Raw genomic sequence first — 57671 nt, 5'->3', positions numbered from 1 at the left:
TAAAAATTACTTTTTTCATATGATTATGTATAAAATTGGTTAAAAAATTAAAATTTGATATGATTTTTGTTGAGCTACGAAAAGAATGCTTCCAGTTTTTTAATTTCAAAAAATCTGGTGTTTCACATAGAATCATTAATAATTTCTATTTGTGAGTAACAAATCTATCGAAATTTTGACATGAATTTGGTTATACATCTAACAATTCGACAAAAAACATGGAGCTAAAATGAAGAAAAGTTTATTCTTACTGCACTTCAAGACTCTAGCAGAAATTAGTTTTCTATTTGAAATCATAACGGGCTACGAGAAGACAGAAAAATCTCACTAAATTATTGGATTATATTTATAGCACCATTTAATGACCGCTAATTACCAGGGACTATAAAACAACTTCCTCAAAGTTTGGAGGAAATATTATACATAAAAAATAATTTAAATTTTTTTCATGTATTTACCTGCAATTCTCATGGTTAACTCTGATTATTTTGGCAAAACCAGTGTAATAAAATAGGCGCAATTAAAAAAATTACATTATTTTTTAGGGTTTTCTATTAGTAGCCTGGTTATCTATTACAGCCTATATTAAATCTCATACTCTTAATACCTTTTTATTAACCAGAAAGAAAAATCATATTACTTTCTGTAAAAACTTTGTATGAGTACTCCAGTATTTTTAAAAAATGCTTGAGCGTCTAAGGATATCTGCATATTATATTCAGTTGTTAATTATACAAAACTCTTGTCATAGAATATGATTTCAAGTGTGAAATTTTTAATAATTAAATATTCTAAACATGAAAATTTTTAAATCATTTCTTTTTATTCTTGTCAAAAGGAAGATTTTGAGACTCCTTCAGAAAACAATCTATTTACAGATATAGAATCAAAGGCTTTATTATTAAATGGTATTGATGTTAATTTTACAGGTGTCAAAAGGATTAACGGAGAGTTTTTGTGACAAAAAATGGATGGTTACAGGCTTGATGATCTCTATATAAGTTCTGATGAAATAATAAATATGGTAAACCAATATAAAAGTGAACCATTAGAAATAGATCAGGCGGGTAAGCTATTTGTAAGAAGTAACAGAAATAGATTAAGAATTCCTAGTTCTGGGAAACGGAACATTTATATTGGTATATTGACCAATACAAATCAACAATTAGATCAAGTACAAAAAAATGCTGTGTAACCGTATTAACAATCTGGGATTACAAGGAGCAAGGCTTATTGGTTATGAAACTACACGACAACAGTTTGAAGCATTAGGAAATCCTCCATCTACATTAATCATTGTAAATGATCCAGATAATTTTCAAGAATTTACAATAGATGAGATTGCTATTGCTGTTAGTGCAGCAAATGGTGATGTAGGTAGATATATTGCGTTTGCGCCAGGAAGAACAGGACTGAATACCCCTTTTATACGATTTACGGATGAGAATTTCGTAAAAATAATGGCAAGGATTTTTCGCTAGATTGATGAATCAAATTAAAGAATAGCCATAGCTATTGTTTCATTTTATGAAGAAAATATAGTAGAAAAAGAATGTCATTAGATGCGAAATTTTTAATCACAAATCGTATTAGGACATGCGGTTGTTGGTTTTGGCCACTCGGATTTTAGAAATAGAGCTTCTTGTGGTTTTAATTCTGAAGACCCGAATTCTTCTGAGGATTTAGAAAATGTTCCTTATACAGATCCAACTGATAGACAAGCCAGGTCAATAATGAGTTCTGGTCAATCTGTAGAAAATATGACAGCCGAAGATAAATTAGGTTTTAGAGTTGTATTTAGTAGAAAAAAATTCTAATGAATGTGGGCTTTGGTCTGGAAAAACTTTTATATTACAGAGTATAATAATTTTTTGGATATACATATCCTATTATAAGTAGGGTTTTGTAATAACATTCCTTTTTTTACACCTGAGCCTATTTTATATATGTTTCCCCAGCGTTTGACTATAGAAAACCGTGATGCTACTATCTATGATGCAATTCTTAGTATAAAAACCAATGATCACAAGGAAATACAAAGAAAATTTTATTATTATGAAATAATAGAATGATTTCATTTTTTTTGATTTCAGAAATGAATACTACTTATTCCTTAAGACTCGCCAGTAGGCTTTTCTAGTGGTAAGTTAAAAGCCATAAAGGTATTGTAAGACCAAAGTCAGAATGGCTTTTTTGATTTATATGGGAATAAAAATTCCCGGGCAAAAATCAGGGAAATTAAATCTGAAAAAGATTAAAAAAGTTACCTTGGTAAAATGTCGTATACAGTATTAGTTTGGCATGATTAAATTAGTTGAAAATCCCCGTAAATTTTACATCAAAATAGCTATTCAAACAAAAAATAAATCCCCGATAATTTAGCCATAGCAAATGAATTATAGCAGCTGCTCTCGAATATTTTTTCCCAGCTTTTTTATTTATAAGGTATTGAAGGATAGGCACAAAAAAGCGATCCTCAGGTTAACTACTCCTGAGGATCTAAATTGAAACTTAATTATAATATTTAACACAAACTCAACTTATACATAATTATGAACGTTTCAATTTTCTTGTTGTTTTTTTGTCTCTAATTTACGCTACTAATATAAGTCCAAATTCTTAACTATATTAACAAATTTTGCATCATAATTAACAATTAACAATGTCGTAATATTCGATTAAAATTATTGCCATTAACATATAGTAAATCAACTTTTATAATATATATGTATATTTTTTAAGTCTTTTTTTACTTTATTACAATGTGCTTTTTGACCAAAATACGATTGACTTATATTTTTACTTCTTAAATATATCAAAGTTCATGCCAATTAAGGTAAATAGTGTGCTAATTCTTTAATAAAATATTACTGCCAAGTAATATTAAAGAGTACTGCAATATTTATTTCTCCTCCAAAATCATCCCGAGAATTCCCAACTTTATTAAGTAAGCCCAGTCCGTGCATTAAAAACGACAATAGTATACCTGTTGTTGCACTTTCTGCTAACTAATTGTAGAAATCATTTATTTCTGACATTATTAGTATCTATAGCATCATCAGAAGCGGTGGTAAATGTAAGATTTGGTACGGTCGATTCATAAAAAACAAAATGGTCATCTTTTTCTTCAATTACCTCCTCAGTAATATCTTCTATATCATTAGAATGAGATTCATCTAAAAACTATATTTTAAAAATACAAGAGGTATCAGCTGATAAAATAATATCATCCTTGTTACTTTCTGTCCAATTATATTTCGAGAATTACTGATCCAGATTCGTAACTATTAATCTGACATTTGGTATCGTTCTTTTTCATTAATCACTACCAGATTCTTTTTTGTCAATAAAAATACAAGACTCTCGAAGTAACAACTTCTTGAGAGTCTTGTCCTGAAAAAAATGTTTGTTTAAATAAACAAACTCAACTTATCGTTATAATCTATTTCTATTATTCTATTGCAATATCAAAGGATTGAGTAATATCTGTATTTCCTCCAGCATCAGCTAATGTCCCATCATTTGGTTTTTTAGGTTCATGACGTAGGGTTACTGTTAGACTACCTGTACTAGCATCTGTCGTAACAAGGCTAAATGAAATTCCAACCGGATTAGTTCCTGTATTCGGAGGGTAATCTGCTTCTGTATCCGTATAGGTTGTCGTAGCGTTTAAAGTATCAGCAACTTCAAAAAAGAATTGGTGCTCATCTGCTTCTCCTTCAACTTCTTCATTAACATTTTCAGTTGGTGTTTCACTTTCATTAAGTAATTGCACCTCTCCAATATAAGTTGTATCAGCTGATAATGGTCCAGATATTGTAATCACAGGTGCATTAGGTCCATCAGGACCATCCAGATCGCGAGATGTTAAGGTAACTACATCCATTCCTGCAGTTAAGGTAACGGTCATAGTTGTGATTAATTCTTCTTCATTCACAACTGCGGGGTTATCATCATCGTCAGAACAAGAGTATATTAATAAACTTGCGATTGCTAACATTGATAAAAATTTACGTGTGTTCATCATTTTAAAAATTTAATAGTTAAAAGTTAATCTCAATAAAAAGTTTCGCCCTACTTCATCTGCAAAATAGCGTTGACGGTTCAGATAGTTTCTATATTTGTTATTAGTAATATTATTTATGGTCATCCCAACATTCAATTCATTGTGTTTAAAGAAAGGAACCGTAATATCTGCATTCATATGCAAAAGATGATAATCACCAGGTGGTGTATTAATATCTAAAAGAACATCTTCTTGTGCTCGAGGTGAAAAAACAATGATATTATCAGGAAATTCATTTTGTCTAAATACATACTCACTTTCAAGACTTACTATTAATCCATTCCAATCCTCTTTTTGAAAAATAATGCTATTGTTCAAATTGGCTGCAGGAATATTAATAAGAGGAGTGTCATTGTCTGTTTCCTTTCCTTTCACCAAAGAAAAGCTATGATTTGTTTTCCAATTAGGGAGCCATTTCTTTTCCAGTTTAGTGTCAATACCTAATAATCTTGCATTAGTTTGTCGGTATTCCCATACTGGAAATGCGCCTCTTATAGAAAGTTCAATATCTGTAGGTTCTAATAGGATATAATCATTAATAAAATTAGCATATGGAGCAATTTCCCAAGTCCAACTCTCATCATTTTTCTGAAAAGAAAATGAGATTTTATGAGATGTTTCTTGATCAATCCTTAGATCTCCAAGTTCGATTCGAGATGCTGAATGGTGCAGCCCATCACTAAATAATTCTGAAGGATTTGGCGCTCTTTGAGCTAGTGCATAATTACCTCTCAGCTCATAACTATCTCCGAAAACATAATTAAAACCTGTCGTTGCCGAAATACTGTGATAATCAAACTTTGGATTTGTAAGCCATTGCGTACCTTCATCTGCGATAATAAGATCATTAAATTCTTGAGCGTACCCTCGCTCTTCCCATCTGGTTTTTATATAAAATTTCTTAGCATCGATTTGGTTATAATCGTATCGGACACCCGCATCAATAGTTACATTATCATTGATATCGTATTTACCAGATACAAATAATCCTGCATCATATTTATCATAATCTGGAATTAACCTTCTCGCTCTTGTACTGGGATCAGCAAAATTATCCTGGTAACGTATTACCAACCCAAAATTCAAGTTATAATCAAATTTAGAGTCTAGAACAAAATCAGAAGTAAGCGTATGTGTTGTGAGCTCCAAATCTAAACTTGGAATTTTTCTTAACTCTTCAGTCTGTCTAATATCAAATTCGAAGCGCTGGTTATGTTGAAAGTCGTATTGAGTCGTCCATTTACCTAATTCTTCAAATCTCTTAAAGTAACGTAGTCTACCCAGATGATGTGTAACATCTTGTTTTGGATTATCTATAGTATAGGTGAAATTTTCTATAACTGATGGCTCTCCACTATTGATGGACTCAATAAGGTCATCTACATTTCCAATATGCGATGCAGCGAGAACTCCTATTTCGTTTTGGTAATATGAATAATAAGCATCCCAACCCTGAGTAAATTTATTATTCCCGAAGGATAAGGACCCTCCTCTTTCAAAAATACCAGTGTTAGATAAAACATAGTCAGGTGCTTCTACATCCCCAAATCTTTTTAAGGTTCCCTGAGCTTTCAAAAACCAGCCGGATTCATATCCCTTAATTATCTCCGAAGATATGGTTCCCCCTCTACCATTAGAAGCCCCGGTAACAATAGTTTTTCCAAACAATGTATCTTTTGCCGGAACTTTATTAGGTTCCATAACAATGACTCCTCCAATAGCATCTCCTCCATAACGCAATGCTGCTGCTCCTTTTACCACAGTTACACTACCTGCAGTATTGATATCTACATTAGGCGCATGTTCATCTCCCCATTCCATATCTTGCATCCGTACACCATTATTCATAATTAATACCCTGCTTCCACTTAAACCCTGAATAATTGGTTTCACAATCGTAGACCCTGTATTAAGAGAAGAAACACCTGTAATCCCTCTAAGTGCATCTCCTAACGCTGCACTACTATATCTTTCGATAATATTCTCATTGATGGTCTCTTCTTGTGAGGATGTTGTTTTATCAAAATTTTCTCCTGAGATTGTTATTTCCTGAAGTTCATTCAAATGATGCTCCAGGTAAAAATCTTTCTTTGAAACCCCATTTACATCAATAGTAACGACCTGAGAATTACAATCCTCATGAGATATCGTAAAAGCGTATGATGTAGCACAAAGCCCTGAGATTTTATACATCCCGTTATTATCAGTTTTAATTGTTGTACTATTAAAAGTAATTGTTGCTCCTTCTAGAGATACCCCATCGTGAAAATCAATTACACGACCAGAAAGTGTTTTATCACATTCTTGAGCGAATAAAAAATGTACTCCTAGAAGAAACACTAACATTAACGTGTTTCTTTTCATTACCTAAAATAAGGGTGATTAGTATTGCCGTTGGCAATAGTAAGTTTGTTCAATCGAAAAAATAAATGAAAATTACACTGCTGGAGGTGCTTTATTTAGAAAGGAAAAGCTACTATAAGCATCAATATACTGATCCTTATAATGACTTATTGCAGTATCTGCGGGAATCTGTATTATATCATCAAGACATACAATGGTCGTAGATAAAAAGTCGTCATTATCTAAGTTTTCTGAAGCTAGTTTACATAGCTTACAATCTATATCATCAGCATCGTGACTTACTTTATGTAAATCAACTAGCTGCATAAAACTGAAAAGTATCAGTAATACCGAAGCAATGATATGTTTATTAGATTGCATGTTTGCAAAATAAACGAAAAAAAACGAAAAACAGTGCATGATATAGAACTAAAGGCTGTTAAAGTATTGCAAAATTTATAGATTTCTCAACAATTATTGACAAGTCTAGAGGTAATTCTAAACAATTCCAGGGATGTTTTGCACCAAAAACGTGATCTGCACCTTCCTGTATAAACAATGTACTCTCAGGATTCCAATCATGTAAACTTTCTGCTTCTTTTATAGTGACTGTAGGATCATTGCCTCCATGAATCACTAAATACGGGATTTTTATATTTTTAATCATTTTAGAAATAGTAAATCTATCTCTTTGTGCTATAAACGAGGTGTAAAACTGAAAATAATGCGGCATCTGCTGTTTTGTTCTACCGTTTTCTACATAAGACACTCCTTCTTTTTTCCAGGTATTAAATGCTGCTCCTTTTGGAAATCTACTCTCAAAATCAGAAACACTTGCCCAGGTAATTAATTTGGTTATTCTAGGGTCTTCGGAAGCTTTGATAATAGTAATACCTCCTCCACGAGAATGCCCGATTAAAATTATGTCTTTAGAATTCACAAAATCTTTATACGTAAAACCAGCAGAAGTAACCCAATCTACTATCGTATCTAAATCATCTAACTCTTTGACATAATTATTCTGTCCAAAAGCTTCTAAATCCGGAAAATCTATTGGCTGCTCTGCAGTGCCACCATTATGAGAAAAATTGAATTTCAGAAAGAAAAAACCTGCCTTCGCAAAAGCCCTTGCTACCAGATCCCAAGCGCCCCAATCTTTGAATCCTTTATATCCGTGACAAAAGACAACAATTGATTTTTGCTGCTTTGTATCATTATAAAAAACATCGGTTATAATTGGTTTATGATGCTTTCCCTGTACACATATATTCTTCTGCGTAATAATCATTATACTTCTTTCTCTGTAAATGGAATCTCTATCGTAGAGATTTCAATAATTAGTTTTTTAAGTTGTCTTATATACTCTTCGAATACATTTGCAGATACATCATAATCAACTTTTCCTCTGGAAGATTCTTTGGTTCCAAACTTAAGAAATCCTTCTTTAAGATTTTTAAATGAAATAATACCTGCTTGAAATGATGCCGACACAGCTTGTTCATTATGTTGCATGTATGCATAAGCCAATACCTGAATAACCTTACTATATTTATAATCTGTGGTAATTACATCCCAATCCATAAGAATCAGATCGTTTTTAGTTACTTTTCCAGTCTTATAATCTATAACTCTCATCTGCCCGTCCACTTCATCAATACGATCTACTTTTCCCTTAATATAAACTGGAAAATCCAGTTCTGGTATAGTTAATTGTGCTTTTAGATTACTCTCTATAGCCAGAATTCTAATCTTTGATCCTGATTCCACCATTTTTTCTTCTGCTTTCAGAAAGTTATAGATGTATCTTTTGGCAACTTCAAAAATCAATAAGTTTTTTCCCTGCGTAATATTTAGTTCTGCATATTCATTCTTAAAATGATATTTAATCTCAGTATCAATCTGATGTATCATTTTACCAATATCCTCTGGAGTAAGCAACTTGTTTTCTAAGGGTTTATAAAAATTCTCCAGTGTATTGTGAATAACAGTACCTAGTGTATTAGCAGCAATTGTTTCTTCGACTTCTTCAGTTTCTTTGATTCCTAACACATATTTATAATAAAAATCAATGGGATTTCTAATATAACCAGTCAATGCAGAAGGTGACAATCCGTGTGCGGCTAATTCACCTATTTTTTTTATTATTTCTTTATCTTTTTCTACAATCAAAGGGGTTTTTATAAGTTTTGGTACGGTTGCAGAAGCGATATATGTATCCAATCTGTGCTTGGGTCTTTTGTCTATTTCTAATTGCCGTAAAAACCTGCTTTTTTCTCCACCACCGACACCTTCATCCTCTGTATTGTATACTATATAAACTTGTTTAGCTCTCTGGATTAATCGATAAAAATGATAGGTATAAATGGCATCTTTTTCCTTATATGTCGGTAGATTATATGCTCTTTTTAAATCATAGGGAATAAAAGAATTTGCACTTTTCCCCGCAGGCAATATCCCTTCATTTACAGAAGTGATAATTACAGTTTCAAAATCCAGGCAGCGAGATTCCAGCATTCCCATTAACTGTAATCCACTAAAAGGTTCCCCTCTAAAATCAAGTGTTTCTGAACCCATTACATCTTTATATAAGTGATATAAGGAGTTAATTGTTGTTAAATATTGATATTCGTTATGGAGTGTCTGTAATCTATTAAAAACCAAATGAAATCGGTATACATATTCTAATTCTAATGCATTAAACTCCGTATCCAGACTATTTTTAAGAAGCTGTATAATTTTTCTGCACTTTTCTATAGCATCGGGAGCATCTCTCCACGGACCAAATATCACTTTTATAACATCCCGTTTCCCTATATCCTCAACTTCATTTAGTAATTTCTCTACACGTATATATACCAAATTTTCCTTAGAAATAGTATATGCAATTTTATGTGCTACAGTATCTAATAACCAATAGACTGGTTGGCTATTCAAAATTTGTAATACTGATTTATAATAAAACCCTTTACTTGCAGGGTTTTTATGTGTCGTAAAAAGTAATTCAAAAAAAGAAGTCAGCGGCACTTCTTTTAAAGGTAATCCCATTGTAATATTTAGCGTCTTAATACTGTTTGGTAATGCATTAAGAACGGGCAATAATAAAGATTCATCTGCTAATACCAACGCTGTTTTCTCCATATCAGCAGACGGAATAGATGTCAATATCTGAGTCACTAATTTAGCTTGCCCTACATTTTTTGGCACACCTATTAGCTTAATATCTTTAGGAGATGAAAAATTAGTACGTATCCATTTAAAAGGATTTTCCTTGTAATAGTGCCAGTTGTTTTTGAAATTTCTCAGAAATAATGATGCCTCGTGATACTTATTATCCACAAAAAATGAATCTGCATCCCAATATATATCTGCCAGATTTGCCTCTAATAATGATTGAAAAATAAGTTGTTCGGCATTGTTAAGTGCATTAAAACCAACTAATATGTGTTTCTGATTAGTTTCGCTGGTATATGCAGCTATTTTCTCAGAAGCTTCTCTGTATAATAATCCCTGATATCCTACTTTTTTGTCCCGAAGTTTATTCTTGAAATTGGTATAATAGTCGGGTAAATGATTCCAGAAATTGATGTAATTCTGAATCAAAGCTGTTTTTTCTTTTTGTAAATACCAATGATTCAAATCTTGTATTCCAGACAGGTAAGAGAAAAAACTCTGGTGATCGATACAGTATCTATCAATTTCATTAAAATCATAGATCAGGGTTTGTGCCCAGCTACTGAACGTTTCCAGGCTCTCTTTTTCCTCTTGCTCGTGTGTTGTGAGGTACGTCTCATAAAACTCGAATAAGGTCTGTATAGCATCTATCTGCCGCAATCCGGATAGTTGTGTAATAAACTCTTCTATACTAAGAATGACTGGAGCCAGAAAGGTCTGATCGTGATATTGTGCAACTAATTCTTTTTTGAGAAAAAGCCCTGCTCTTTTGCTGGGAACAATAAAAATAAGCTCACTAATTGTAGTATGCTTTTCTCGTACTTCTGTTATGATTTCTTTTAAAAAACTATCCACTTTCTAAAAATAAAAAACGTCCCGATATATCGGGACGTTTTCTGTATATATTCAATGTATTATAAAAGATTATTCTTTTACTAAATTAATTTCTACTCTTCTATTCTCAGCTCTACCTTTTCTTGTTTTGTTAGAGGCAATCGGCTTATCTTCTCCATAACCAACAGCAGATAATCTAAACTGATCAATACCATTTTCTGTTAAGAATGTCTTCACAGCATTCGCTCTGGCATCAGATAATCTTTGGTTACTTTTTGCAGGACCAACACTATCAGTGTTCCCTTCGATAACAAATTTAGCCGTTGGATATTCTTTAAGGATTGCAATAATATCATTTAATACCTGCGTAGACTGATCTTTGATCGTGGATTTACCAGAATCGAATAATATAGTTTTTGCGTACTCATTTAATGTTTTCTGTACTTCTTCAGTTACTTCTGGACAACCAGCATTAGCAACAGTACCTACAACATCAGGACAGTTATCATCTTTATCTAATACTCCGTCACCATCTTTATCCTGGTATGGGCATCCGTTATTAGCAGCAGGTCCTGCTTCTTCTGGACAACCATCTTTAGTATCAGTGATTCCGTCACCATCAGCATCAGGACATCCATTTAAATTTGCTAAACCAGCAACAGTAGGACACTCATCGTTTGGATCAGCAATACCATCACCATCTGTGTCAGCACATCCATTAAATTCTGCAGTACCAGCAATATTAGGACAATCGTCTTTAGCATCAGTGATTCCATCACCATCTGTATCAGGACATCCTTTGAATTCTGCTAAACCAGGAACTTCTGGACATTCATCATCTTTATCATATACACCATCTCCATCTGTGTCTTTTCCTCCGAAAGCAAAAGTAATTCCAGCAGAATGTTGGAAATGAGTAGGAGGATAATTTCCTTCTACGAAATCTTCGAATACATGCTTATATGCAGTTTGAACATTGAATGCTAAATTTTCGGTCAACCAAAAGTTCAAACCAAAAGTACCATTTAACGTTCCAGCACCTACTTCATCTACCCAAGTGTATCCTCCACCTACGCCAAGGTAAGGGTCAAACCATTTTGACTTAAATACATTTTTAAAACTATAACTTATAGTTCCATCTACAGCATAATATGATAAATCATCAGCACCAACAAGAGTTCCATCAGCAAGTTCTCCTAATTTATCGATTTTATTTACAGTACCTGCCACAGAAAAAGTAAAACCATCTCCGATATATCTACCTACAGAAAGCTTAGATACAGAAGGAAGGATATTCCAGTGGTCACTAGCGTTAAAAAACTCTTCAAAGATTTCCCCTTGCACGGGTAAATCTCCTCCAGTAGGAAATATATCAACAGCATTAACGCCAATCGATACTGCCCAAGGGTTGTTTTGATCCTGTGCATTCGCAGTACTAAACCCAAGTACTAATAACGAAGCCACTAAAAACCTGTTAAGATGTTTCATATTCAATAATTTAATTTTTAAGTGTTAATTAGAGCAAATGTAATATGTTAAATATTACTGTCAAAGACAAAACTAATAAATTTTTATTAATAGACCAGTGTATATCAACGATTGCGAAGTTTTTAAAGTCGTAATTTGTTTTTTCAAAAGCCTCACAAATGTGAAAAAAATGACTTATTTAAATAAAATTTATAAGTATCGTTTTTATAATTACGATACAATTATAAGATAAAAAAAATTTTTATCATTAAAATTCTGCTAGTAATTGCAAAAATAAATCGTTATTCTACATATTCCACACTCATTTCTTGGTTAAAATACACAAGTATTTTATTTTCTAACAGATATCCCATTTTTTTTATGAGCTCACCATACTGATTTAATTGAGTATTGTGAGACGCCATTCGTTCTCCTGTTTTGTAATCAATTATGGTAGCTCCTCTACTTTTATCAATAACAACTCTATCAGGTCTGTATAAATTGCCATTGGCGATAATTTCTCTTTCATTTAATATCATATAATTTTTTGAAAAGAATGTAGAGAGTTTTGGATGATCCATCAGCTTTTTCAATTCAGCATAGAGAGTTTCTTTTTCAGCATAACTGATCATTCCTGTTTCGATGGCATTTTTTATTACTGAATCCAAATCCTCATCGGTATATATAGATGCCATCAGTTCATGGATAAGATTCCCCTTTTCTATAGCCGATTTCTGTGCGGTATCCCATAATTTACCAGAATTAGTCACGACCTGAACTTTGAATATTTTACTGGCATTATCAAATGTGGTAAGTTCAATCTTTTTTGTTTTAGACTCCGCAATAATGGACTCGGTATCCGGTTTTTCTATATTTCCAAAATCATAGGTGCATTGATCATCATTCCAGATACCTATATGTTTTAGATAGTTTATAAATTTTCCAGAGAACTTATTAGGATTACTTATTCCTTTACTTGTTACTTCTTTTTTAGAAATAATATACAGCTGCTCTTCTGCTCTGGTCAAAACTACATATAATAGATTAAGTGCATCCAATTCTAACTGGGATTGGCGCTGTAATACAATTTTATTTGCCTCTTCTCCATAGTCAGAAATCTCCTTGTTATAATTAATGAATGCTTCTTCGAAATCAAGAAAATCTTCTTTTGACACAGGAAGCCACGTTTTAGGCTCTATTTCCCTATAAATATCAATATTAGCATATGGATAAATCACGCAGGGAAACTCAAGCCCTTTAGACTTATGTATTGTCATTATCTTAATCGCCTCTTCTCCTTCTGGGGATATTATACTCAGTGTATCTTTTTTACGCTCCCAATAGGAAAGGAAACCAATGACTCCTTCTGCATGTTTTTGGGTATATCCAAAAACTGCATCCAGAAAGAATTGCAAATATGCCGGATATGAATCTGCAAGATTAAAACTATTAATAATATATTCTACGCAATCATAAAATGGTTTTATACCTAGTCTACGAAAATCAAATTCAACACCTAAAGAAGCAATCTCCCTCCAAAATGTTCTTTTATCTGCAAATACCATTTTTGTAAGAAAAGCATGTTTTTCTGCAATAGCAAAGCGTTCTGCAATAAAATGTAAAACATTTGTCTTGGCTAAAAAATTATCTGGAAAAGCATTCCAGGTAAGCATATTAATAACAAAAATTACTCTCGGGTCATTTTTAAGCAATAAGGTTTCAGACGAAATTATAGAGACTCCTTTTTCTGTAAGAAAATCTGCGATGGCAGTTCCTTCTTTTTGCCTTCTGGTTAGAACACAAATAGCATTGAGCTTATATCCTTTTTTCTGAAGTTCAATAATAGTCTCAAATACCCTTTCCGGATATATTTCATTTTCTTCAGCTATATTTTTTGCTTCTATAAAAGACAAGTTTATATACCCTCCTTTTTTAGTATTATATTCCTGGTTATTACCTAGCAAGTATAATTTTTTATGCAGCTCATTACTAAAATCATTGGACAGAAAAGTAAACAAATTGTTATTGAATTTAATGATTTCTTCACAACTTCTATAGTTCTTTGGTAAATTAAGAACTTGTTTTTCCTTAACAGAAAATGGATTTTCATCTAAAGAGAGGTTGATGAATTGCTCAGCTTTTCCTCCTCTCCATCTATAAATAGCCTGTTTAGCATCTCCTACAATAGTAAGCTTACCTCTTTTGCCTGTTAGCGTCTCTGTAGCAATAGCATTATCTATTAGAGGAATCATGTTGTTCCACTGTAATTCTGATGTGTCCTGAAATTCATCAATAAAATAATCTCTGTAGCGCTCACCTAACCGTTCATATATAAAAGGAGCTGGCTGATCTTGTATTGCTTCGCTAATAATTTTATTAAATTCTGATATCAAAAGAATATTCCTTTCCTTTTTACTATTTTGAAGCTCTTTATTTATTGCATTTAATACAGATAATGGAGTAAGGTTATTGATAATATTTTCTAACAACTTACGCTGGGATGCCTGCTTTTTTGTCAATAAAAATGCTTCCTCAATTTGCGATCTGATACTGTCAATTGCACTTCTTTTGGTTTGATCCAAGGTTTTATTATAGAAATCAGTTGTTCCTATATTTTGTTTCCATGCAGCCTTAAAATCTACATTACTTTCTCCGTCTGCCAGCTTCTTAAAATGAGCAGGTATCGACCCTCTCATAAAATCTCGAAATTCCAGATCTTTGGCGGTTATCTCGTTTAGAATATTTTTTGCATTAGAAATAATATCATTTTTTGTAGCAATAATTCTATCATATATTACTTTTTTTAATTCTTCAAAATCCGCTCCGGTTTTCTCAGAAAGTTTATTAAGGTGTTCCCTATCATTCTCACTAAATAAAAGTCTTGCTATCTTGATCAGTTCGGTCGTAATATCCCAACTCTTATCATCTTCTAGTTTGCTTAAAGCAAAATCAATAATTATCTTAGTCAACTCAGGATCTACTCCTACTTTTGCTAGCAAGGAATCTACTGATTCTTCGATCAAAGATTCTGTATCCATTTCTATTTCAAAATTCATAGGAATCCCTAAATCATGTGCAAAAGTTCTTATAATTCTATGCGTAAATGTATCTATTGTAACGATATCAAAACCTGCGTAATTATGTAAAATGCTTTTTAGAACTTGATTCGCTTTCTTCTTTATAACTAACATATCTAAACCAGTATCAGTCATGATATCCTGAAGTAACGACTCATATTTTGGTGGAGTTTCTGGCGCACTAATTGCTACAAGGTTTTGCAAAACTCTTGTTTTCATTTCTGCTACCGCCTTATTGGTAAAGGTTATTGCCAGAATATTTTTATAACTCTCTTTAAAACTTCCTGTTAATAAAGTAGTAAGGTATTCTTTAACGAGTGTATATGTTTTTCCTGCACCTGCTGCTGCATTATAAACAGTAAAGGCATTGTGAGATGTCAATATTATTATTTTTTACTAAAATACTAAAAACAGTACATTTCTATCATAAAAAGCGTTTAACCTTTTACGCCATCTTGGCGTTATATCAATTCTGTTTTAAAAATACTCAAATAAAAAGAGCAAATTTGAATGGTAATTTTAGATCAGGAATAGTTTTGAATATTATTAGTTTGTCTTTAATCTACTTTTTAGAATTTGAACAACAAATTTGTAAAAATGATATCTAAATATAAATTTGTTTTTAGCATTTTCGGAAGTTATACGCCCTTTTACAGGCTATTCTTTCTATTTTGTCAGTTTAACCAATTTAAAACACATATTTATTTTTATTCATCACTCTAATTCCTAAATTTGGTTTCATTTTTATTTGTATTAACTAAAAAAAATCCAAATTATGTCATTTGAGTTACCAAAATTAAACTACGCTTTTGATGCGTTAGAACCCAATATAGATGCACGTACTATGGAGATTCATCATGATAAGCATCATGCTGGGTATACCAGTAAATTAAATGCAGCTATTGAAGGGACTGATCTTGATGGTAAAACTATAGAAAACATTCTTATTAATCTTGACAAATCCAATGGTGCCGTAAGAAACAATGGAGGTGGTTATTATAATCATTCTCTTTTTTGGGAAATAATGTCTCCTAACGGAGGAGGAGCTCCTTCTGGTGAGCTTGCAGATGCAATTACGAATGCTTATGGCTCTTTTGAAGCATTTAAGGATGCTTTTTCTAAAGCAGCAGCTACTCAATTTGGTTCTGGATGGGCTTGGTTATGTGTTCTGGAAGGTGGTAAAGTAGAAGTATGCTCTACTCCTAATCAAGACAACCCATTAATGCCAGGTACTGGGTGTGGAGGAACTCCTATTTTAGGATTAGATGTATGGGAACATGCATATTACCTGAACTACCAAAATCGAAGACCTGATTATATAAATGCATTTTTTAATGTAATTAACTGGGATGAAGTTTCTACCAGATATGCTCAAGGTAAATAATACCATCCTTTTTTAAAAAATAACTCGAATAAAAATTATCGCTTTGAATGCGTTATTTTAAACCTGTAAAGTGATAGGTAATCGATAAAAAAAGCCACAATGTTTTGTGGCTTTTTCTTAATATGTAAACTTTTTTTGATTTGTAGCCAAATCTGGAGCAAACAACTTTTATTAATAGTTGTACTAATTAGTTTTTATTCTAATGTTATTAAAATTATGATTTATACGATTTATAACTAAAAATTTCGCATATTCATCGTTTCTTTTTCCTTTCTACTTCGTTTAAAAAATAAACCGTAGCTATAGCTATGCTTGATTTTTTTGCCTTGCATAAAGAAAAAATAATTCAATGAATTTATACGAATTTTTTAATCACAAATCGTATTACAGTATATTTAAAACTTGTAATATTGATCTAAATCTTACTTTCATTAATAAGTTACATGCTTATCCGTAAGGTTTCCCAAGATAATTCCATCTATATGAGATCAGCCTATCGAAGAGGTCATTATAGTAACGTCTGTTGAACCTATAACAGAATTCATTGAGATAATTCTGTAAAAAATCATCATCTATTTTCTATGGTGTACATATAAGAACAACCTTATGGCATTGCTTATAGCAGTATGCACCCATAGGCAACACCTTTACAGCATCCTTTTTGGGGATGACCTTGGACTCCATTTCAGAGTCTTTTTCTAAATCCATATAGCTGGTAGATCTGTCTGCTTCTATTTTTGTGTTCTTTTCTACAGATTTTGTAACCTTCTGGGTTATGCATTCCTTTTTCAAAGATTCAACGGCCTTCATTTTTATATACCCTACCTTTTTCTTCTTGCCATGTTTTTTAGGATCATGGCTCTCTCCGGCATCTCTAGATTCCACACTTACCAGTACGGTGGTTTGGCGCTGGCTTCCTCGTACACGTTTTAATGGTTCAGATTTATCCCTTGTTATAGAGACTGTCTCAAAAAACATTCCTCCAGTTCTATTTCTTCCTTTAATGTATATTTCATCGTCCCAAAGTCCCATGGCACTTCTTAGCTTGTGGATCATCGCCCAGATAGGTTCATAGCGCTTATGAACCTAACTGACGCTGGACTTCTTTTGCTGAAAACGACTTCTTGGTACTGATAAGCATATAAATAATGTTCATTACAGTGCTAAAATATCATTAACCTGAACCAGTAATATAGGGATTATGGTAATTTGAATGGTCTTTATAGTGCTAACGCTTCATATCGTAACGATACAAAAAAAATATCAATAAATTACATTAAGAATTTAAAAAGGAAATTATGGCACGAGAAAGATGGAACGAAATTGATAAAGAAATTAGTTTAGGAAGATAGGTAAGGGATTTAAATAAACAAATTGAGATTCATGGAGATGCTATTGCAGTAGCGTAAAGTCCAACTTGGAAAGGATCAGGCGCTTTAATCAGTAACATTCTAGAAAAAACAAAAAAGGAAAAAGAAAAAGTAGAGTCCAAAATTAAAAACGTACAGAAAAAAAGTGAGAAAAAAGATAAGAAACTTGAAAAAGATAGACGAAAACTGCATGTAGATTATCAACAAAGTCAAGAACTACAAAGAACAAGAGGCAGACAAGAAAAACGCCCAAAAGTAAACTTGGGACTTACAAATAAAATAATAACAAAAAAGCGTAATGGTCGCAAAATGGGTACATAAATTAAACCTGTAGTATTTTGATCTTTTGATGATTACAGATAGTAGCATACAAATAAGTTTTAACATGTAATTTTTAGAAAATTTGACTTCATATGATAAGATTTTCTATTTGACGATTTACAGTGAAATTATCATGTCAAAGGTAAATCGAATCAGTTCGGTAGAGATTTGGAATTATTTGTAAAAAAAAACTTTGCAAGAAGTAGCTACATATATTGCTGTCTCAGCTGAATGCTTACCTTTAGCAGATATTTGAAGAAGCACTTTTGATAAGCCTGTATGATAGTAATAACTTTTCAATATTGATATCAAAGTATTTAATTATTAACTCACCTTACGCATAATACTATGTTAAAATCAAGATGCATTGATAATAACAATTTAATTAAATGAATATCAAGTATTTATTTTTATTTAATCATCTTAATTATTCAACTAACGAAATATTCATTGAAGAGGTTTGGTAATTAAAACGGCTAAAATTGTTAAAATTATTAAGAAAAACATCACTTATCAACAGTTTTTTTTTAAACGAATAAAAATGCTTCTTTGATTGCGTAAGGTGAGTTATTAAAATTGAATAATCATGGAAAAGGAAAAACATAATCAAAGTACATTTGATTCTCTAAAAAAGATTTTTGATCAAATTGTTAGAGAAATTGAATCCGTAGAGCAGCGTTTAACTCCACGATCAAAATTAGATACTGTTATTAAGTCATATAAAGATTCAAACACTGCTATTATTCAGGTTAACGAAGCTATACCCGAACATAAGCTCAAAGCCACAGAAATGCTCGAAGCTGTAAACACTATATCGTTAGCGATAACCAGACTATTTGAGAATCGAGAAAATGGATTAAAGAACATTGCAAAGTTAAAATCAACTGAATTTTTAAATACTACTGATTTAGAGGAAGCAATAAAAGAGCTGAAAAAAAGTAAACGAAGATTAAAAAGCGACGAGTCTGCTATCTTTGATCATAATAAAAGGATTTCCCTTTTCTCCGAGACCAATAATGAAGTTATGTTTCAGGTAGATAATATAAAGGCGGTAACCGAAGATGATTTGCTTAAAGTATTGGAAAAAGGAAAAAGAATTTTAGTAGAAAAACAAGCTTGGGAAGAGCAAAATCCTATACCAAATTACGACTCAGATTCTGAGTCTTGTTATTCCAATATCTCAGAAATTGATAACGATAATGATTTTTTAGCAGTACCAACTAAAAAAATTCTACAAATTGCTTTATCGGAAAGAGATGGAGCAATAGAGGAAAAAATCTTAGCACCATTAGGGGTTCAAAAATCATTTAATGAAAGTAGAGGGTTTGCTCAAAAAGATATTGTTATTTCACTTGAAAATTTGACAAACCCAACTAACTACAGTAAAAAACTAGAAAATCTTATTGGATGGGTGACTAATTCTGAAGAATTTATTATTCAAATAAATGATGACGGGATACCTATCGACAAAGAAGCCGCACATGATGCGAAAAATGTTATAGAAGTTTTAACATCACACGGTCTTAATGAGCAAGACTATCAATATAAAGGGAAAATCTCCTTAGAAAGCTGTAACACAGGGCAATGGTCAACACAAAGAGCCGTCAATAGTTTGAAGAAAAAGAATGTTGGAGGTTTATCTGTAGAAGGTCCAAATCATGAAATGATGATTAAAATTGGGAGTATTGAAAACCACCAAGGGCAGAGAAGAAGTTCATTAAAAACAGGAAAATACGGAGAAGCACTTGTTGTATTTGGGAATAATCGTTACGATCGTGCAGATGCTAAGGATTTCAATAATGATTTCAAATACAAAAATTTAATTAAACTCGAAGCAAAATCAAATGCGGCAAAAACAGAAAAACGTAAAAATACGGCTAGAAAAAGGCTAATAGATACAAATCCCAAAGTAGAAAGGATACAGACAAAGCAACGAAAAATATAAACATTGCTTTTCCAAATACTTAATCACAAATAAATAATCCTCGGGGCAAGCCCACTAGGCATTAAAATAATTTTAGCTGATTATCTTTTTTCAAAACCTTATACTCTTCTTCAATCCCTTGATTTTTGACATATTTTGCTATCATTTGTTCTGTGCCATGTCGACCAACTGTATTAACAAAATACCCCTTGCCCTAAAATTCGCCTCCCCATAATTGTTTTTCACCTCCGGGCAACGTCGAAAAACTTCCCCTGCTATCAAACTTTTTACCGTGGTAATACGATTTATAACTAAAAATTTCGCATAAATTCATTGAATTATTTTTTCTTTATACAAGACAAAAAAATCAAGCATAGCTATAGCTACGGTTTATTTTTTAAACGAAGTAGAAAGGAAAAAGAAACGATGAATATGCGAAATTTTTAGTTATAAATCGTATAATATCTGTTTTAAGAAAAGAAAGAAATATGAATAAGTTAATGCTGTCTCTTTAGGAAATAGAAAAGCCGAGATCGATTATATTTATTATTTGACAAAAAAAATTGTGCAAACACAGCAATTGGTCTTGATCCAAGAAAAGCAATCAAATATGTTTAAATTTTTGGTAGTCGCTTTTTTAGGAAATAGAAAACTCAAGAAAAGTTGTCTATAATTATTTTGATGTAAACTAGACATATTGTAAAATAAAAAAAGGTGGAAAATCCACCTTTTTTTGCCCCAAATCTACCATGAACTTAACCTACTTATGCTATGGCTCTGCTAATATATAAGGTTATTTCATTGTGGAAAAATGTTTTAGACGAAAAGCTTAAATATTTGTTGAAATACACAAATTAACTAATTTTAACAACAAGGTTTTATTTTTTTAGTACGCTCTTTCGTTTTTACCTTCGTAGAAATTTATAAAAGCCTTATTTACTACTCTGTTACCTCCTTCTGTCGGGTAATCTCCTGTAAAGTACCAATCTCCTAAATTTTTAGGGCAAGCTATATGCAAATTATCTACTGTTTGATATACTATTTTAACTTCAGCATTCACTGTTTCGTCACTAAGCAGCTCTGCTATCTTATCGCTTATTTCCTGATTTTCAAACCCTTGATAAATCTCTTTTACAAAATTCTGAACTTCTTTATCTTCAAGATTTTCTTGAGCTTTACATTTCTCATATACTTGCTCTACAAGATCATAATTACCATTTTCTTTGAGCAGCTCCAGCGCTGCTTTAAATGCTATTAATCCTTCTAATCTTGCCATATCAATCCCGTAACAATCCGGATATCTAATTTGTGGCGCAGAAGAAACCACAACAATCTTCTTAGGCTTTAGCCTATCAAGCATTTTAATAATACTCTTCTTTAATGTGGTCCCTCTTACAATACTATCATCTATAATAACAAGGTTATCTTCTGGTTTTACTACTCCATAGGTAACATCATATACATGGGCTACCAGATCATCTCTACTACTATCTTCTGTAATAAATGTGCGAAGTTTAGCATCTTTTATAGCTAATTTTTCTGTCCGAAGCCTTACTGATAAAATCTCTGTCAATCGCTCATCAGTTAATGAATCTTTTTCTGAGAGTATCGTTTCATTCTTTTGTTTATTGAGTTCGTCCTGAGCTGCTTCAACCATCCCGTAAAAAGAAGTTTCTGCAGTATTCGGGATAAAAGAAAAAACGGTGTTTACCGTATCATGATTAATTTCATTTAATACCTGTGGCATTAGGAGTTTTCCTAATTTCTTTCTTTCTTCATAAATCTCTGCATCGCTTCCTCTGGAAAAATAAATCCGCTCAAAAGAACACGCTTTTCGCTCTATCGGTTCAATAATTTTACTTATAGAAGTACTTCCATTCTTTTTAACAATGATTGCTTTTCCCGGATCTAATTCTATTACTTTCTCAAAAGGAACATTAAATACTGTCTGGATAACTGGTCTCTCTGATGCAACGACAACAATCTCATCATCCTTATAGTAATAAGCAGGTCGTATTCCTGCAGGATCTCTCAAAACAAAGGAGTCTCCATGTCCTAACATTCCTACCATGGCGTATCCACCATCCCAATCTCTTGATGATTTTTTAAGAATTTTGGCTACATTTAATCTTTCGACGATTTGTGGAGAGGCATCGACCTTACTAAAACCTTCTTTTTTCAGTTTTTTATAGAGTTTTGCTACTTCAGAATCCAAAAAATGTCCGATTTTTTCCATCACTGTAACGGTATCGACTTTATCTTTAGGATGCTGCCCCAATCTTACTAAATTATCAAACAATACATTATTGTTTGTCATATTAAAATTACCCGCTACAATAAGATTACGATGCATCCAGTTATTTTGTCTTAAAAATGGATGTACACTTTCTACACTATTTTTTCCAAATGTACCGTAACGTACATGGCCCATCAGTACTTCTCCTATATACGGAATATTTTTTTTCTGTAACGATACGTCATCCAAATATTCCGGATGACTCTCTAGCTTACTGTTAATTCTATCATTGATCTGGGAAAAAATATCCTGAATTGGTTGCGACTCGCAAGAGCGAACCCTACTAATATACCTCTCTCCAGGAGCTGTATCTAATTTTACACTAGCAAATCCAGCACCATCTTGTCCCCGATTATGCTGTTTTTCCATCATTAGATACATTTTATTTACACCATAAAAAGCGCTGCCATATTTCTCCTTATAATAATCTAGTGGTTTTAGTAATCTAATAAACGCTATTCCGCATTCATGTTTTAAAGCATCACTCATTGTATTCCAAAAATTCTATTGTTGTGTTCTATCGTCTTTCTTAAAAAAATCCTTGTACCAAAAAAATCAGGACTCTATTATGATTATGCCAATTCTATTTCAAATTTTGTTAATTCTTTGAATTCCAAAAGTCTTTTCTGAACTTCTTCACGTTTTAGATTTTGCATTCGTTCTGTACCAAATTTCTCTACACAAAAAGAAGCTAGATTAGAAGCATGGATGATTGCTTTTTTCATATTATCAAAAGAAATGTCTCCTGTTTTTGTTAAAAATCCTGTAAAACCTCCTGCAAACGTATCTCCGGCACCAGTAGGATCAAAAACTTCCTCTAATGGTAAGGCTGGAGCAAAGAAAACTTGATCTTTATAAAACAACAATGCCCCGTGTTCACCTTTTTTGATCACTACATATTTGGGGCCCATTTTTTCGATAGCTCTGGCAGCTTTTACTAAAGAATACTCTCCACTTAATTGCCTGGCTTCTTCATCATTTATAGTAATTACATCTACTCTGGCAATCACTTTCTTTAAATCTTCTAACGCATGATCCATCCAAAAATTCATCGTATCCAAAACAGCCAGTTTTGGGGTAGATTCCATCTGTTCCAACACACTAAGTTGGACGATAGGATGCAAATTTCCTAACATTACAATTTCTGCATCTTTATAAGTCTCAGGAACTACAGGATTAAAATCTGCCAACACATTTAATTGAGTGTCCAATGTATCTCTGGAATTTAAATCATTATGGTATCGTCCGCTCCAGAAAAAAGTTTTACCTCCTTTTACAATTTCTACTCCAGAAGTATCGATATTTTTATGTTGAAGCATGGTTAGGTATTCTTCAGGAAAATCTTCCCCAACCACAGACACAATAGCAGATTGAACATTAAAATTAGCGGCAGAAAGCCCAATATATGTTGCGGCACCTCCTAATATCTTGTCTGTTTTACCAAAAGGTGTTTCGATGGCATCAAAAGCTACCGTACCTACAATAAGTAATTTACTCATAATAATAGCATAATATTTTTTTTGCAAAGATACACTTTAGTTTCAAGCAAATTTATCAAAAATGAAGTCTTGCATTACAAGACTCATAATTGTTACTTTGTGTATTATTCCAAAAAATTTAACATCATTCTGTTTAATAGTACATTAATGAAATAAAGATATTATCAATCACAAGCCAAGGTGTTAAAGTCAGTTAAATATTCCCTGTTATCTTGTACAAGAAACTACCTCTCTTTATCTTTGTTTAGCGAAAACATAATGATTGACACCATTAAGTTTTATCAGAAATTCTTAATGTATAATCAGGATATTATTTTTTTAGACTTAAACACAAATTTTATTATAAAATATTATACGAAAGATTTTTATTAACTAACACAAACTCAAAAATTATGCTTAACTCTTACTCTAATTCTTCTAAACAGAAGAACACGACCTCATCAACACCATTTTTATCAATACCTCATCAGAGTTCAAGTTAAAATTTATCTTTCTTGAATTTGGATATTTATGGTAATCACTGTAGCCTAAAAACTATTAAACCAATCTTATTTACCTGCTTTTCATTCATTTTTATGGTTTAAATTTTATGTGTTTTTATAAAATTTCTTGATGATTTTAGTTCCTTAACTAGTTCTAACGCTCAAAAAAGAAAGACACAAGAAATTACGTATCAAATGGATTACAAGTATATCTAACTATTTTACAAAAGAGAAATCGTTTCTTATGTACTATATAATATATCTTGTAGTGTATTATTATGGTAAAAAGACCTTGATTTTACTATTCTTTCTTGTTTAAAACATCTAACAAACAGCTTAGTCAATACCAATTACAATAGATGTATAGTAAGAATTGAAGCTGTATAACAACTTTTTTAATCCTTTAATAAATAATAATTAACACAAACCCTGAGGGTCTTATTAAATACCCTTAAAATTCTATAACTAACACAAACTCGTAAACTATGAACAAATTTCATGTCCGTTCTTTTAAACAAAAGAACACCACAACCTCAGTATTATTTTTCTTTATGCTAGCCCTGCTGAGCTTCACTAAAATTCACGCTAAAAACATTAATTTTGACGCTAAATATGGAAACAATGGAAATGTTTTTCTTAAAATACAGAAAGCCATTGATGAAGCTTCTGCTGGAGATGTCATTATATTTAATAGTAATTCATATGACTTAAAAGATTTAAGAGGATTAAATATTTTGACTATATCCAAAGCTATTACTATTAAAGGAAAAGCTCCAAGAGGATTTGATCCTATGCGCATTGGATCATCCGGTATTCTAACTTCTTTTAAAAACGTGCCTACTTTTGCTTTTCGTTCTAATAACATCAAATTTATGAACATCTCACTTGTACGCAAAAATCACGGAGAAGGTGTTTATGATATCCTTATTGATGCAAGACATTCTACTTATTTGGAACCTGTACCACAAGCTGTAACTCAATTACAATATAAAGGAATAGAATTTAAAAATGTAACTCTTAATGGTAGTGCCTACTCAGTACACTCTGGTAATGGAATCGGAATCAAAATGATCAACACTTCTATTATTAATTATCGCCGAACAGGATATTGGGCAAATCGATTTGGTAGAGTAGACTCAACTCCTATGGCTTTATTTAAGCGATGTGAGATTATCCCTGAAGATACTATCGGATTTGATGACAGAGCTGTTTCTTATGATGCAGGAAATTCAGAATATCCAGTAGTTTGGGATACCAATAATACAACTTTTGACACCTGTAAAATCAATGACTCCGGAATTGCTCTATCCAGATGTAGAAATTTTACCATCAAAAATTGTACATTTAATGATCGAGTAGGAGCCGTTGACTTAGTCCATATTGAAGAATTTTCTAATAACATCAAAGTTATAAACAACACCTTTAATTGTCAAGTACCTAATGTAAATCTGCGTACTAGAATATCTCAATTAGATAGAGACTTACAACCTGTTAGAGATATTGAATTTAAAAACAATAAAATTGTTGGTTCTTACAACTTTTTTATCTCTGCATATGCAACTAGTGATATTAGAATAACCGGAAATGATTTTACCAAAGCAAATGCAATTGGTAATAACTCTATTGATTTTGCTTATTACGAATCTCGTGACAGAGAGCCTATTGATGCAGAATTACTTTCTAATGACATTACAGTGACTGATAATCCTGGATTAGGTCTCTTAAAAAACAAAGGTATCCGTGTACAACTACCAAGAAATAATGCTAGATTCGTGATAAAAGGATATAAGCCTTCTCAACGTACTATTACACGACCAAACCCGATTAAAGCAGTTGTTCCAGATGGTATTTATGAAATTGTCAATAAAAAGAATGGAAAAAAATTAACTGCTCCCAGTACTGGTACTGGAATTGTAACCACTAATGGTAATAGTAAAGATTCGCAATGGAAAATCACATTTAACCCTCCATATTCATATTTTATCCAGAATGTAGGGAATAAAAAATATATGGAAACTCACGTTGGATATACAGAATTTGATGTAATTACAAATCAACCACAAAATGTATTTCCTTTCTTAATAAACTATGGAGAAAATGCTACATTACCATTTTGGAGCATTATTAAGCACGGGAACGATTTTGAGATATTCCCGGGTGGTAATGAACGTCAATCTGTATTTTCTACAGATGGATCTATTACAAAATTAATTTTTACAATCGCTATTGATAGCAATGGAGTGCGATCTAATCTTGAACTTGGTGATGAAGCACAGTGGGATATCAGACCTGTTTCAACCGATACTGAAGCACCAATCGGTAGTGTCATTAGCTTAAAAAAATCAGGAGGTGACAAAAGATTCATTTCGGCAGTAGGAAGTTTAGATCAGGATTTATATGCAAATCAAAATAGAATTTTTGGAAACGGTCAAAAATTTAGAGTTGAGAAACATCCATTAGGTAAAGGTGTCGCATTAAGATCATTAGCATCTAATAAATGTATTCGTGTATTTGGCGATAATGCTAACGCTATCGTAGATGCTTTGGGAGGAGATGGAAGCTGGACACAATTTGAATGGAAATCATTAAAAAATAATCAGGTAGCTCTTAAAAGCCTGTTCTCTAATAAATGGCTACAAGCTCCTCATAATAAAGATATCACAGCTCTGTATGCAAGAGGTAATGCAATCGGCTCCTGGGAAACTTTTAACTGGGAAATTGTTACTGATTCCAGATCTATTGATACTCAAAAAGATGAAGATACAGTGATGTATCCTACTATTGTCAATGCAGGAGATGACGTAACCATATCTACTCTTGAGAATAAAAACAATAATAGTATTGAAGTATATAGTATTGATGGTAGATTAGTAAAAAGAGAAGTATCAGCATCAACTACTACAATAATAAATACGAACACCTTAACTTCTGGATTATATTTAGTAAAAATAAGCGGAGGAAAAGCACTTAAGTTACTGGTAAATTAAGAGTATGTTTAAAAACCCTTCTACCTGCTGGTCATTACTTTGACAACCTTGACTTTACTTCAAATAAGCAACATATCTCGATATGTCATCGATTTGAAGTGTCGTCAGAACACCAAACTACTGACAATCAGTTTGCATTGTTTTTAAACATGCTCTAAACTTCCAGGTATTGATTTATATTGAAAAGGCTTGTTTGAGTATACTCAAACAAGCCTTTATTTTTTTATAAAAACAATATCATTTCAGAAACATTATATCATACGATTTGTGATTAAAAAATTCGTATAAATTCATTGAATTATTTTTTCTTTATGCAAGGCAAAAAAATCAAGCATAGCTATAGCTACGGTTTATTTTTTAAACGAAGTAGAAAGGAAAAAGAAACGATGAATATGCGAAATTTTTAGTTATAAATCGTATCAATTCTGTTTTAAAGACACTCAAATAAAACCCGGCAATTTCTTGCTTAGGCTAAAGGCGTATCCATAACTACAGCTTCTTTTTATGTTGAAATATCAACATAAAAAGCAAATTTTAATAAGCAATATTAGATCAGAAATGGAATTGAATCTGTTTAAGACAGACAATAGACAGTCTTTAAGAATTTAGATTTTCTAATATATTTCTAAGTGTCAAAAAAGTTTTAAACGGACCCGTTACTAATAATGAATTCGTAATAAAAGGAGGTAATGAGCCTTCTGGATTTACATATAATTGTTGTGTAATTTTTACCAGACCCTCTTTTTCTTCTAACAACCAATATCCTGATAACTCCTGGATTCTAAGCGTATTTTTAAATTCCGGGACTTCATCTGGTGCCGCTTTAATGAATAATTTGACTTTATTTTCAGAAATTCTGGAAACACTTAATTGAGAAACAACATCTCTATCCTTGATCGGCCAGGGAAAATCGTTTTTTACATAAAAAATATATTCATCCTGATTACTTACTTTTACTAAGTGACTAACGCCCTCTTGACAATTTTTGTTATACTTGGGCGCCTGTAATAATTCATTAATTGCATCATCCAGTGTTGTTTTTACATAGGTCGTAGCTTTATATTCTTTATATGGACTTTCCTTAAAATCTCTTACCCATATCTGAATTCCCTGAGCATCTTTAGAAAGACTCCATTGCGTCTGGCTAAAGACTAACATTGGAATCAACAAAAAGAAATAACATATCTTTTTCATGTACTCTTTTTTTTTAAAAAATTAAACCTCTGATGTATTATGTGACAGAGGTTTAGTAGAAAAAATCAAATAAGTATTACGCTTATTCTTGTTAAAATACGTTAAATATAAACGTTAGTTATTTCCTTCCAAAATCAGCAGGGATTTCACCCCAGGCTTTGGTTTCCCATTTTACGATTTTGGTGGTGTATTTATTTTTTTTTAACCATAAGATAGCACGATCAACCAGATCAAACATTTTTTTGTTTTTTGCATTTCGCTCAAGTTTTGTCTTACAGGTTTTTTGTTGTACCCACCCCATAGCAATTCTGGAATCTGTATACAAAATCCTGTCACTATTTTCTTTTTTAAGATATGCCAACCCATGAACCAGCGCTAAAAATTCACCAATATTATTCGTTCCTTGCGGAAAAGGACCTTGATGAAACAACTGCTCCTCAGTCTGTGTATCCACACCTCTATACTCCATAATACCGGGATTACCGCTTGAAGCTGCATCCACTGCAATAGAATACAAGTTGGGTTCTCCTATTTTTGCAATTTGTTCTGGAGTCAGCGATGTTTTTGATTTACTTTTTCCTTTATAATCTTCGTAGTTTCCGTTATAGGCATTCCTTGCCAGATCAAAAGACTCAAATGATTTAAACTTCGCTCCTGCATATCCGTGTATAGCTACTTTACAATCGCTCCATTTTGTATATATGCCAGGTGTATGCCCTTCCCAAACTACATAAAACTTTTCTTTCTTTCCCATGATTCGGTGTAATCGTTTATTATTACTTGTTATTTGGATTGCTCTTTTTTATTTAGGAACGCTTTTATCGCAGTCATAATTGATACAAAATCTGGCTTTAATCTTACTGATCTTCGATATGAAGTAGAATTGAAATAACAAAGTTTTCAGAATACCATATTGAAAAAATGAGTAAACCACTTAATCTTAAAAATATCGAGTAACATCAACTAATAAAAGGTTTTTAATACTAATCAAGCACTCACTATTAATTGGCTTTTTCTTCCGGAAACAGTAATTCATTTATAACGACTGGAAAATGTTTATATTCTAAATGATGGATAGCCTTGGCAACATCATCTGCCGTATAATGAGGTTGTACGGCAGTTTTTGCCTGAAAAATAATAGCACCTTCATCATATTGTTCATTCACATAATGGATTGTAATACCACTTTCTGCTTCTCCATTTTTTACTATAGCCTCGTGCACATAATGCCCATACATCCCTTTTCCTCCATACTTGGGTAATAATGCTGGATGCACATTTATAACCTTATTCGGAAAAGCATCAATGATTTTCTTCGGGAATATCCACAAGAACCCCGCAAGTACAATTATGTCAGGTTTTGCGTCAATTAAGATGTTTAGCACCTCATTAGTGTCATAAAATGACGCTTTGTCAAAGTGTAGCGCCGTTACTTTAAGGGTATGAGCCCGTTTTAGCACTTTGGCACGCAGGTTGTTAGAAAACACATGTGTTACTTCGGCAGTTTTTCTTTCTTGAAAGTATTTAATTATATTTTCTGCATTGGTTCCAGAACCAGAAGCAAAAATGATGATACGTTTCATAGTATGATAAGTTGTTAATTTATAGAACACAAAAAAAATAATTATTATTCATTTTTAGGGAGCAAAAACGCAATACTTCGTTATATTTGATAAAATACAAATACATTTTTATGGGATTGTGGGGTTTTAAAATAAAGTTTTTTATTTTTGCGACCTAATTTAAAAATTAAAATTAAACATTATGTCAGACATTGCATCAAGAGTAAAAGCGATAATCGTTGACAAATTAGGAGTAGACGAAAATGAGGTTGTTACTGAAGCTAGCTTCACAAACGATCTGGGAGCTGATTCATTGGACACTGTAGAATTGATTATGGAATTCGAGAAAGAATTCGATATTCAGATTCCAGATGATCAAGCTGAAAACATCGCAACAGTTGGTCAAGCAATATCTTATATTGAAGACGCAAAGTAATAACTTCACAACAAAATATGAATCTTAAGCGAGTTGTAGTCACAGGACTAGGGGCATTAACCCCGATCGGTAATAATATTGATCAATATTGGAATGCATTAATAAATGGCAAAAGCGGTTGTGCATTCACTACTAATTTTAATACCGAAAATTTCAAGACTAAATTTGCTTGCGAAGTCAAAAATTATAATCCAACAGACTATTTTGATAGAAAAGAAGCTCGCAAACTAGATAAGTTTGCACAGTATGCTATTGTCTCTTCAGAAGAGGCGATAAAAGATGCTTCTATTGATCTTGAAAAGATTGATAAATTTAGAGTAGGTGTTATCTGGGGTGCTGGTATCGGCGGAATAGAGACTTTTCAGGAAGAAGTTCTTGGGTATGCCAATGGGAATGGAACACCTCGTTTCAATCCTTTCTTTATTCCTAAAATGATTGCAGATATTGCTCCAGGACATATTTCTATAAGAAATGGTTTTATGGGTCCTAATTATACTACGGTTTCTGCCTGTGCTTCTTCTGCCAATGCAATGATAGATGCGCTAAATTATATTCGTTTAAATCATTGTGATATTATTGTTACAGGGGGAAGCGAAGCCGCAGTTACCATTGCTGGTATGGGAGGATTTAATGCTATGCATGCGTTATCAACAAGAAATGAAAGCCCTGAAACAGCTTCCAGACCTTTTGATGCGACCAGAGATGGTTTTGTCTTGGGAGAAGGAGGAGGAGCACTTGTTCTTGAAGAGTATGAACACGCTAAAGCGCGTGGTGCAAAAATCTATGCTGAGGTTGTAGGTGGAGGAATGTCTAGTGATGCTTATCACATGACCGCCCCTCATCCAGATGGGATTGGAGTAGAACGTGTAATGCTTAATTGTTTAAGAGATGCTGGTATACAACCGGAACAAGTAGATGCCATAAATACGCACGGAACCTCCACACCATTGGGAGACGTAGCAGAATTAAAGGCAATTACTAAAGTTTTTGGTGATCACGCACCTAATATAAATATAAATTCAACAAAATCTATGACAGGACATTTACTTGGTGCAGCAGGAGCTATAGAATCAATTGCTTCTATTTTAGCAATGCAACATAGTATTGTTCCCCCTACAATAAATCATACTACTGTAGACGAAAACATAGATCCTTCGTTAAATTTAACCTTAAACAAAGCACAAAAACGTGACATTACGTATGCAATGAGCAATACTTTTGGCTTTGGAGGTCATAACGCTTGTGTATTATTTAAAAAACTAGACGAATAATAATGAGTGTTATTCGCAACATATTAAGTTCCCGCTCTGAAAAGAACGGGAATTTTTTTACAAAAATTCAAAACATTCTGGGTTTCAAGCCTAAGAACATAGCTCCTTTTGAGAAAGCTTTTACCCATAGATCACTAAATCTCACAGATAAAAAAGGGAATGCAGTCAATTATGAGAGGCTAGAATTTCTAGGAGATGCTATGCTGAGTAGTGTTATTGCCGCCCACCTGTTTAAAGAAGTTCCTGAAGGAAATGAAGGATACCTTACTAAAATGAGGGCAAAAGTAGTAAGCAGAAAGCATCTGAATGAATTAGGAAAAGACCTGAAATTAATAGAACTGGTTCGTACAAATATTCCTAAATCTCAATTTGGTATTAATATCCATGGCAATCTATTTGAAGCATTAATTGGTGCCATTTATCTGGATAGAGGTTTTGCATATTGCGAACGGTTTATCCACGAAGCGGTTATCAATCCTTATGTAGACATAGAAAGTCTCGAAGGTCAGATTATTAGTTATAAAAGTTTATTGATAGAATGGTGCCAAAAAGAAAAAAAGGCCTTTAGATTCGAAATCTATGAAGATACCGGAAAAGATGAAATGAAACACTTTGCAGTAAAACTCTGGATTGATGAAAAAGTAATAGCAAAAGCGCGGGCGACTTCTAAGAAAAAAGCAGAAGAAAAATCTTCTAAGCGAGCTTATTTTGCATTACAGTCAAAAATAAACACCCAATAAGACAGATATATTTTTATTATAACATTTTCTAAAAAAGGAATTACTGAATTTAGAAAATTCATTTTTTATAGATTCTTCAAGTTTATTGATATAAAAATACTAACTCAATCGTTTTCGTATAATATCTTTATGTTTTATTAAACTTCTAAGGAGATTTTATTTGTATATTTCTCGATAATTTTGAAAAAATGTAGATGATAATGGCGGTTCAACGGTTAGTTTTAGATACCATTGCGGAGGATGATTATGATTTAATAGCAATTCATTGCACATTAGCTTCTTACCGATTAGCTTTTATACTTAACAAACATTTGAATCTTCAGCTTTTCAGAAAAAAGAAAGATATAAATTTTGAGTACGATACCGTTTCAGCAAATTTTCCGTTGTTTCAGTATCATGATCATTTTAAATATAATACATACAGTCTTTTGGGAAACAAGTTTAGAACAAAAATTGATACATCAACTGCTTCTGCTACTACAGATTTGTTTCCGATAATAGAAGGGATGTATGCAACTAAATATCTAATTCCAGAACTAAAAAATGTAGATTATTTTTTAAAAATAGAGGCTGAAACTTCAGAATTCTCATGTAAGTCATTAACCACTCAGCTTCTCAATATTACACAAGTTATAACAGCCTATACAGTAGATTATAGCCAACTTAAATCGAAGAACAACTTAATATTAGAATAATGCCAAAACGTAAAAGAACCAAAATAGTGGCAACCCTGGGCCCCGCAACTAGCACTAAGGAGGTATTGAAAAAAATGCTAGATGCAGGCGTAAATGTATTTAGAATCAATTTTTCACATGCAGACTACGAAGATGTAAAAGAACGTGTAAAAATAATACGAGAACTCAGTGATGAACATGGATATAATGCCGCCATACTTGCAGATTTACAAGGTCCAAAATTAAGAGTAGGTGTTATGAAAGGTGATATAATTGCTAATAATGGCGATACTATCAGCTTTGTAACCGGAACACCTTTTGAAGGGACTGCTGATCGTGTTTATATGAATTATGATAGTTTTCCTAAAGATGTACAAGCTGGAGAGCGAATATTACTCGATGATGGAAAGCTAATTTTTGAGGTAGTATCTACCAATAGTGAAGATACTGTACAAGCTAAGGTAATTCAGGGAGGTCCTTTAAAATCCAAAAAAGGAGTTAATCTTCCTAATACAAATATTTCTTTACCTGCACTTACAGAAAAGGATATAAAAGATGCGATTTTTGCCTGTAGCCTAGAAGTCGATTGGATTGCATTATCTTTTGTTAGACATGCGCAGGATTTGATTCTTTTACAGGATTTAATCAAAGAGCATAGCGAGTATAAAATCCCGATTGTTGCTAAAATTGAAAAACCAGAAGGAGTAGAAAATATTGATAAAATCGTTGCATATTGTGATGGTCTTATGGTGGCAAGAGGTGACTTAGGAGTAGAGATACCTGCTCAGGAAGTCCCTTTGATACAAAAGAAACTTGTTCTAAAAGCTAAAACTGCCAGAATCCCTGTAATTATTGCTACACAGATGATGGAGACAATGATTGATAGCTTGACTCCTACACGTGCAGAAGTAAATGATGTTGCCAATTCTGTAATGGATGGCGCAGATGCTGTAATGCTATCCGGAGAAACATCTGTAGGGAAGTATCCTGTGCAAGTTATAGAGACGATGTCTAAGATCATAAAAAGTGTTGAGGATTCTGACTTAATACAGGTCCCACAGAGTCCACCACATATCAGAACAAATCGATTTATCACCAAATCTATCTGCTATCACGCAGCCCATATGGCTAATGATATTGATGCAAAGGCGATCTGTACACTAACCAATAGTGGATATACTGCTTTTCAAATTTCAGCTTGGAGACCAGATGCACATATCCTTGCATTTACAAGTAATAAAAGAATACTCTCGCAATTAAGTCTTCTTTGGGGGGTAAAAGCATTTTATTATGATAAGTATGTAAGTACGGATGAGACGGTAGAAGATGTGAATAATTTAGCGATGGAACGTGGTTTTGTCGAGAAAGGAGATATGCTTATTAATCTTGCTGCCATGCCTGTTGCAGAAAAAGGAATGGTCAATACATTAAGAGTATCTCAGACATAATACTCTATAGTATTATTACTCATATAGTAACCTGAGAATATTATAGAAGAATAAAAACTTGTTTTCGACAAAAAATTCTTATCATAATTTCACTAAGACTGAAGTGCTTGGGAGTTAAACTCAGGTTATTAAATAAAAACCAAACACCTCACAGTAATTAATTTTACGGTGAGGTGTTTTTACATTATAATTCTTTGTGATGAGTAATACGATTTATAACTAAAAATTTCGCATATTCATCGTTTCTTTTCCCTTTCTACTTCGTTTAAAAAATAAACCGTAGCTATAGCTATGCTTGATTTTTTTGCCTTGCATAAAGAAAAAATAATTCAATGAATTTATACGAATTTTTTAATCACAAATCGTATAAACTACCTCGGGGCAAGCCCACGAGACATTTATTGAAAAAGACATTTTGATTTTGAGGCAAGCCTCGGAGCATTTAAATCTCGATTATCGAGTCAAAAAAAATAGACTTATCCAGGAATAACATAATTTACATTCACCACTTTTCTTTTAGAATAGCTGGTAAGCGTATCTTCGTTGTACATTTCATAACGAACTCTCCATCTGGTAATTCCCCCTACATTGAATTGTATAGGAAATTTCACCTGAACACTGTTTGATGAAACATCAAAACTAACTATGTGCTGCCAGTCTGTACCAGCCATCAATGGATCATCTACTTCAAAATGAATTTTATATTTCCTTACTGCTTTTGGAACAGCTTTTAATTGAGCCTGAGTAGGGTGATACGTATAAGTTACTTTACTAAGAACGCCTACATGAATAGGCCCATATAATCCAGGAGCAATAGCTACACCAAAATTTTTGACAGTTACAACATCTGATACTTCAGGCAGAACCTGATCTAATAGCTGGTTTTCATTAATAACTTCATTGGATTCATCTTGGTCACATGATGCACATAGTAATAATCCAATAATAGGTAATACATAAAATAATCTTTTCATTTTTGTTTAATTTTAGGAATCATATCATCTCAAATGAAATTACCTGCTGAAATCATTTCTTTTTGTTTCAGTTTATGGTGATTTCATCTAAGAATTGATATAACTAATTCGCCTATTGATTTTTATACAGATAACAGGTGCTAATCTGTTTTTAGAAATCATAGTGATTCATAAAATCATTTAGGAGAGAAACATAAAGTATTGGCGCCGATTCTATATTTCTCACTGTCTTGATATTTTAAGAATGTATTATGAGGCTCTAAAATGCGAAGACAAAACTAGTAGCCATACAGGTAAAGCATGTCCGAAAAGATTGATTCTAAAAGAATTCGGACATTATTCAAGGGGTTTACTGGTAAGTATAGAGGTAATCACCTCTTTTGTTTACGTATAATCGTGCTTTTTTAAAGACTCAATTTTAGATGTACATATACAGGAAAGTGATCACTGTAACCTCCTTTATATTTTCGCCCGGCATAGGTTCTAAAAGGATTCCCTTTATACCTGCCTTTATAGATCTTGAGAAAACTATCATCAAATATATTTGCTTCAGAAAAACTATGTGTAGCTGCTTTATATTTATGAAAGTTATTACTGAAAACAATTTGATCGAATAAATTCCATTGACTTCTATAATTTAATGTTCCTCGGTACCTCGTAAGCAGACGTTCCATAGGGTTATAAAAATCTTCTTGTACTAAATATTCTTTTACACTCTCACTGGTAGGATCATCATTAAAATCACCCATAACGATGATCTTCGCATTTGGATCTGATGCTGTGATTTGATCTATGATTTCTCGATTCTTCTCTGCGGCTGCAATTCTTTTATATGCTGTTGATGCTGCTCCATCCCTGCGAGAAGGCCAATGATTGACTAAGATATGTATTTCTTCATTTTGTAAATTCCCTGTAACCCAAAGGATATCTCTTGTAAAATCTCTTTCGCCATAGGCATTATCTACTAACACCTGAACGCTTTCAGAATGTGTTACGGTAAAATGTTTTTTTTGATATAAAAGACCTACATCAATTCCTCGCTCATCAGGAGATTCATAATGCACAACATCATAGTTTTTATTGATTAAGTGTTTTGTTTTAACAAGATCTTCTAAAACTGCTTTATTTTCTACCTCGGCAACCCCCAGAATTACAGGAGCTTTTCCAGTTTTAGCAAATCCTATATTAGAAATAGCAGTTCCCAGCTTAAAGATTTTCTTATTATACTTTCGTTTGTTCCATTCCTTTTCTGAATTTGGTAAAAAATCATTATCCAGTGTGATTGGGTTATCTTTGGTATCAAAAAGATTCTCTAAATTGTAAAATGCTATGGTATGAAGGTTGGTATTTTTTTTTGTAACGTAATTTCTGGAAGACATTCAATTAAAATTTATTGTAAATCTCTAAAGTACAAATTCAAAAGCATACAATATTGTACCTTTGCTCATTAATGCTAAAAATAAATGGCAAACACTCTATTGAATTCATTTTTTTATCGATGCAACAAGATTTAAATGTAAATAATAGGTTATTTTGAAAACCGTTTAGTATAATAAGAATAGAAATATCTTTAAGATATGATAGCAAGGAAACAGTTTTATTGATGATAGAAAAAGAAGAAACAATATACGAGAAGACAATTTTGATAGGAATCATTACTAAAAATCAGGATGCAGATACGTTGAATGAATTTCTAGACGAATTAGAATTTCTTACATACACAGCAGGTGGTGAAGTAGTAAAACGTTTTACTCAAAAAATGGAAATACCTAATTCCAAAACTTTTATCGGATCCGGTAAAATGGAGGAAGTATTAACCTATGTAGAACAGCACGATATTGGTACAGTTGTTTTTGATGATGAACTAACACCCGCACAGCAACGTAATATAGAGCGCATTCTGAAAGCAAAGATTATAGACCGTACGAATTTAATTCTGGATATTTTTGCGCAACGTGCTCAGACAAGTTATGCCAGAACGCAGGTAGAACTAGCGCAATATCAATACTTATTACCTCGATTAACCGGATTATGGACACACTTAGAACGTCAACGTGGTGGTATTGGTATGCGTGGTCCCGGAGAAACAGAAATTGAGACGGATAGACGGATCGTAAGAGATCGTATTTCTTTATTAAAAAAGAAATTACTCACCATAGATAAACAAATGGCTACTCAGCGAGGTAATCGTGGTAAACTGATTCGTGTGGCACTTGTAGGCTACACAAATGTAGGCAAGTCGACACTGATGAACGTAATTGCCAAAAGTGATGTTTTTGCAGAAAATAAGCTTTTTGCTACCTTAGATACAACAGTAAGAAAGGTAGTTATTGGCAACCTTCCTTTTTTATTAAGTGACACTGTAGGGTTTATCAGAAAATTACCGACACAATTGGTAGAGAGTTTTAAAAGCACCTTAGATGAGGTACGAGAAGCTGACTTACTGTTGCACGTAGTCGATATTTCTCATCCTCAGTTTGAAGATCATATTGATTCTGTTAATAAGATTCTCGACGAGATTGATAGTGTAGATAAGCCTACCATCATGGTCTTTAACAAAATTGATGCATATAAACATGAAACTATAGAAGAGGACGACCTGATTACAGAAAAAACCAAAGCACATTATACACTCGAAGAATGGAAACAGACCTGGATGAGTAAAATAGGTGACAGCGCATTATTTATTTCTGCTATCAACAAACAAAATATGGATATGTTTAGAAAAAGAGTTTATCAGGAAGTTAGAGAAATTCATGTAACCCGTTTTCCTTATAATAACTTTTTGTATCCTGAGTTTGTAGAAGAATAAATTGCAATCAGAGATCAAAACTCATAATTGAGTCCCAAACCAATTACTTCACGTATCTGGAAACCGCTGGTTGCATTATCATCATAGATTGCCTGAAAGACAAAACTTCCTGAGATATACTTATTTACGATCAGGTTTAGGTTTAGAGTATAGTCTATATCTATATTTGCCGGATCTTCTATATAATTAGAATACAGATTCAGGATATTCTCGATGGTCACCTTCTTAACTACTTCAAACTTTGTATAAGCAGCCAGAGATCCACCAAACTCAAATCTCGAGCTTTTTCCTGCATCTACTCCAAAATAATCACCATCCACATAATCAGGAGTGGTCGTAAACTGATCGTCTACAAATATCATACGAGAAGTTACCGGAGCAATATTAAAATTAAAATTATCGCTTTTTTTCCATAAAATCCCTGGTCCTATTTGCACAAAAGCAGGAGAAAAAAAATGAGTTTCTTCTGTACGGATCGTTTCATCTGTATCAGGATCTTTGGTAAATCGATATCCTTTAGCAAATTGTGATCTGAAATTCACAAATAATGAGTAGTTCCAAAAAGTATTTCCGATTCGTTCTCCCAATCTGGAATTAAATTCTATGCGATCATTTGTTTTACGGGCAAAACTTTCTCCTTTTAAAAAAGTGATCCCATAGTCTGCTATAATTTTATTATCCCAGGTAAGGCTCTTTCGTTTATAATTAAACTCATAATTAAGTGCCGTATTTCCTGCTATATTAGAAGTTCCTCCTCCCTGCCAGTCAAAATTAAATGCGGATTGATTAAAGAGTAATGAGAATTTACCTATTCGATTCCAACCTTCTTTGGGTACTTTTGATTTTTTAGGAGTGATTTTTTTTAACACTTCTTTTAAAACCTTAACATTTAAATCATTAGGCGTATTTTTTAAAAGACTATCTAAGGTATGAACTAACTGTAACTGGATAGAATCAGATTCCTTTGTTTTGTTTTCTTCCTGTCCATAGGTTTTTATTACACAAATAAATGAGAATATCAAAAAACCTATTTTTTTCATAGACATATCATAATTAGCAGGATACAAATATAAAGTAAGCATATAATTTTTTCAAACGTAATTAAATCATTACGATTTGGTTAATTTTTAAACATACGTTGGTCAAACATTTAGAAAAACTTGTATTTTTTCAGATTGTTACAAATAGGATGATAAAATTATGCTAAACACATAATATAACTACAGAAAAATAATAAAAACATGGATATTTCACTAATCAAAGCAAGAAATGAGGATAAGGAATTCTTGCTTTTTTTAAGAAAATCTACTATGGTACCGCATCTGGAAAAAGCAGATCTTTATTTATCAGATGAAGAACATATATCCAGAGTGGAGATCTATTTTGATAAATCATTTGTTATCAGTTATCAAGAAGAAAATATTGGTTTATTAAAATATATAGAGACTGAGAAGATTATGACTATTTTACAGATCCAGATACTTCTGCAATATCAAGGTAAAGGAATAGCATCTTATATATTGAATCAATTAATAACTAAAGCAAAAAAATTAGAGAAAGAGATACATCTAAAAGTTTTAAAAGAAAATCCAGCTAGATATTTATATGAAAGATTAGGTTTTAATACGATTTGTGATTAAAAAATTCGTATAAATTCATTGAATTATTTTTTCTTTATGCAAGGCAAAAAAATCAAGCATAGCTATAGCTACGGTTTATTTTTTAAACGAAGTAGAAAGGGAAAAGAAACGATGAATATGCGAAATTTTTAGTTATAAATCGTATAATACTATTGATGAAGATTTATATGAATGTCATATGCAATTTAATCCCAGAAAAAGAAAGACCGTCTCAAAATAAGTAAGACGGTCTTTTGTATATTCTACCATTTCTGATGTAAAACTACCTGTTAAAATTTGCTCTTTGTATTTTAATTTTAAAACAAGAAATGGTCTAACAAATTTTCTATTTCTAGAACGAATAACTTAATCCGATATTCCAGAAAGATTGTAATTCATTATCTGTATTTTCCAGTGTACGCTCCATAGTTGGAGGAGGAACTAACAATGCATCTTGAGCCAGAACATAATTAAACGCTTCCTGCTTGTTGCCCCTAAGCCCAAAATCAAATCCTACACCAATGGCTTTCCATAACGTATATGAAAAAGAATTGGTCCAGGTCCAGTTAGAATAATCTGGATCTTCATAACTTAAGAATGCCGATACGTTTGTCTTAAAATTAATAGCGCCAATTTTACGAGTATAATCTGCTACAATTTTTGCTCCTAAGGAAGATTCATATTCTGCAGAACCTTTACTGAATACAAAATTGTAGTTCAGAGGGTGAACAACAACAACAAGATCTTTTACCGGAGTCCAGGTAATACCCACACCAAAATCCAGATAACCAGGATCATTAAAATTGTTTAATATCGTAGTCCTGTATTCTGCCAATGTAGAAACAGCTAATGTTTTTGTTAATTTATATCCAAATAAAGATGTTATATTAAATACATCTGTTGCTTCTCTAAAATCATTATCATCTACTACCGGGATATCATCATCATTATCTTTATCATCCAGTTTGATCCAGGCAAGGTTTACATTAGCACTATTTCTCCAAAAATATTTTTCTTGTAATAAATTAGCATATGCATTGACTGTAACCCCTATAGTTCCGGCAGAGTTATTAGGAATCTCTTGTGCAAACCAATTATTGAACCCGGAAATACTTCCACCAATTGTACCAAAAGCACCTATTTTCCAACCTGGAATAGCGTCTATCTGTGCTTGTATGGCATCTACTCTACCTTGTATCGCTGCTATAGAGTCTTTTTTTACTGTTTGATCTTTTTTTAGTTCTTCTACTGTTTGTGCAGTTAAAGAAGTCACTCCCAAAAATAAGGTTGTTACTAAAACTAATTTCTTAATCATTTTATTAGGTTTAAATTGTTTGTTTATGTCTGAATATTATAGCGTTTCAGACTTTAAAGAATTTTGTGCAAATCTAAGCTAATCAATATTTGAAGAATAGTAAAGCATTTCTATTCTTTAATTTTTTTTCGACAAACAACGAATTTAAACGATAAAACGAATTATTTTCTTTTATATAAAGGAACCGAGGAACAGGCTTCTCCATACATAATACTTTTGGCAACGGGTTGTAGCTTTTGTATGAGTTCTATATATGCACTTTCTGGAACTGGTTTGGTAGTGCATCCTTTTATGATTAATAATTTATCCTGATACTCAGAAATATCTAATCTATCAATAATACTGCTATACAAAATTGTTTCTAAATTCTCTAAAGAACCCACTGCCACTTTTTTTACAAATGGAATCAATGAACTAGTCAATAAAAGATATGCCCAACCAGGGATGATTGCATCTGTAGAACACGTTAAAGCAACGTATGAATCTTTATATTGACTCCAATCATGTGCTGAGACAAGTTCTCTAAAATCTTTTTCACGTAATATGAAGCCTTCAAAAAGCCAGTCTTTGATATCAAATACTACTCGATTTCCTTCTGGATAGTATTCTTCCAGATCAAATGAAATTAAATTTTTATTACTTGCTACCCTATTAATAATTTCTTCAGCCATGATTTTAATTAAAAAGTATTATGCTTACAGCATTCCCAATTCCAACTTAGCTTCTTCACTCATCAGGTCTTGCGTCCAGGTAGGCTCAAAGGTAAGTTCTAACTCTACATCATTTACTGCATCCAGAGATTTTACTTTTTCCTTTACTTCTTCTGGTAATGACTCTGCTACAGGGCAATTAGGTGAAGTAAGTGTCATTAGGATTTTTACATCATAATCTTCATTGACAAATACATCATATATTAGTCCTAATTCATATATATCAACGGGAATCTCTGGATCATAAATCGTTTTAAGAACTCTTACAATCTTTTCTCCCAATTCTGTGGTATCAATATCTATTTCGCTCATGATTTTTATTTTTGCTGGCTTCTATCGGTTTAGCCTGATAAGAATATTAATTAAGTTGCGTTTGGTATGCAATTGCATACATCTTTAACTGTTTAATCATACTGACCAATCCATTGGCTCTTGTAGGTGAGAGATGTTCTTTTAAACCAATTTGGTCAATAAAATCTGTATCTGCATCTATAATATCTTTAGGATGTTGTCCAGAAAAAACACGAATTAAGATAGCAATAATTCCTTTAGTAATAATAGCATCACTATCTGCGGTAAACGCTATCTTATCATCATCCATCTGCGCATGAACCCACACTTTGCTCTGGCAACCTTTTATAATATTCTCGTCAATTTTATATTTCTCATCAATTAACGGCAGGGATTTACCAAGCTCAATCATATATTCATATCGTTGCATCCAGTCATCAAACATGCTAAACTCATCAACAATCTCTTCCTGAAGTTCTCGTATCGACATATACTTACAATTTTTCACAAAAATACAATAACAAATGGTGCTATTCAATACTTTCTGACAATGATAGTATTTGATTTACTAATAGTTTTATTTCATCCGGTGGGTCACCATGATCAAAATTAGCAGATATGTATGTTTTGTTTCCTGAAGTAACCTTTAAAATCGCGTGGGCAGCTCCATCAAAAAATCGTTTCTCGCCAGGAGCTTTTAACTTGCTTAACTCAGTCAATTCTATGTCTTCTGCAAGGGAAAGAAGGGTATTCCAATCACTTTTACTACAGTCTTTGGATACCTTATTATTAAGGTTTCTATCTTTAAATGATGTTATGGTATTTTTATCGATTTTAGCTTTAAAAAAATAACCTCTCGACAATGCCTCATATTCAAATTCCAGATCATTTTGCTTCTCAGAAGTATTTTGGGCGATGGATTGATTTTTTTGTTTAGAAATTACTTTTATCAATTTATATTGCAATGATGAGCCATCTTCTAGTGGGTTTTTGATACTACTTATAGAAACTTTAATCTTATACTTATATCCTTCTTCATATTCAAAACCTTCTATCTGGTCATAAAAGAATTGCCATTCGGCTTCTGGACTCTCTCTTACTAACAAACATTTTTGAGGACCAACTCCCTGACAATCTTTCATCTGAGATGCTATATATATCGTTTTGGTCTCCTGACAAGAAGAATACAGGAAAATGAAACTGAGAATCATAAAAATCTTACTCATTATATTTTTTAAGTCTTAAAATTTAATCCAGAATTTATAAAAATCAAAAATAGCTAAAACCAGGGCATTTTAGTATGAAACAATATAGTTTCCTGGTATCTCATAAAATTACTTCTTCTTATAAAGGATATACTACAATCAATTAAGAAATCTAAACACCAAAAAAGTAAGTGATCTATAATGATATAAATACTATGCTCCAAAAACACAACAAGCCTCTATATATTAATAACTTATCCTTGATTTTTACAAAAGCCTTTTCTAGGTCCGTTTTCTGCAAATACAGCTTTCATCCTTTCTACCTGTCCTTTGGTAAACATATACATACAGGCATCATCTACATAATCCATATAATTCATGGTCATGTCATTAGAATCACAATGCATTGTGGGGTAATTAGGACATCCATAGTTTGGGGTGCCTGATATAGGGGTATCATCTACAAAATCATCCTTGGTGCAATTACCATCTCCCCAGATATGTCGTAAATTAAGCCAATGACCGACCTCATGAGTGCCTGTTCTTCCTTTATTAAAAGGAGCTTGTGCAGATCCTTCTGTACCAAAATATTGTGAAGATATTACCACACCATCAGTATTAATATTATCTCCTGGAAATTGTGCATACCCCAAAATTCCGCCACCAATAGTACAGACCCAAATATTAAGATGATTTCTGGGCTCTATTGCATTAGAACCACCATTAGAGGTGAATTTCATTTGATCATTTGTTCCCCAGGAAGCTCTTTTTGAAGATATCCTTAATATTCTGTCAAGCTTAAAATTAAGTTTTATATCTGATGCGACATCCAGAAATTCTTCGGGCACCTGATTACTATCTGTATTTGTTTTGTTAAAATCCTGATTGAGTACATCAATTTGCGACTGAATTTGGGCATCACTAATATTTTCCACTTCATTATTGTAAATTACGTGAACCACTACAGGAATAAAGATAGGATGCAAATCATCAATTTTTCCAGATCTCAGGCCTTCAATATATGCCTGACATCTATTTTCGATTCCCTCTATTCTTGATCGCATGCTAGGAATTCTCGACAGGTGTTTTTCAAAAAGCTCCATGGTATAACATTTTCTGATAGAATCTTTTTGTACCCTTGTTAAAGATTCTGTTGTAATTTGAGGATCGGCACTTTCTTTTTTATAGTGTGTATGCCCTGGTAATAGTATCATTGACACCGCAGAAAGTAAGATGACAGATAGTATTTTTTGCTTCATGATATTAGATTCTAAGATGTGGTAAAGCAGCATCCGTTTTATTGTAGAACGTGAATAAAAGAAGTTTGTTATATCCTTTATAATAAAGAACATGCATTTTAGAATAGTCCTTCTATACGCTGTTATCTATTACCGACAAAAAGAGAATACCGTTTTACCTATGAGAGATAAATAGGTCTTAACTTTTTACTGAAGTGATGGATACTATGAAAGCATCATTTTGGCTTTTTTTACTGATGCTACCAGGATGTCTATTTCTTCTTTGGTATTATAAAAAGAAAATGATGCTCGTATGGTTCCTGGAATTTTATAAAAATCCATAATAGGTTGTGCGCAATGATGCCCTGTACGAACTGCCACTCCTAATTTGTCTACAATCGAACCTACATCATAGGGATGAATATCGCCTAAATTAAAAGAAATAACAGAAGTTTTATTTTTTGAAGTACCATATATTCTCAGACCATCGATTGCCAATAGTTTCTCGGTTCCGTAGTTCAGTAATTCTTGCTCATAGCCAGCAATAGAATCAAAACCAATACTGTTCATATAATCAAGTGCTACACCAAAAGCAATACCTCCACAGATATTAGGAGTTCCTGCTTCAAACTTGTGAGGAAGCCCTGCATAGGTAGTTTTTTCAAAAGTTACCTGATCTATCATTTCACCACCACCCTGATAAGGAGGAAGTTTATTCAGCCAATCTTCTTTTCCATATAATACACCAACTCCTGTGGGTCCGCATAATTTATGAGCAGAAGCTACATAAAAATCTACATCAAGTGCTTGTACATCCGGTTTTATGTGTGGACATGATTGGGCGCCATCAATCAATACAGCTGCTCCGGTTTTATGTGCTTTTTCTATAATCTCTTCAATAGGATTGACAGTTCCCAAAGCATTAGAGATATGATTGGTAAATACTAATTTAGTCTTGTCAGAAAGCAATTGATCATACACCTCCATAAGTAATTCTCCTTCCTGATTCATAGGAATTACCTTTAATATAGCACCTGTCTTTTCGCACAACATCTGCCAGGGAACTATATTAGAATGATGTTCTAAAGCAGAAACAATAATCTCATCACCTTGCGAAAGCAAGTTAGCAAAACCCGTAGCTACAATATTGATACTGTGTGTAGCTCCCGTAGTTAGAATAATTTCATGCGAATTTGCCGCATTAAAGTGCTGTTGTACCTTTTTGCGTGCAAGCTCATAAGCATCTGTAGCTTCCTGAGACAATGTGTGTACTCCTCGATGAATATTAGCATTATAATTACTATAATAATCTACTATCGCATCAATTACCACCTGTGGAGTCTGAGAGGTTGCCGCATTATCAAAATATACTAAAGGATTTCCATGTACTTTTCGTTTAAGAATAGGAAAATCCTCTCTTATTTTCTGAACATCTAACATATTAATTTCTTTATACAAAAATAGTAATACCAATCTTTATAAATGTTTACTGAGAAAGAAAAATCATTTTTTTATTTCTTTTAGAAGAATACCACATCTCAGGATACCTTTTAGTATTGAACAATGGCTAAAATAATTCTTTCATTCTCCTCAAATACCTAGGGACAAACACAGACATTTAACTCTCGATTATCGCGTAAATTTTATAACAATAGATATGATTTATTTTATATGATATTGTTTATTTTTAAAAAAGATTTAACTCTTGATACCATGAAACGATTTAAAAAATTTTTAGGATATACATTCATAGGATGCGTAGCCCTTATTCTTATTGCAATTTTTTGGAACTATCCTAAACTAACGATACTCTCTGGCTATTCTGCTAAGAATATGGCTTCATCTGTTTTTATTGGTAACCGAAGTATTGAGTTTACAGACACTTATGACAATAGTTTTTCTCCAGTTCATCTGGCAGATGATGAGGTGGATATAAATAAAAAAACTGCGATTGCCTCGGTTTTTGGTTTACACGAAAGAAAGGCTGTTTATAGAGAAGGGCTGGGAAGTGTACTCATAAATGAAAATTTTGATATTAATGCGACGTACCCTAAACCAAACAGAAATAGAAATAAAAGTAAACGTAACCTTCCTTTTCCTTATGGAGACCTGGCACAGAAAGACACCATTTTTAGCACGGTAGATTATGACAAAATCAATACGGCAGTTATTTCAATTTTTGATAAAACAGGTGAAAACATTCAAAAAACAAGAGCAGTACTGGTAATCCATAAAGATCAAATAATCGCTGAGAAATATGCCAATGGATTTGACCAAAATTCCAAATTGTTAGGGTGGTCGATGACCAAGAGCGTACTAGCTACTATATATGGAGTATTACAAAAACAAGGAAAGATTGATATTCATCAAAAAGCACCAATAGATGAATGGCAAAATGATGAAAGGAGAGAGATTACTATTCACAATTTATTGCAAATGAATTGTGGATTAGCGTGGGAAGAAGATTATGGAACTATCTCTGACGTAACAAAAATGTTATATGTTGACGAAGACATGACACTTCCTCAAATTCATAAAACGGCAATTCATAAGCCAAATGAATACTGGTATTATTCTTCTGGTGTTTCTAATTTACTCTCCGGAATACTGCGAAAGCGTATGGATAGCTATCAGGAATATTTGGATTTTCCATATCGTGAATTTATAGATAAAATAGGAATGTCATCTATGCTTATTGAAACAGATATGGCAGGTAATTATATAGGTTCATCCTATGGCTGGGCAACGGTAAGAGATTGGGCAAAGTTCGGATTGTTATACCTACATAAAGGAAATTGGAATGGGGAACAAATTTTTAATGCTGATTGGGTTGATTATGTAACAACACCAAGCCCCACATCTAATGGAGATTATGGGGGTCATTTTTGGCTCAATGCTGGAGGTTTTTATCCAGATGCACCCATAGATATGTTTTCTGCAAATGGATTTCAGGGACAACGGGTGTTTATTATTCCTTCTAAGGATCTGGTCATTGTTCGTTTTGGATTAATCGGTGATGCCGGAGTAGATTTTAACTTTTTTCTAAAACAAATTACTACTGCTATCAAATAAATAATCTATATTATATCTTTTTAGGTCTAATTTTTTAGTAAAACAAAGGTAGGGTAAAAAATAAAATGAGCGTTATACTAGAGTCTAGACGTAAACATTTTAATTATAAACTAAACCTTAGAAAATTATGAAAACTCTAAAATTTAGCCTATTCACCCTACTTATGGCTGTACTTTTTGTTTCTTGTGAGAAAGAAGAAGAAGCAATCAATCCTCAACAGGACAAAGATCAAGCTATTGCCGAAATGGAAAATTTATTCGAGACGAGAGCTAATAACGAAGAAGAACCCGGAAACCCAAGACCAATTGATTGCTCTGTTTTTGATGGTGTAAATGAATTTAAATTCTTCGGATTTACTTTTGCTGGTGTTAGAACACTTTCTATTAGAGATATTGATCATTCTAATATAAATGCTGTAAAATGGACCATTGACGGAGAAAGAGTTACTCCAAGAACAGGTAGAATTCTTTTGTTAAATGAGCATCTTACCCAAGCCGCTACTGTAGAAGTGTGCTATAGTGCCGTTTCTCCTACTTGTGGAGTTCTTCAAGATTGCGCTACCATTAATTTTGTTCCAAAAAATTAGATTATTCTCAAAAAAAAAATTAATATCTAGCTATATTACTATTGAACTCATTTAGCCAATTGAAAAAGTCTAAATGAGTTCATTGATATAGCAATAGCTTATGAAAAAACAGCTACCAAAATGAGCAAAAAAAGCGATATATTATTTGTTAGGCATATAGGGCTTGATATTCTGGTAAATAACATATCGTATTGACAAATACAGAAGTTTGCTGTTTTACGTGTGATATTGGTAATCTCTCGTTTTAAAATACTCAAATAAAGTACAATTTACTTTGAAATATAGGCGAAAAAGAGTGAACTTTACTACGTAATACCATCCTAAGTTAGCATCTACTTAAACTTATGTAAAAAATAAAGTAGTTAGAGCTTGTTTAAAAACCTTAACTTCCTGAAAACAAATATTTTAAGAACCGTGAACTTACTTCAAATAATTAAAATATCTCGATATTCTCATCATTTGAAGTGTCCTCAGAACCCAAACTATTGATTTTCAATTTGTATTCTTTTTAAACATACTCTTATACGATTTATAACTAAAAATTTCGCATATTCATCGTTTCTTTTTCCTTTCTACTTCGTTTAAAAAATAAACCGTAGCTATAGCTATGCTTGATTTTTTTGCCTTGTATAAAGAAAAAATAATTCAATGAATTTATACGAATTTTTTAATCACAAATCGTATAAGGTACAATACCGCGTAAACATAAATTTGTTATTCATACCCAGTAAACCGTTGTATATTATATGTCAGTATTTGTACTTATTATATATCGATTCTGCTCTAAAATACTAAAACAAAAAAGAGATGGAGAGTGAAATCATATTAACTCTCTATCTCTTTCTAATTTAATATTGTAAAATAATTAATTTTTTATTCTTTTTTAATTTAAAGACAAAGAACAGTATGAAGAAAATCTGGACAATAAAATCGAAAACAACGAGGGACAATACCAACTGGATAAACGTTACAGCAACCATGTTTACCTGTAAAACAATTAGGATCCACAATTTTTTTCCTTTGATCATTACCATTGGAAACTATGATGTCATCGTATAATCCATAAAAAGCATTCCCGATAGCATTCAATTCTAGTTCGGTTCGATTTTTGTATTTGTCCATCGTATCAAGATACAATGATGATAAGTTCTCCCCTGCTTTTGAAATTTCCATTTCATATATTTTTTCCATTTTGGCATATAGATTATCGTCACTATTAATTTGATCGATTATTTCATTAATAGAAAGAGGTGCTTCTTCATTATCTGACTGAGCTTTTTCACAAGAAAAAAGTAAAACAGACAAGAAGAAGGCAAAAAAAGGTAAATACAGATTCTTTTTTAAAATTTTCATAGTTTTTGGTTTTAAGATTAACAACCTATTCGATTTTTTTTTATAATTATCTATTTTTAAAAAACCGAATAAGTTTTTGAAATATTTAAGGTTTCTTAATATAAAAACAATTAAAAAAGAAAATACCCTACCTATTTTAACATTTTATTTTATGACTATCTGATTTCTTTCATAAATTAGAACTAATCCTTATGCTATTTTTTAGAGATTTTTACACCTACGAAGATTCAATATTATAGACCTATTGTTGTTTTAATACAATTTACAACTAAAAATTTCGCATATTCATCGTTTCTTTTTCCTTTCTACTTCGTTTAAAAAATAAACCGTAGCTATAGCTATGCTTGATTTTTTTGCCTTGCATAAAGAAAAAATAATTCAATGAATTTATACGAATTTTTTAATCACAAATCGTATAATTTACTAGAATACAAAGTCACAGCTTAGACTATAATTTAACAAAAAGAGACTATCTTTTCAAACAGTCTCTTTTTTTATATATTGGAGTGGTTTAAACTTTTTTCCATGCGATATGTCCAGAACATACGTTGTTTTAAACATATATCTTCAAAGAATCATGCATGTCTATTTTAACCAGTTTTCTGCCTCAACCTTTTCTGAAATAATTGATTTTAGCTCAGAAATCAGAATTCGTTTTTGTTCCATAGTATCTCTATCTCGTATCGTTACAGTTTGATCGTTTAATGTATCATGATCTACTGTGATACAAAACGGAGTACCATTAGCATCTTGCCTTCTATAACGACGGCCTATTGCATCTTTTTCGTCATAGATAACATTAAATTTCCATTTTAAATCATTTACTATTTTTTGTGCTACCTCTGGCAATCCATCTTTTTTAACCAATGGCAAAATTGCAGCTTTAACCGGTGCTACGACAGCTGGTAATTTGAGTAAAACCCTGCTAGAGCCGTCTTCTAATTTTTCTTCCTGCAATGCGGTAGAAAACACAGCCAAAAACATTCTATCCAGGCCTACCGAAGTCTCTACGACATAGGGCACATAACTTTCTTTAAGCTCAGGGTCAAAAAACTGTAGTTTTTTTCCAGAATGTTCTTCATGAGCCTTTAAATCAAAATCAGTCCTGGAATGAATTCCTTCTAATTCTTTAAATCCAAACGGAAAATTAAATTCAATATCCGCAGCTGCATTGGCATAATGCGCTAACTTATCGTGATCATGAAATCTATAATTTTCTTCTCCCAGTCCCAGCGATAAATGCCAGTTAAGACGTGTTTCTTTCCAGTATTCATACCATTTCATTTCTTCTCCTGGGCGCACAAAAAACTGCATCTCCATCTGTTCAAATTCACGCATTCTAAAAATAAACTGTCGCGCGACGATCTCATTTCTAAAAGCTTTACCTGTTTGAGCAATTCCAAATGGAATTTTCATGCGCCCCGTTTTTTGGACATTCAGGAAATTAACAAAAATTCCTTGTGCAGTTTCTGGTCTTAAAAATAAATCAGTAGCAGACTCTGCAGAAGCTCCCAATTTTGTTCCGAACATAAGGTTAAACTGTCTTACATCGGTCCAGTTTTTGGATCCGGTCTCAGGATCAGCAATTCCCAGTTCTTCTATCAAAGCTTTTACATCTGCAAGATCTTCTTCTCCTAAAGATTTTGCCATTCTTTTTAGCACGGCATCTTTTTCGGACAAATATTTTATGACTCTTGGATTGGTCGCTACAAACTGATCTTCATCAAAAGAATCTCCAAAACGTTTTTTTGCTTTAGTGATCTCTTTTTGTGCTTTTTGATATAATTTTTCTGCATAATCTTCTAATAACACATCGGCTCTATATCTTCTCTTTGAATCTTTATTATCAATAAGCGGATCATTAAAAGCATCTACATGGCCTGAAGCTTTCCAGGTAGTTGGGTGCATAAATATCGCTGCATCCAGACCTACTATATTCTGATGCATATACACCATACTTTTCCACCAATATTCTCGTATATTCTTTTTAAGCTCTGCTCCATTTTGTCCATAATCATAGACTGCACTTAATCCATCATAGATTTCACTAGAACCAAAAATATACCCATACTCTTTAGCGTGGGCAATAACTTTTTTAAATTTATCTTCTTGATTTGCCATGCCGCAAAAATAACTGAATTTACATGAATTGAAAACGAATTTATTCAATTAATAATTTATCTTCGTAATTTCTGACAAAAATGACAAAACCACCTGGTTTTTATAAAAACTAGGTGGTTTTATTATTCTATACTTCTGTAAAAGTTTACTTTAATTCAAACTGGGTATTATCTATCATTCTTGGTCCAGAGAATAGATTTACAATATAGTTACCCTTTACTAGCTCTCCGTCTTCGGCATCTACCAATACGCAAACATCTAGTGCATCATTTTCATAGAATACCTTATTACGTCCGCTATACGTTAGTACTGCATCATCATTAAAATTTATAGCAACTTTGTCACCAATTAAATTATTTTCTGGATTGATAACCTGAACAAATAGGTCTTTATCTCCTTTTTCGGTTAATTTATTAGGAGAAAGTGTAAAACATATTCTTACTTTTTCTGCTCTATTAGCTCTAGAAGTAGTTGTAATCTTACCACTATTACGTACACGTACACCTTCTGCCTTTATATTAGCAGCAGTAAGTGCAGAACCTCTTTCTACGATCTCAGCCAACTTATCATTTTGAGTTCTTAATGAATCAGAGAATATGATTCTTTCTGTCAGAGCTGTTGATGTGCTATCTAAATCGGTAGCAAGTTGCGCATTTGCTGTAGTTAAACTATCTGCCAATCTAAATAATCTTTCACGTTCTTTTTTTAGTCTCCCAACCTGTTTTCTATATCTGATAATTAAAGCAACATTGGCTTCATAATCTTCTAAACTATCTAATAATACAACTACCCGTTGCTTTTCTTTAAGCAAATGATCATCCATCACTTCATTTAATGCAATTGCATTATCATATTTAGTGATCAATTCGCCTAATTCGCTTTCAATTAGATCCTTTTCTTGTTGCAATTGTGCTTTTTCTCTCTTTTCTTCGTTGTAGAATTTATACGTGAAGATCCCCAGAATTAATAATAGAGCTCCAAGAACACCAATTAGTATTTTAAGGGTCAAGTTATTGTTTTGAGTTGTCATAATAAATTTCTAATTTTTTTTGATGGTTACTTTAAAATAGTAAATTTAGTTAAATATAGTAATTAATGTTAATTCACCTAATATGATAAGCGATCTTGCTTATTTATTTTATCCTATATATTGTGCTGCTTGTAACGGTCCTCTATATAAGAACGAAAGGATGCTGTGTACTTCTTGCAGACACAAGCTTCCTTTAGGTAATTTCCATAAGGTTAACGCTAAAAAGATCGAAAAAGTATTTTATGGGCGCTCCAAAATACAAAACGCGACCTCGTTATTCGTGTTTGAGAAGGAGGGATTAGTACAAAATTTAATCCATAATCTTAAGTATAGAGGACAGCAAGAAATAGGAAAAGAGCTAGGGATTTGGCTAGGAGAAGAACTAACTCAATCTATTGAATACAAAGGTATTGATGCCGTAATTCCAGTTCCATTACATCCCAGACGATTACGGGAGAGAGGATTCAATCAGGTAGAGAAATTTGGACAGGAAATTGCTAAAAAATTAGATGCAGAATATATTGATATAGTATTGAAAAAAAATTCCTACAATAAAAAACAATCAAAAAATAGGGGATTTACTCGCTGGATTAACACCTCTGAAACATTTGGATCTCAAAATGAGTCTTTATTAGAAAACAAACATATTTTGATAGTGGATGACATTATTACCACAGGTGCTACTTTAGAAGCTTGCATCAATACACTTAAGTCAATTCAAGGTATCAAAATCAGTATTGCAACAATGGCCATTACAGCCTAGATTTTTTGTTTGTTATAAATAGTCGTTTCTTTGTGTTTTTAAAAAAAATTGTTACGGAACTATGTATAAAAGATCCTATACGTTATTACTTACTGCACTCCTTTTTTTACTAATTATTAGTTGTGCTAAAAAAGGTACTATAACTGGTGGTGAAAAAGATGAAATCCCACCAAAATTTATAAAAGCTTTGCCTCCTAATTTTTCTACTAATTTTAATAGAAAAGAGATACGTATCTATTTTGATGAATACATCAAATTAGAGGATCCGCAAAAACAGATAATTATCTCCCCTCCAATGGATCCTAAACCTTCTATTACACCTAGTGGAGGTGCCAGTAAATACATCAAAGTAGAATTTTTAGACACCCTGCTTGAAAACACAACCTATAGCATTAATTTTGGAGAAAGTGTAGTTGATAATAATGAAGGAAACGCTACACCATTTTTTAAGTATGTTTTTTCTACTGGAGCTAATCTTGATTCCCTTACCATAAGAGGAACTGTCAAAGATGCTCTGGAAAAAAAACCTGACCCATTTATAACAGTAGCCTTATATGAAATTAATGAGGAGTATTCAGATTCTTTGGTTTTTGAAGAAGTGCCGAGATACATAACCAGTACCTTAGATAGTGTTGGTTTTAATCTTGACAATCTAAAAGAAGGAAAATATAAATTGATAGCACTAAAAGATGCTGCTGCTAATTATACATATCAGCCAAAACAGGATAAAATTGGGTTTTATGAAGAAATTATAAACTTACCTGCTGATACTGCAAAGGTTTTCTCTATTGATTTGTTCAAAGAAGTACTAAAATTCAAAGCATTAAGACCAAAACAACTATCTAAAAACGAATTTATCTTTGGCTACGAAGGTCGAGTTGATTCTATGAAAATCAATATACTAAGCAAAACCCCTTCGGACTACCAAACCAGAATTTTTAGAGACAAAGAAAAAGACACCCTTCATTATTGGTTTAAACCTTTTTTTGAAGCTGACTCTTTGATTTTTGAAATTACAAATTCTAATAATTATAAAGATACATTGGTAGCCCGATTTAAAGATCAATTTAAAGATTCTCTTCAACTAACCACAAATTCGAGAGGTAGTCTGAAATTAAACGAAGACTTTTCTATCTTATCAAATACGCCTTTAGAAAATATAGATGAAAAATTAATTTCTTTGACAGATAAAGACACTGTGGATGTTCCCTTTTCTGTTACATTGGATAAAAAGGAGAATCAAGCGATTTTTTCTTTCGAAAAAACTGAGGAAAATTCATATAATATGCAACTACTCCCAGAAGCGATAAAAGATTTTATAGGGAATGTAAACGACACTATTACTTTCAATTTTAGAACAAAAAAAATTGCAGAGTATGGTACAATATTTCTTACTGTACAAAATGTAAAAAAATACCCTATACTAGTTCAGTTGACTAATGAAAAAGGAGAGTTTATCACAGAAAAGATTGCAACAAACGAAGAGACTATTATTTTTGAATATCTAAACCCGGGAAAATATAATATTCGAGTCATTTTTGACGAAAACGGCAATGGTGTATGGGATACAGGAAATTTCTTAAATAATATTCAGGCAGAAAAAGTATCGTACTACCCAGACCTAATTGATGTACGTGCAAACTGGGAATTAAAACAAACCTTTATCCTAGAGTAATCTAAAAGTATCCGCATCCTGAAGAAAAGGTAGCTTTTTTCTTGTATCCAAAATATGTGCCTTTTCTAATTTGGTATATAAAATCATTTCCTTTTCTATAGGATTTTCTTCTATGAGGATTGAATCACCTAACACATCGTAAACTCCAGAATGCCCGTTATATTCATACCCCTTACCATCTAATCCTACTCTATTTACGCCTATACAATAACACATGTTCTCAATAGCTCTGGCTTTCAATAAAACATCCCAGGCCTGTATTCTCGGTTTTGGCCAACTTGCTACATATAACAATACGTCATACTCAGAGGTGTTTCTAGCCCATACGGGAAATCTAAGATCATAGCAGATCTGTGGTTTGATTTTCCATCCTCTATACTCTATAATTACTTCTTCTTGTCCTGCTGCAAATACATTTTGTTCTTTTGCTAACGTAAATAATTGATGCTTGTCATATTGTTGGATTGTACCATTAGGTGTTACAAAAAGAAACCGATTATAATATTTTTCCTTTTCCTCTATAATAATGCTTCCGGCAATAGCGCAATCTTTTTCCTGAGACATTTTAAGAAGCCAATGTACCGTTTCTCCTTCCATTGTTTCAGAAACATCAGCAGCATTCATAGTAAATCCAGTAGTAAACATTTCTGGCAGAATGATAAGGTCGACACTGCAATCTATAGTGTTCATCTTTTGCGCAAAAACTTCTCTGTTTTGTATTGGGTTTTCCCAGGAAAGATGAGACTGGATCAATGCAATACTTAAGATGGTCGTATTCATAAGCTAAAAATAATGAGATATTATAGAAATGCAAAAAAAGTAACAACATTCTATATTGGTAGAATTCTGTTACTTTTAAGAACTCTCAAGAAAATAGTATTATTTGCTGAATTTTAAAATAAAGTATACCCTAGATTTAATGACAGTGAACTATAATCAGAAGACCAATTAGTGAATTTTGCTAATATGTTACGTTTAAATTCATACTGAAGTTTGGCACTATATTTACCCTTAAACTTATATCCAACTCCCAGAGCTATATTACCAAATGTGCTGGCAGATCCAAAATCTAAATCACTGATATCAGCTCTTTCATCTTCAAAATCTAAGCTTGACCTAAATCTAAGATCTGCCATCAACAATCCGACATCTACAAACAGCAAAGATCCTTCTTTCAAAAAGAAATAATGTCGCAACCCTACGGGCAACTCAATAGAAGTATAATCTACAGTTACATTAGTTTCTATGGTTAATAAAGAAGATTGAAAATAGGTAATAAATTTCTCTGCACTATATGATTGATACGTAGGCTCCATAAAAACAGACCATTTATTATTGTTAAAAGGTAGAACATATTCAAGCTCTATACCTAATTTAAAATTAGTTTTACTTCCAAAATCAATATCTCTTAAGTCATTATTCTTATTATCAATAGATAATGATGAAAACTTAACCCCAGGATTAATTGTCAGATTAAAAACATCTTTTTTTGTTTGTTCTTGTGTATTGCTATAGGCAGGATCAATACAGCGATTATATTTTTCAAAATATTTAATGAGACTATTTCTCCTGTAATCTAAGTTTTCTACATAGTTCATGGTAATTTCCTGACATCTTACATTTGTCCATAACTGCTGTCGATATCGATTATTTCTTCCTCTATCATTACTAACTGTCCTATACGATTTATAGATTAGTTGCTTTGGATTTTCTTCTCCCATAGCATAAAAATATCTGTTTAAGTTACCATCTTCATAAGAAAACAATAGTGCATCACCGTTTACCAATACTTTTAAAAATAGCTGTTCTTTTTTAAATTCAGGTTCTATATTCACGCTTAACTTACTGATCGTTTCGCTGGATCTGTCTATATCTACTTTATATCTTTTGAATAATGACTGTCCTGTTATTTCAAATTCTTTTACCTCATGTATAGAAGCAGTTTTGGTTTCCTCTTCTAAAGATAATTTGTAAATAAAATCTACCGGATTATCTTTCCAATCTATATTCTTAATATAACATGCTGTTTTAGCCCCGTTATCTAGAACAAAATACCCTTTTTCAAATTTTATTTGTGAATACCCCAAAAAGATTGGTAAGGTTAAAAAGGTTAGTAGTAATTGTTTTCTCATTTTACTAGATATTAAAATTAATTTAAGTTAATTTTTCCCCACTAATGTAGTGCTTTAGAAATTAAACAGACAAATCCGTAATTAAATATGATTCAGCACTTCAGGGGACCTCTATTAATTGGTTTTTAAAAATATTCTATATCTATTCTGCTATATTTTTACTTTAAAAAATGATCGTTATTTTTTCATTTCAACTCGATTTTGTGTAAGTTATTGTTTTATAGCTACT

46 protein-coding genes and 1 pseudogene (1 of these 47 running past the window's edge) are annotated in these 57671 nt (G+C 32.4%); 17 read left to right on the top strand and 30 right to left on the bottom strand.

Annotation, left to right across the window (positions count from 1 at the left end):
- Positions 1-19: the start of a hypothetical protein gene (locus tag F0000_RS08405; protein WP_188112055.1), read on the bottom strand. The gene continues 1172 nt to the left of window position 1, outside the view; only the first 19 of its 1191 coding nucleotides appear in the window; its start codon is at positions 17-19; its stop codon lies off the left edge, out of view.
- Between the two features lie 948 nt (positions 20-967).
- On the opposite strand from F0000_RS08405, the gene F0000_RS08400 reads away from it, so the two are divergent.
- From F0000_RS08400 to F0000_RS28580, 3 genes are all read left to right on the top strand, one after another.
- Entirely contained in the window at positions 968-1195 is a 228-nt protein-coding gene (locus F0000_RS08400; protein ID WP_149624269.1) for a hypothetical protein, read from the top strand.
- Positions 1185-1481: a hypothetical protein gene (locus F0000_RS08395; RefSeq protein WP_149624268.1), complete on the top strand. Its 297-nt coding sequence runs from the start codon at positions 1185-1187 to the stop codon at positions 1479-1481. Before F0000_RS08400 ends, F0000_RS08395 begins: the two co-directional genes overlap by 11 nt.
- Before the next feature lie 102 nt (positions 1482-1583).
- Complete coding sequence (locus F0000_RS28580) at positions 1584-1817, top strand: M57 family metalloprotease (RefSeq protein WP_149624304.1); 234 nt, start codon at positions 1584-1586, stop codon at positions 1815-1817.
- Positions 1818-3451: 1634 nt separating this feature from the next.
- Here F0000_RS28580 and F0000_RS08385 read toward each other — a convergent pair.
- From F0000_RS08385 to F0000_RS08355, 7 genes are all read right to left on the bottom strand, one after another.
- The gene (locus tag F0000_RS08385) at positions 3452-4024 is read right to left on the bottom strand and encodes a type 1 periplasmic binding fold superfamily protein (RefSeq protein WP_149624267.1); all 573 of its coding nucleotides are present in this window, start codon (positions 4022-4024) and stop codon (positions 3452-3454) included.
- Between the two features lie 12 nt (positions 4025-4036).
- The gene (locus F0000_RS08380) at positions 4037-6412 is read right to left on the bottom strand and encodes a TonB-dependent receptor (RefSeq protein ID WP_255452673.1); all 2376 of its coding nucleotides are present in this window, start codon (positions 6410-6412) and stop codon (positions 4037-4039) included.
- A gap of 90 nt (positions 6413-6502) precedes the next feature.
- Positions 6503-6790 (bottom strand): hypothetical protein, encoded by a 288-nt coding sequence (locus F0000_RS08375; RefSeq protein WP_149624265.1) that lies wholly within the window; start codon positions 6788-6790, stop codon positions 6503-6505.
- A gap of 58 nt (positions 6791-6848) precedes the next feature.
- Complete coding sequence (locus F0000_RS08370) at positions 6849-7697, bottom strand: S9 family peptidase (RefSeq protein ID WP_149624264.1); 849 nt, start codon at positions 7695-7697, stop codon at positions 6849-6851.
- Positions 7697-10435 carry a PD-(D/E)XK nuclease family protein gene (locus tag F0000_RS08365; protein ID WP_149624263.1) on the bottom strand — a complete coding sequence of 913 codons (2739 nt, stop codon included), beginning with the start codon at positions 10433-10435 and terminating at the stop codon, positions 7697-7699. The genes F0000_RS08370 and F0000_RS08365 overlap by 1 nt, the downstream gene beginning before the upstream one ends.
- Positions 10436-10504: 69 nt before the next feature.
- On the bottom strand, positions 10505-11902 hold the full coding sequence (locus tag F0000_RS08360; protein ID WP_149624262.1) for an OmpA family protein: 1398 nt from the start codon (positions 11900-11902) through the stop codon (positions 10505-10507).
- Positions 11903-12183: 281 nt separating this feature from the next.
- Entirely contained in the window at positions 12184-15339 is a 3156-nt protein-coding gene (locus F0000_RS08355; RefSeq protein WP_149624261.1) for an exodeoxyribonuclease V subunit beta, read from the bottom strand.
- A 394-nt stretch (positions 15340-15733) separates the two neighbouring features.
- On the opposite strand from F0000_RS08355, the gene F0000_RS08350 reads away from it, so the two are divergent.
- On the top strand, positions 15734-16342 hold the full coding sequence (locus tag F0000_RS08350; RefSeq protein WP_149624260.1) for a superoxide dismutase: 609 nt from the start codon (positions 15734-15736) through the stop codon (positions 16340-16342).
- A 579-nt stretch (positions 16343-16921) separates the two neighbouring features.
- Here the strand turns inward: F0000_RS08350 and F0000_RS08345 are convergent.
- On the bottom strand, positions 16922-17398 hold the full coding sequence (locus F0000_RS08345; RefSeq protein ID WP_149624259.1) for a transposase: 477 nt from the start codon (positions 17396-17398) through the stop codon (positions 16922-16924).
- A 1221-nt stretch (positions 17399-18619) separates the two neighbouring features.
- Here F0000_RS08345 and F0000_RS08340 point away from each other — a divergent pair.
- Positions 18620-19978, top strand: a complete 1359-nt coding sequence (locus F0000_RS08340; RefSeq protein WP_149624258.1) for a hypothetical protein — start codon at positions 18620-18622, stop codon at positions 19976-19978.
- A gap of 61 nt (positions 19979-20039) precedes the next feature.
- Here F0000_RS08340 and F0000_RS28235 read toward each other — a convergent pair.
- The 3 genes and pseudogenes from F0000_RS28235 to F0000_RS08330 all read right to left on the bottom strand — a co-directional run.
- Positions 20040-20257 (bottom strand): annotated as a pseudogene (locus tag F0000_RS28235) (transposase); the annotation flags it as partial.
- 586 nt (positions 20258-20843) lie between these two features.
- Positions 20844-22742 (bottom strand): amidophosphoribosyltransferase, encoded by a 1899-nt coding sequence (locus tag F0000_RS08335; protein ID WP_149624257.1) that lies wholly within the window; start codon positions 22740-22742, stop codon positions 20844-20846.
- A gap of 83 nt (positions 22743-22825) precedes the next feature.
- Positions 22826-23752: a PfkB family carbohydrate kinase gene (locus F0000_RS08330; protein WP_149624256.1), complete on the bottom strand. Its 927-nt coding sequence runs from the start codon at positions 23750-23752 to the stop codon at positions 22826-22828.
- A 967-nt stretch (positions 23753-24719) separates the two neighbouring features.
- On the opposite strand from F0000_RS08330, the gene F0000_RS08325 reads away from it, so the two are divergent.
- Positions 24720-27221 carry a T9SS type A sorting domain-containing protein gene (locus tag F0000_RS08325; RefSeq protein WP_149624255.1) on the top strand — a complete coding sequence of 834 codons (2502 nt, stop codon included), beginning with the start codon at positions 24720-24722 and terminating at the stop codon, positions 27219-27221.
- A gap of 597 nt (positions 27222-27818) precedes the next feature.
- On the opposite strand, the gene F0000_RS08320 is transcribed toward F0000_RS08325, so the two are convergent.
- From F0000_RS08320 to F0000_RS08310, 3 genes are all read right to left on the bottom strand, one after another.
- The gene (locus F0000_RS08320) at positions 27819-28415 is read right to left on the bottom strand and encodes an START domain-containing protein (protein WP_149624254.1); all 597 of its coding nucleotides are present in this window, start codon (positions 28413-28415) and stop codon (positions 27819-27821) included.
- Between the two features lie 118 nt (positions 28416-28533).
- A complete protein-coding gene (locus F0000_RS08315; RefSeq protein ID WP_149624253.1) occupies positions 28534-29169 on the bottom strand; it encodes a viroplasmin family protein in 636 nt (211 codons plus the stop codon).
- 247 nt (positions 29170-29416) lie between these two features.
- Entirely contained in the window at positions 29417-29998 is a 582-nt protein-coding gene (locus F0000_RS08310) for a phosphoribosylglycinamide formyltransferase (RefSeq protein WP_149624252.1), read from the bottom strand.
- A 181-nt stretch (positions 29999-30179) separates the two neighbouring features.
- Here F0000_RS08310 and F0000_RS08305 point away from each other — a divergent pair, with 181 nt between their 5' ends.
- The 5 genes from F0000_RS08305 (at position 30180) to pyk (ending at position 34546) form a co-directional block, all read left to right on the top strand.
- The gene (locus tag F0000_RS08305) at positions 30180-30413 is read left to right on the top strand and encodes an acyl carrier protein (protein WP_027394586.1); all 234 of its coding nucleotides are present in this window, start codon (positions 30180-30182) and stop codon (positions 30411-30413) included.
- Between the two features lie 17 nt (positions 30414-30430).
- Positions 30431-31684 carry a beta-ketoacyl-ACP synthase II gene (gene fabF / locus F0000_RS08300; RefSeq protein WP_149624251.1) on the top strand — a complete coding sequence of 418 codons (1254 nt, stop codon included), beginning with the start codon at positions 30431-30433 and terminating at the stop codon, positions 31682-31684.
- A 2-nt stretch (positions 31685-31686) separates the two neighbouring features.
- Complete coding sequence (gene rnc, locus F0000_RS08295; RefSeq protein ID WP_149624250.1) at positions 31687-32424, top strand: ribonuclease III; 738 nt, start codon at positions 31687-31689, stop codon at positions 32422-32424.
- A gap of 200 nt (positions 32425-32624) precedes the next feature.
- Entirely contained in the window at positions 32625-33119 is a 495-nt protein-coding gene (locus tag F0000_RS08290) for an IPExxxVDY family protein (protein WP_188112054.1), read from the top strand.
- The gene (pyk, locus tag F0000_RS08285) at positions 33119-34546 is read left to right on the top strand and encodes a pyruvate kinase (protein WP_149624248.1); all 1428 of its coding nucleotides are present in this window, start codon (positions 33119-33121) and stop codon (positions 34544-34546) included. Before F0000_RS08290 ends, pyk begins: the two co-directional genes overlap by 1 nt.
- Positions 34547-35022: 476 nt before the next feature.
- Here the strand turns inward: pyk and F0000_RS08280 are convergent, their stop codons facing one another.
- Together F0000_RS08280 and F0000_RS08275 are read right to left on the bottom strand one after the other, a co-directional pair.
- Entirely contained in the window at positions 35023-35520 is a 498-nt protein-coding gene (locus F0000_RS08280) for a hypothetical protein (RefSeq protein ID WP_149624247.1), read from the bottom strand.
- A gap of 404 nt (positions 35521-35924) precedes the next feature.
- A complete protein-coding gene (locus F0000_RS08275; RefSeq protein WP_149624246.1) occupies positions 35925-36899 on the bottom strand; it encodes an endonuclease in 975 nt (324 codons plus the stop codon).
- Positions 36900-37123: 224 nt separating this feature from the next.
- Here F0000_RS08275 and hflX point away from each other — a divergent pair, with 224 nt between their 5' ends.
- Positions 37124-38332 carry a GTPase HflX gene (gene hflX / locus F0000_RS08270; protein ID WP_149624245.1) on the top strand — a complete coding sequence of 403 codons (1209 nt, stop codon included), beginning with the start codon at positions 37124-37126 and terminating at the stop codon, positions 38330-38332.
- A 14-nt stretch (positions 38333-38346) separates the two neighbouring features.
- Here the strand turns inward: hflX and F0000_RS08265 are convergent, their stop codons facing one another.
- Positions 38347-39414, bottom strand: coding sequence for a DUF3078 domain-containing protein (locus F0000_RS08265; RefSeq protein WP_255452672.1), 1068 nt, complete (start codon positions 39412-39414; stop codon positions 38347-38349).
- Positions 39415-39573: 159 nt separating this feature from the next.
- Here F0000_RS08265 and F0000_RS08260 point away from each other — a divergent pair, with 159 nt between their 5' ends.
- Positions 39574-39972, top strand: a complete 399-nt coding sequence (locus F0000_RS08260) for an N-acetyltransferase (protein WP_149624244.1) — start codon at positions 39574-39576, stop codon at positions 39970-39972.
- Between the two features lie 331 nt (positions 39973-40303).
- Here the strand turns inward: F0000_RS08260 and F0000_RS08255 are convergent, their stop codons facing one another.
- From F0000_RS08255 to F0000_RS08225, 7 genes are all read right to left on the bottom strand, one after another.
- Positions 40304-41266 carry a DUF3078 domain-containing protein gene (locus F0000_RS08255; protein ID WP_149624243.1) on the bottom strand — a complete coding sequence of 321 codons (963 nt, stop codon included), beginning with the start codon at positions 41264-41266 and terminating at the stop codon, positions 40304-40306.
- 161 nt (positions 41267-41427) lie between these two features.
- On the bottom strand, positions 41428-41937 hold the full coding sequence (locus F0000_RS08250; RefSeq protein WP_149624242.1) for a DUF2480 family protein: 510 nt from the start codon (positions 41935-41937) through the stop codon (positions 41428-41430).
- A 24-nt stretch (positions 41938-41961) separates the two neighbouring features.
- Positions 41962-42288, bottom strand: coding sequence for a DUF59 domain-containing protein (locus F0000_RS08245; RefSeq protein WP_149624241.1), 327 nt, complete (start codon positions 42286-42288; stop codon positions 41962-41964).
- A gap of 46 nt (positions 42289-42334) precedes the next feature.
- A complete protein-coding gene (locus F0000_RS08240; RefSeq protein WP_149624240.1) occupies positions 42335-42757 on the bottom strand; it encodes a SufE family protein in 423 nt (140 codons plus the stop codon).
- Positions 42758-42797: 40 nt separating this feature from the next.
- On the bottom strand, positions 42798-43493 hold the full coding sequence (locus F0000_RS08235) for a DUF4377 domain-containing protein (protein ID WP_223148885.1): 696 nt from the start codon (positions 43491-43493) through the stop codon (positions 42798-42800).
- Positions 43494-43726: 233 nt separating this feature from the next.
- Positions 43727-44731 carry a zinc metalloprotease gene (locus tag F0000_RS08230; protein ID WP_149624238.1) on the bottom strand — a complete coding sequence of 335 codons (1005 nt, stop codon included), beginning with the start codon at positions 44729-44731 and terminating at the stop codon, positions 43727-43729.
- A 204-nt stretch (positions 44732-44935) separates the two neighbouring features.
- The gene (locus F0000_RS08225) at positions 44936-46150 is read right to left on the bottom strand and encodes an aminotransferase class V-fold PLP-dependent enzyme (protein ID WP_149624302.1); all 1215 of its coding nucleotides are present in this window, start codon (positions 46148-46150) and stop codon (positions 44936-44938) included.
- A 273-nt stretch (positions 46151-46423) separates the two neighbouring features.
- On the opposite strand from F0000_RS08225, the gene F0000_RS08220 reads away from it, so the two are divergent.
- Together F0000_RS08220 and F0000_RS08215 are read left to right on the top strand one after the other, a co-directional pair.
- Positions 46424-47782 carry a serine hydrolase gene (locus tag F0000_RS08220; protein WP_149624237.1) on the top strand — a complete coding sequence of 453 codons (1359 nt, stop codon included), beginning with the start codon at positions 46424-46426 and terminating at the stop codon, positions 47780-47782.
- A gap of 127 nt (positions 47783-47909) precedes the next feature.
- Positions 47910-48368, top strand: coding sequence for a hypothetical protein (locus tag F0000_RS08215; protein WP_149624236.1), 459 nt, complete (start codon positions 47910-47912; stop codon positions 48366-48368).
- An 888-nt stretch (positions 48369-49256) separates the two neighbouring features.
- Here F0000_RS08215 and F0000_RS08210 read toward each other — a convergent pair.
- The 3 genes from F0000_RS08210 to F0000_RS08200 form a co-directional block, all read right to left on the bottom strand.
- Positions 49257-49721: a hypothetical protein gene (locus F0000_RS08210; protein ID WP_149624235.1), complete on the bottom strand. Its 465-nt coding sequence runs from the start codon at positions 49719-49721 to the stop codon at positions 49257-49259.
- Between the two features lie 585 nt (positions 49722-50306).
- Positions 50307-51842, bottom strand: coding sequence for a glycine--tRNA ligase (locus F0000_RS08205; protein WP_149624234.1), 1536 nt, complete (start codon positions 51840-51842; stop codon positions 50307-50309).
- A gap of 145 nt (positions 51843-51987) precedes the next feature.
- On the bottom strand, positions 51988-52872 hold the full coding sequence (locus F0000_RS08200; protein ID WP_255452671.1) for a hypothetical protein: 885 nt from the start codon (positions 52870-52872) through the stop codon (positions 51988-51990).
- Positions 52873-52954: 82 nt separating this feature from the next.
- Between F0000_RS08200 and F0000_RS08195 the strand changes: the two genes are divergently transcribed.
- Both F0000_RS08195 and F0000_RS08190 read left to right on the top strand, forming a co-directional pair.
- The gene (locus tag F0000_RS08195) at positions 52955-53635 is read left to right on the top strand and encodes a ComF family protein (RefSeq protein ID WP_149624232.1); all 681 of its coding nucleotides are present in this window, start codon (positions 52955-52957) and stop codon (positions 53633-53635) included.
- A gap of 61 nt (positions 53636-53696) precedes the next feature.
- Positions 53697-55310, top strand: coding sequence for an Ig-like domain-containing protein (locus F0000_RS08190; RefSeq protein ID WP_149624231.1), 1614 nt, complete (start codon positions 53697-53699; stop codon positions 55308-55310).
- Here F0000_RS08190 and F0000_RS08185 read toward each other — a convergent pair.
- Positions 55302-56090: an amidohydrolase gene (locus tag F0000_RS08185; protein WP_149624230.1), complete on the bottom strand. Its 789-nt coding sequence runs from the start codon at positions 56088-56090 to the stop codon at positions 55302-55304. The genes F0000_RS08190 and F0000_RS08185 overlap by 9 nt on opposite strands.
- A 113-nt stretch (positions 56091-56203) precedes the next feature.
- Entirely contained in the window at positions 56204-57442 is a 1239-nt protein-coding gene (locus F0000_RS08180) for an outer membrane beta-barrel protein (protein WP_149624229.1), read from the bottom strand.
- Positions 57443-57671 lie beyond the last annotated feature (229 nt).

The sequence above is a fragment of the Aquimarina sp. RZ0 genome (genome assembly GCF_008370685.1).
In the GTDB taxonomy this organism is placed as follows: domain Bacteria; phylum Bacteroidota; class Bacteroidia; order Flavobacteriales; family Flavobacteriaceae; genus Aquimarina.
Note: the sequence above shows the minus strand (reverse complement) of the source record. Positions and strands in the feature narration are given on the sequence as shown.

Coding starts and splice junctions, on each gene's coding strand:
- F0000_RS08310 (WP_149624252.1), bottom strand. CDS start 29,998: ATGAAACGTATCATCATTTTTGCTTCTGGTTCTGGAACCAATGCAGAA.
- F0000_RS08195 (WP_149624232.1), top strand. CDS start 52,955: ATGATAAGCGATCTTGCTTATTTATTTTATCCTATATATTGTGCTGCT.
- F0000_RS08385 (WP_149624267.1), bottom strand. CDS start 4,024: ATGAACACACGTAAATTTTTATCAATGTTAGCAATCGCAAGTTTATTA.
- fabF (WP_149624251.1), top strand. CDS start 30,431: ATGAATCTTAAGCGAGTTGTAGTCACAGGACTAGGGGCATTAACCCCG.
- F0000_RS08375 (WP_149624265.1), bottom strand. CDS start 6,790: ATGCAATCTAATAAACATATCATTGCTTCGGTATTACTGATACTTTTC.
- rnc (WP_149624250.1), top strand. CDS start 31,687: ATGAGTGTTATTCGCAACATATTAAGTTCCCGCTCTGAAAAGAACGGG.
- F0000_RS08240 (WP_149624240.1), bottom strand. CDS start 42,757: ATGTCGATACGAGAACTTCAGGAAGAGATTGTTGATGAGTTTAGCATG.
- F0000_RS08350 (WP_149624260.1), top strand. CDS start 15,734: ATGTCATTTGAGTTACCAAAATTAAACTACGCTTTTGATGCGTTAGAA.
- hflX (WP_149624245.1), top strand. CDS start 37,124: ATGATAGAAAAAGAAGAAACAATATACGAGAAGACAATTTTGATAGGA.
- F0000_RS08325 (WP_149624255.1), top strand. CDS start 24,720: ATGAACAAATTTCATGTCCGTTCTTTTAAACAAAAGAACACCACAACC.
- F0000_RS08205 (WP_149624234.1), bottom strand. CDS start 51,842: ATGGCAAATCAAGAAGATAAATTTAAAAAAGTTATTGCCCACGCTAAA.
- F0000_RS08330 (WP_149624256.1), bottom strand. CDS start 23,752: ATGAGTAAATTACTTATTGTAGGTACGGTAGCTTTTGATGCCATCGAA.
- F0000_RS08340 (WP_149624258.1), top strand. CDS start 18,620: ATGGAAAAGGAAAAACATAATCAAAGTACATTTGATTCTCTAAAAAAG.
- F0000_RS08400 (WP_149624269.1), top strand. CDS start 968: ATGGATGGTTACAGGCTTGATGATCTCTATATAAGTTCTGATGAAATA.
- F0000_RS08290 (WP_188112054.1), top strand. CDS start 32,625: ATGGCGGTTCAACGGTTAGTTTTAGATACCATTGCGGAGGATGATTAT.
- F0000_RS08215 (WP_149624236.1), top strand. CDS start 47,910: ATGAAAACTCTAAAATTTAGCCTATTCACCCTACTTATGGCTGTACTT.
- F0000_RS08280 (WP_149624247.1), bottom strand. CDS start 35,520: ATGAAAAGATTATTTTATGTATTACCTATTATTGGATTATTACTATGT.
- F0000_RS08180 (WP_149624229.1), bottom strand. CDS start 57,442: ATGAGAAAACAATTACTACTAACCTTTTTAACCTTACCAATCTTTTTG.
- F0000_RS08225 (WP_149624302.1), bottom strand. CDS start 46,150: ATGTTAGATGTTCAGAAAATAAGAGAGGATTTTCCTATTCTTAAACGA.
- pyk (WP_149624248.1), top strand. CDS start 33,119: ATGCCAAAACGTAAAAGAACCAAAATAGTGGCAACCCTGGGCCCCGCA.
- F0000_RS08210 (WP_149624235.1), bottom strand. CDS start 49,721: ATGAAAATTTTAAAAAAGAATCTGTATTTACCTTTTTTTGCCTTCTTC.
- F0000_RS08220 (WP_149624237.1), top strand. CDS start 46,424: ATGAAACGATTTAAAAAATTTTTAGGATATACATTCATAGGATGCGTA.
- F0000_RS08395 (WP_149624268.1), top strand. CDS start 1,185: ATGCTGTGTAACCGTATTAACAATCTGGGATTACAAGGAGCAAGGCTT.
- F0000_RS08185 (WP_149624230.1), bottom strand. CDS start 56,090: ATGAATACGACCATCTTAAGTATTGCATTGATCCAGTCTCATCTTTCC.
- F0000_RS08315 (WP_149624253.1), bottom strand. CDS start 29,169: ATGGGAAAGAAAGAAAAGTTTTATGTAGTTTGGGAAGGGCATACACCT.
- F0000_RS08360 (WP_149624262.1), bottom strand. CDS start 11,902: ATGAAACATCTTAACAGGTTTTTAGTGGCTTCGTTATTAGTACTTGGG.
- F0000_RS08255 (WP_149624243.1), bottom strand. CDS start 41,266: ATGATTAAGAAATTAGTTTTAGTAACAACCTTATTTTTGGGAGTGACT.
- F0000_RS08380 (WP_255452673.1), bottom strand. CDS start 6,412: ATGTTAGTGTTTCTTCTAGGAGTACATTTTTTATTCGCTCAAGAATGT.
- F0000_RS08345 (WP_149624259.1), bottom strand. CDS start 17,398: ATGATCCACAAGCTAAGAAGTGCCATGGGACTTTGGGACGATGAAATA.
- F0000_RS08260 (WP_149624244.1), top strand. CDS start 39,574: ATGGATATTTCACTAATCAAAGCAAGAAATGAGGATAAGGAATTCTTG.
- F0000_RS08275 (WP_149624246.1), bottom strand. CDS start 36,899: ATGTCTTCCAGAAATTACGTTACAAAAAAAAATACCAACCTTCATACC.
- F0000_RS08305 (WP_027394586.1), top strand. CDS start 30,180: ATGTCAGACATTGCATCAAGAGTAAAAGCGATAATCGTTGACAAATTA.
- F0000_RS08335 (WP_149624257.1), bottom strand. CDS start 22,742: ATGAGTGATGCTTTAAAACATGAATGCGGAATAGCGTTTATTAGATTA.
- F0000_RS08190 (WP_149624231.1), top strand. CDS start 53,697: ATGTATAAAAGATCCTATACGTTATTACTTACTGCACTCCTTTTTTTA.
- F0000_RS08245 (WP_149624241.1), bottom strand. CDS start 42,288: ATGAGCGAAATAGATATTGATACCACAGAATTGGGAGAAAAGATTGTA.
- F0000_RS08235 (WP_223148885.1), bottom strand. CDS start 43,493: ATGAGTAAGATTTTTATGATTCTCAGTTTCATTTTCCTGTATTCTTCT.
- F0000_RS08250 (WP_149624242.1), bottom strand. CDS start 41,937: ATGGCTGAAGAAATTATTAATAGGGTAGCAAGTAATAAAAATTTAATT.
- F0000_RS08230 (WP_149624238.1), bottom strand. CDS start 44,731: ATGAAGCAAAAAATACTATCTGTCATCTTACTTTCTGCGGTGTCAATG.
- F0000_RS08265 (WP_255452672.1), bottom strand. CDS start 39,414: ATGCTTACTTTATATTTGTATCCTGCTAATTATGATATGTCTATGAAA.
- F0000_RS08370 (WP_149624264.1), bottom strand. CDS start 7,697: ATGATTATTACGCAGAAGAATATATGTGTACAGGGAAAGCATCATAAA.
- F0000_RS08200 (WP_255452671.1), bottom strand. CDS start 52,872: ATGACAACTCAAAACAATAACTTGACCCTTAAAATACTAATTGGTGTT.
- F0000_RS08320 (WP_149624254.1), bottom strand. CDS start 28,415: ATGAAAAAGATATGTTATTTCTTTTTGTTGATTCCAATGTTAGTCTTT.